This is a genomic window from Achromobacter sp. RTa (assembly GCF_000757485.1).
Lineage (GTDB): Bacteria > Pseudomonadota > Gammaproteobacteria > Burkholderiales > Burkholderiaceae_B > Achromobacter.
The window spans coordinates 57,672-99,143 of sequence record NZ_JPYO01000023.1; the positions used below are offsets into that span (position 1 = coordinate 57,672).

The following is a 41,472-nucleotide window of genomic DNA, read 5'->3' on the forward strand; positions in this document are numbered from 1 at the left end:
ATCCGTCGATCCTGCGCGCGGTTGCGGCCAACGGCAGCCTGTACTACGGCGCCAGCGGAAGCGGCGCGACCGTCGCCGTCCAGGGCCCGGTCCTGCGCTATCGCTACGGCACCGTGCTGGCGCCGTCGCCCGTGGGCAGACAGTTTGTCAACGCCACAGGCAAGGGCGAACTGCAATTGCTGGCGCGGGACTCGATCCTGGGCGCCGGCTATGTGCTCTCGGCCTCCACGGCCGATCCGCTGGCCATGGCCAGCCCCTTCCGTCCGGGGTTTGTCGGCAAGCTGGCCGAGACCGGCGGCGGCCCCTGGGGCGGGAACGCCCTGTTGATCACCAACGCCGCCGCCGAATCGCAGCCCTACAACGACTGGATCACGATCGGGTATAACGGCTCTCCGAACCCCGATGGCGGACGGCGGAATACGGCCGCGCTGTTCACCTTTGGCAGTCCCGCGACCATCGCGGATGCGGTCGCGGGGCGTGCGCCGGCGCGTTATTACGCGGTGCAGGGCGATATCGTCGGCTTGCGCGTCGGCCAGGCGGTGCTGCCCAGTTTCCAGGCGGATTTCGAGCAAGGGCGTTATGAGGCGTCTATCCCGGTGTCGATCCGCGCCGGCCGGGACATTGTCGGGTCCGGCACCACGCTGGGCGGGAAAGACGCCACGGTGGGCGCCGCCAAGGTGGGTAACGCCTCGACGCGCGGCAACCTGATCGCGCACGCCTATGCCGACGAGATATCGGTGGTGGAGGCGGGCCGCGATATCCGTGACAGCAGCTTCTACATCATGGGGACCGGCCTGCTCGATGTGTCGGCGGGCCGTCACGTCTACCTGGGCAACAAGGGCGAAATCAAGAGCCTGGGGCCGATCGGCGGCGGCGCCGCGTCGGGGGATCGCAGCGGCGGCGCCGGTATTTCGGTGTCGGCCGGCATGGGCGAGGGCGTGTATTGGAATGCCTTTGCCGAGCGCTATCTGAATCCGGCCAATCAGGCAGCGCTGGATCTGCCGCTGGCCGACCAGCCGGGCAAGGTCGTGACGGTCTATGGCGGCTCGCTGAAGCTGGCGCAATGGCTGCAAGACGAGTTCGGCTATACCGGCGACGCGTCGGGCGCCGAGGCTTTCCTGGCGCAGAAGCAGACCGAACTGGATGCGGCGCGCGCGGCCGCGCTTGCCGAGGGGCGTACCGCCAGCAGCCGTTCGCTGGCGCGCGAGTTCCAGCGGGAGAGCCAGCTGCATCTGGTGAACTGGTTGAGCGAGCGCTTTGGCGGCGCCAACGGTCTCGCCCTGCATTACGATGCGGCGACCATGGACGCGCGGACCTTCTTCGACGCGCTGCCGGCGGAGCAGCAGCGCGCCTATCTGCGCAATGTCTACTACGCCGAGTTGCGTGAGTCCGGCCGCGAATACAACGAGACCGGGGGCAAGCGCGCCGGCAGCTATCTGCGCGGCCGCGAAGCCATCGCCACGCTGTTCCCCGCGCAGGACGCGCAGGGCAAGGCGTTGAGTCGTGAAGGCGATCTCACCATGTTCAGCAGCGCGATCTATTTCAACGCTGACTACGTGAACAACCCCATCGGGCAGTCACGTCCGCGCGCGGGCGCCAAATACATCACCAAGGCGCAGTGGGAGGCCATGGGCAGCCCCGGCTATAACGTGTCGTTCTATGACGTGTTGGACGCGGGCATCCACACCAACTTCGGCGGCGACATCAACCTCATGACGCCGGGCGGGCGCACGCTGGTCGGCATCGACGGCGGCTTCAATCCGGGGCCCGGTTCGGGCGTGATCACGCAGGGCGACGGCAATATCAACATCTATGCGATGGACAGCATCCTGATGGGCCAGAGCCGCGTCTTCACGACCTTTGGCGGCAGCATCCTGGCCTGGTCGGCGCAGGGCGACATCAACGCCGGTCGTGGCAGCAAGACCAGCATGGTCTACACCCCGCAGCGCCGCGTGTACGACAGCGTCGGCAACATCGCATTGTCGCCGACGGCGCCCAGCACCGGCGCAGGTATCGCGACGCTGAATCCGATCCCGGAGGTTCCGCCGGGCGATATCGATCTGATCGCGCCGCTGGGCACCGTCGACGCGGGCGAAGCGGGTATTCGCGTCTCGGGCGATGTCAATGTGGCCGCCTTGCGCGTGGTCAACGCGGAAAATATCCAGGCGCAGGGCGAGGCCACAGGCATCCCGGTGATCGCCGCGGTCAACGTCGGCGCGCTCACCAGCGCGAGCACGGCGGCCTCGAACGCGGCCTCGGCCGCCTCCGATGCGGCCCAGGGCGCGCGCGCCGCCGCGCAGAAGGCCCTGCCGTCGATCATCAGCGTGCAGATCCTGGGCTTTGGCGATGAACCGCTTCCAGGCGGCGCCCCGGCGCCCGGGCCCACCAGCGCGGTGCCTCCGGCCGGGCAGCAGGCACAGCGCTATACGCCCAACCACATGGTCCAGGTGCTGGCCCGTGGGTCCCATCCGCAAGGCGACGTTTCGAGTCTGACGCCAGACGAGTTGCGGAGTCTGGGGCTGTAAGCCCGATGCGGGGCGCGTGCCCCGCTTCCGCGGATTTCTGCATGAAGTTTTTGTGACATCGAGCACTCCGCTCGATCGCCGTTCGTCTAGGAATGTGTAAATGAGCATGGCAGTTGGTTTGCTGGCGTATCTGCCCCAGCCACGGCCGTCTCCATTCCTAAACCAACCGGTATTGAGTGCGGTTCCATGCATCAGTTGAAAAACGCAGGACAGGGCGTGTGGTTCAAAGTCTTGGGCGCGGCAGTGCTGGCGCTGGGCGTGCAGCCCGGCGCCTACGCCCAGGCTGACGCAGGCGAGGCTGCCGCGCCGCCTTCCAGGCAATCGGACGAGCGCCGCGTCAACATCAGCGAATACATCGTGCGCGGCAACTCAGTGCTCGGCGCGAGCGATATCGAAAAAGCCGTCTACCCATTCCTCGGGCCTGGACGCACGATGTCCGACATCGAGTCGGCCCGTAATGCTTTGCAAGACAGCTATCACCAGAAGGGTTATCAATCCGTGTACGTCGACCTGCCCGAACAGCAGGTGACGGGCGGGGTCGTGATTCTGCAGGTGACCGAGACCAAGGTGGGGCGTTTGCGCGTGGTGGGCGCGCAGCACTACTCGCCGCTGGAGATCCGCGAAGAGGTGCCTGCGCTGCAGGAAGGCGAGGTGCCCAATTTCAACAAGGCGCAAGTCGAGCTGACGGCGCTCAACCGCACGTCCAGCCGCCAGGTCATGCCGCTGGTGCGGGAGGGCAAGTTCCCCGGCACCATGGACGTCGACCTCAAGGTCGAAGATAAAAGTCCCTGGAGCGCCAGCGCGGGCCTGAACAACGATTACAGCGCCGACACCGAAAAGTTGCGCGCCATGTTCACGCTCGGCCATGACAACCTGTGGCAGCGCGGCCATGCTTTCTCGCTGACCTTTTTCACTGCACCCCAGGAACCGTCCAACGCCCGTGTGTGGTCAGGCTCTTACTCCATGCCCCTGTCCGACCGTTGGAGTCTGCAGTTCTCGGGCTACAAGTCCGACAGCGACGTGGCCACCATCGGCGGCACCAACGTGCTGGGCCGCGGCCACTCGTTTGGCGCGATGGCGACCTACAGCATGGAGCCGCTGGGCAATTGGTACAACAGTTTTTCCTTCGGCCTGGACTACAAGGATTTCGACGAGCAGATCCGTTTCGGCGATGACCGCGATCGCGTGCCGCTCAAGTATTTGCCGTTCACGCTGTCGTACGACGGCTATCGCTATACGGAGCTTACGCAGAGCTCGGTCAGCATGAGCGTGGTCGCGGCCTCGCGCAGCATGTTCGGCCTGGGTAGCAGCGCGGAAGACTTCGACTACAAGCGCTACATGGCCAGCCCCAGCTTCGCGCTGTTGCGCGGCGATCTGACCCACACCCAGGACGTCGGACGCGATTGGCAGCTGTTTGCGCGTGGCGGCTTCCAGCTGGCGTCGGGCGCGTTGGTGTCCAACGAGCAATTCTCGGCCGGCGGCGCGACCAGCGTGCGGGGCTACCTGGCTGCGGAACGCGCGGCCGATGAAGGCCTGATGGCGTCGCTCGAATTTCGCACCCCATCGCTGTCCCGCTGGGCCGGTCCGCTCGTGAATGAATGGCGCTTCTTCGCTTTCGCTGACTGGGCATTCCTGCGCCTGCGCGATCCGCTGCCCGAGCAGCAGCATTCTTTTGGACTGGCCAGCGTCGGCCTGGGTACCCGCATACAGGTTTTCGATTGGCTGTACGGCGGCCTGAGCTGGGGCTATGCCCTGCGCGACGGCGACGTCACCAAGAAAAACGATTCGCGCCTCAACTTCAATCTGCGCGCCACCTATTAACCCATACGGATGAAGGCCTTCCGGAGCACGACTACCATGCAACGCTTACTCTTTCTGATGCTGACCCTGGTCGTCAGCGCGTTCCCGCTGACCGCCAAGGCTTGGTGGCAGGCAGATTGGAACTTTCGCAAGCAGATCTCGGTGGATACGACGGCGCAGGCCGGCGCCATCAATGACAACGTGGGCCGCGTGCCGCTGCTGGTGCGCCTGCACACCGCCAACTTCGCCTTCGACGGCGTCAATGAAAACGGCTCGGACCTGCGCTTTGTCGCCAGCGACGACAAGACCGTGCTGAACCATCAGATCGAAAGCTTCGATCCGCTCTTGGGCATGGCGCTGGTCTGGGTCGACATCCCCGAGGTCGTGGGTGCGCAGCGCCAGGATATCTGGATGTACTACGGCAACCAGCAGGCGCCGGCTACTTCCAACGGCCAGTTGGCTTTCGACCCCAACTACACGCTGGTGTACCACTTCAACGGCGCGCCCGACGCGCCGCCGCGCGATTCCACGGCTTACAGCAACCACGCGCAGACCGCGCCGGCCGGTATGGTGGACGGCGTGATCGGTCGCGCCGCGCAGTTTGCCGGCGGCGCGCCGCTGATGCTGCCCGCCAGCCCCTCGATGGCGCTGCCTTCCGCCGGCGCCTTCACTTTCAGCGCCTGGGTGCGCGCCGACCAGCCTGCCGGCACGCAGCTCGTCTATGCCCGTCGCGATAGCGGCAATTCGCTGCTGATCGGCTTGGACAATGGCGTGCCATTCGTCGAGGTCAGCGGCCAGCGCACGCAACCCGGCCAACCGCTATCGCCGGCCGCCTGGCAACACCTGGCCGTGACCGCCGATGGCAGGCAGGCCGTGCTGTACGTCAACGGGCAGCCCGCCGCCACCCTGGGCGTCAGCCTGCCCGCGCTGAACACGGTCGCCGCGATCGGCGGCGACGTGCCCGGGGCCGTGGCGGCGGCTCCTGAGACCGCGCCCGCCGAAGGCGCCGCGGCGACGGCCCCCGGCGCTGACGCGCAAGCCTCCATGCCTGTGACGCCCGCCGTGGTTTACACGCCGTTCATCGGCGCCATCGACGAAATCCGCATCTCCAAGATCGCGCGTCCGGCGGCGGTCATCAGGGCCGACGCGATGGCCCAGGGCGCCGAGTCGCGGCTGGTGGTCTACGGCGCCGACGAAGAGCAGTCGGGCTTCGGCTTTGGCGGGCTGGGCTATCTGCTCAATGCCGTTCCCCTGGACGCCTGGATCGTGATCGCCGTGCTGGTCTTCATGATGATCCAGTCGTGGGTGGTCATGATCTCCAAGAACCGCAAGGTGTCGCGCGTGGAAGAAGGCAATGCCCGGTTCCGCCAGGCTTTCTCCAAGATCGGAAATCGCCTTGAGATGCTGATGGACGACGCTGCGCTGAAGGGCGCTTTGGGCGAGGCTCCGCTGTGGCGTCTGTACGAAGTTGCCGTCAACGAACTGCGCGTACGCCGTGCGCATGGCGCCGACACCTCGTCGATCTCCGGCGCAACCATAGAAGCCATCCGCGCTTCCATGGACGCTGTTCGCACCAGAGAAGTGCAGACGCTGGGTCGCCGCATGGGGGTGCTGTCCAACGCCATCGCCGGCGGCCCGTACATCGGCCTGCTGGGCACGGTGCTGGGGATCATGGTGGTGTTTCTGGGCACCGCCATGGCGGGCGACGTGAACATCAACGCCATCGCGCCGGGCATGGCGGCCGCGCTGCTGGCCACCGCCATGGGGCTGTTCGTCGCGATCCCGGCGCTGTTTGGCTACAACCGGCTGCAGGGTCGCAACAAGGACGTGGGCGCCGACATGCGCGTGTTCGTCGATGAGTTCGTGACCCGCCTGGCCGAGGTACATGGCGAAAGCCAGGTCGACGAAATCGCTCGCGCTGCTTAAGGAGATTCGACATGGCATCCGTGTCCCCGAGCGATGACGATGACGGCGCGCCCGTCGATGGCATCAACATCACGCCGCTGGTCGATGTGCTTATGGTGGTGCTGGTCATGTTCATCCTGACCGCCACCGCCCAGATCTCCGGCATCCAAGTCAAGCTGCCCAAGGCCAGCAGCACGGTGTCACTGGCCCAGCCCAAGACCAAGGCCATTTCCATCAACGAGGCCGGCCAGGTGTTCCTGGACGCCTATCCGGTGACCTTACAGGAGCTGGAAGACCGTCTGCGCACCGAGAAGGCGCTGAATCCGGACTTTCCGATCATCCTGCGCGGCGACGCCGTCGTGCAGTACCAGAAAGTGGTCGAGGTGCTGGATCTGCTGCGCCGTCTCGAACTCTCCCAGGTTGGCCTGGTAACCGGCAAGCCGACCCCTTAGAGCGCGCAACATGTCGTCGAACTTTCCTGATCCAGCCGAACGCAAGGGCAAGCGCCGGGCGGTCCGCATCGCCAAGGGCGTGGGGATCGTAGCGGTGCTGGCCGTGCTGGGCTATTTCGCCTGGCAATGGGCCAACGATATGGCGGGCGTGAAGCGACAGGCGCCGCAGGTGCCCGCGATCATTCCGCTGCCGCCGCCTCCGCCGCCGCCACCGGAGCCCGAACAGCCTCCGCCCGAGCCCGAGACGAAGCCGGAAGAAGTGGTCGAGCCGGAGCCACAGCCCGAGCCCGAGCCGGTGGAAGAAGCGCCCAAGCCCGAGGACAACGCGCCGCCTTCGCCGGCGGACGATCTGGCCGACCCCATGCAGATGGATGCCGATTCGCAGGCGGGCACCGACGCCTTCAACATCGGCGCGGGTCAAGGTCGCGGCATGTCGGGCTCTGGCGGCGGTCGCGCCGGCAACGCCACTTACAGCCAGTACATGGCGTACGCGCTGCAAAAGATCCTGCGCGAGGACGATCGGACCCGCAATCTGATTTTTCGCATGAACGTCGACATCTGGCTGAACCAGACCGGCCAGATCCTGCGCGTCGAGCTGGCCCGTTCCAGCGGCGATGCCGAGATCGACGAAAAAGTGATAACCGCACTGCGCGCCGTGCCCGCCGTGGGCGAACGTCCGCCAGCCTCGATCAGCATGCCCATCCGCGCCTCCTTGTCGGGCCGCCGCCCATCCTGACCGCATTGTCTTGAACGTGATTCCTAGATTCGGAGTTTGAAGATGAAACTTGAACCCACACGATTGGCCATTGCATTGGCCGTCGCTATGGTGATGGGCGCGGGCCCTACCGCCGCGCAGGCACAGACCTCCTCCAACGCCACGATCAACCTGATCCGCATGCTGGTCGAACAGGGCGTGCTCAAGCAGGAGCAGGCCGACGCCCTGGTCAAGCAGGCCGAGGCCGAAGCCGCCCAGGCCCAAAAGACCCAGACGGTCCAGATCGGCGCGGCGGGCGCCGCTATCGCCCAGCCGGGCGATGTGCGCGTGCCCTACATTCCCGAGTCCGTGCGCGCCAGCATCCGCGACGAGGTCAAGCAAGAGGTCATGGTCCAGGCCAAGGCCGAGAACTGGGCCCAGCCCAATACCTTTCCCGACTGGGTCTCTCGCATCACGGTCGAAGGCGATGTGCGTGCGCGCTACGAGTCGCGCCTGTACGACTCGTACAACGCCGACAACATCATCAACTTCAATGCGTGGAACAACAACGGCCCCATCCGCATCACCGCCAATGGCCAGGATTACTCGCTGGATTTCCCGTACACCAACACCCGCCAGGATCGCCGCAACATGCTGCGCGTCCGCGCGCGCCTCGGCGTCAAGGCCCAGATCTCGGATCAATGGCTGGCCGGCGTGCGCCTGGCTTCGGGCAGCGACGACAGCCCGGTGTCCACCACCCAGACGCTGGGCGGCGGCATGAGCAAGAAAGACGTGTGGCTGGACCAGATGTACATCGGATACCGCCCCAGGGAGTGGGTCAACATAACGGCAGGCCGCGCCGCCAACCCATTCCTGTCGACCGACATGCTGTATTCGAACGACTTGAACTTCGACGGCGTTTCGGCCGTGTTCAAGCAGGCCTTGGCCGATCGTCCGGTCACGATGTTCGGCACCCTGGGCGCCTTTGCCCTGGAGCAGACCTTCGGCAAGTGGTCGGACAGCAGCTGGAGCGAAGGCGAGACCGAGAACAAGTGGCTGTTTGGCGCGCAGGTCGGCGCCAAGTGGGAAATCAACAAACGCAACGCACTGACCGGCTCCCTGGCGTATTACCGCTTCGACAATATCTCCGGCCAGCGGTCGTCGCCGTGCCGCACCGATTACGCGGTCTGCGATACCGATTGGTCGCGCCCGGCCTTCATGCAGCAAGGCAACACCGCCTTCCTGCTGCGCAACCTGGTTCCCGCCATCCCCGGGGACCCGACCAACGCCGCCAACGACCAATACCAATACGTCGGCCTGGCCTCGAAGTTCAACCTGCTGGACGTGAACCTCATCTGGGACACCGAGGCCTTCGACGGTCTGGGCCTGCGTCTGCATGGCAACTACGTGCGCAACCTGGCCTACGACGAAGGCGAGATGCGCAGCCGCGCCGGCGGTGTCGGAAACGTCGTCAACAATCGCGCGGGCGCGAACGGCGCGTCGATAGAAAGCGGCCCCAATGCCTGGATGCTGCAGGCGGCGTTGGGCCGCGGCCTGGACTTGCGCAGCAAGGGCGACTGGATGGTGTTCGCCGGCTACAAGTACATCGAACCCGACGCCATGCCGGACGGCTACAACGATTCCACGTTCCATCTGGGCGGCACCAATGCGCGCGGCTACTTCCTGGGCGGCGGTTACGCCTTTGACGACAACGTCTACGGCCTGCTGCGCTGGACCAGTTCCAAGGAAGTCTATGGCGCGCCATACGCGGTCGACATCGTGCAAGCGGAAATCAACGCGCGCTTCTGATGGAAAAGGCAGACATGAGAACTTCAGTTCGTACTCGCAAGCAAGCGCCGGGCGGCCTGGCGGCATTGGCGCTCGCGCTGGCGGCGGTCCTGGGCGCGCCCGTGACGGCCCAGGCGCAAAGCATGGAAGAGCGTCTGCGCACCGAGCTGCGCAGTGTCACGCAACAACTGCAACAGCTGCAAAGCGAACGCGCCCAGCTCAACGCCGCCAAAAGCACGGCCGAAGCGCAACGCGATGCCGCGCAGAAAGAGATCGAGCAACTGCGCGGCCAAGGCAGGCAACTGCAGCAAAAGCTGGAGGCGGCGCAAACCGAAGCCGGCAAGCTGGACCAGGTGCGCGAAGCCGCCCGGGAACAGGTCGCAGCCAGCCAGGCGCATGCCGCCCAGGTGCGCGGTGCTTACGACGAACTGCTGGGCATGGCGCGCGCCAGCGAAGCCAGGCGCAACAGTCTCGAAACCGCGCTCAAGGAACGCGAGGGGCTGCTGACGATGTGCGAAAGCAAGAACGCCGATATGTATGCCGCCGGCAAAGAACTGCTGGCGGCCTACGAGTCGTTCGGCACGGGCGACATGCTCAAGATCCGACAGCCCTTTGCCGGAAAGGCGCGAGTCATGTTCGACGAACAGGCCCAGGGCTATGGCGACAAGCTGTACGACGCACAGTTCAATAGAGACGCGCGTCAGCCGCCGGCCGCCGCGGAATCCAGCCCCGCGGATTGAGTTTTCATTTTTCTTACATGGAAGCAATACACAATGACTGACAGCACTACTCTCATCCAGATCGTTACGGCCGACAGCCTGACCGCGCTGCTGCAGGACGCCGGCCTGCGAGTGAGCCGTTCCGATCAGAACGGCTCGGTGCAGTTGCTGAGCGCCAGCCAAGGGGCGGGATTCTCCGTGCGTTTCGGCAACCCCGGGCCGAAGGAGGGCGAGTTCGTCGACTACACGTTCAGGTGTGCACTGCGCGTGCAGGGCGAACTGCCCGACGACCTGGTGGGCTCATGGAACGTGGGCAAGCGTTTTGCGTGCCTGACGGTGCAGGGCGGCTCCTTCCTGGTGCTGGAAATGGACGTGGTCGTCGCCGGCGGCGTCAGCCAGGACCATGTGCGCGCCAAGATCGAACTGTGGGACCGCCTGCTGCAGGAGTTTTTGATGTTCCTGCGCCAGTATGTTCGGCAGGAGGGCGGGCAGCAGCCGGAGGCGGCCGAGACTGCGGCGCAAGAAGAGGGTGGTGCGACCAGCCACGCGGCGCAAGAAACCGTCGCGTGATCGTGATCAGTCCTTTTCGAGAGCGTTTATGAACGAATGCAATATCTTGCGCGCGGTCGCGGCGGCGGGTTTGAGCGTGGTCTTGCTGGGCGCCTGCGGCGACAAGAGCGAAGCCCAGGCCAAGACGTCGGACCAGGCCGCGGCACCCGCGCAGGCCAGCGCCGATGGGGCACCGACGGCCAAGCAGACCGTGACGCCTGCTGACAAGCCTGTTGCCACCCTGGGAGATGTCTCGATCTCGCGAGCCGACATCGAGGACGTCCTGCGCGGCCTGACCATCGAGCAACGGATGCAGCTGCAGGCGGACCGGGCCTCGCTGGACCAGTGGCTGCGCGCGCGCCTGGCCGAAAAAGCCCTGATCGCGCAAGCCGGCAACCAGGGGTGGGCCAGCCGCCCGGAGATTCGCCGCGCGCTGGAACTGACCCGCGACCAGGTCGTACTGCGCACCTATCTGGAGTCCGTCAGCGAACCGCCCGCGGACTACCCTTCTCGGCAGGAACTGCAGGCCGCCTACGATCAGAACAAGGCGCGACTGACCGTGCCGGCGCGCTATCGCATTAGCCAGATCTACCTGGCCGCGCCGTATACCGACGGGCAGGCCGTGGCTCGCGCCAGCAAGCAGGCCGCCGATCTGGTCAAGCGCGTCCGCGCGGAGAAAGCGGATTTCGCCGCCCTGGCGCGCGAGTACTCGCAAGACAAGACCAGCGCAGAAAAAGGCGGCGACAGCGGCGAAATGGCGCTGCAGCAGTTGATCCCGGGCCTGCGCGAAGTCGTGCAGAAAATGGCCAAGGGCGAGGTCAGCGATCCGATCCAGCTGCCCGGCGGCGTTCACATCGTCAAAGTCGTGGACGTTCACGAAGCGCAGGCGCAACCTCTGGCGCAAGTCGAAGATCAACTGCGCGCCGCATTGCGCACCCAGCGCCAGCAGCAAGCCGCGCGCGCCTATCTGGAGGGTCTGATCAATGGCGGAACAGTCAGTATCGACGGTGGGGAAGTCAGCGCCGCTTTCGAGGCGGTATCTCATCCAGCAGTCGGCGCGACGAGCCCCCCTCCATCCCCGGTGGCCGTTCAATAAGGACGACGTCGGGCAGGGCGCGCGGGTCCGGCTCAACCAGCGCATCCGGACGTCGCTGGGCTATGCCAGCTCGCCCCGGTCCGTCGCCATCGGGCCGGCGCTGCTCGACGCCCTCCAGGACAGCCTCACGCCGGAACGCCTGGCGCGGCTGTTGCCCCAACCCGGGCCCGTCGCCATGAGCCGCGAGTATGTCGTCGCGCTGTACCGGGGCTTGCGCATCGTCTGGCTGGCCGAGTTGGTGTTTGGCGATCGGGACGCGGCCCGCGCCTGGCTGGACCATCCCAAGGTCCGTCTGCAGGGCCGCGCGCCGCTGGACACGGCGCGCACCGCGAGAGAAGCGGATTTGCTCGAGCGTTGGCTGATCACGATCGACGAAGGCAACTTGATATGACGACACTCTGGCGCTTGAGCAACCGCGACGCGCTGATCGGCACGGCGCCCCTGGCGAGCCGTTGGACCCACGCCGGCGCGCCGGTCATCGTGCTGGACGCGTCTCCGGTCGCCGCGTTGCTCGCGCGCCTGGCCCTGGTCGAGGTTCGACGTCCCGACGGGCTTCCGCATGGCTATCGCCTGCTTGAAGTGCAGGTCCCGGCGCGCTGCATCGCCAGTCCCGAGCCGCCGCGTTTCTGGCAGCACGACCTTGGCGTTACCCGCGCCTTTGGTCGCAAGTGGCTGGAGCAAGGCCCCCTGCTGCTGCGCGTGCCTACCATGACAGGCGCTCCGCAGTTTCTGCTGAACTGCACGCATTCCGATCTGTCCCTGTGCGAGATTAAAGAGGGAGAGGGGCATCCTTTTTCGGGGATGATGGGCGCTGTCGAGTCGGTGCTCGCGGCCGGCAGTGATTGGTTGAGCTATTCATAGGCTTCGGGACCATCGCCGGCAGCCGCCGGATGGCCGACAACACGCGACGTGTGCCGGCCTGGACGCGGTTCGACGCATGCGGGCGCTATCTGGCCCGCGTCTTTCACCACCTGTGCTGGTAGGTCAGCGTCAGCACGGCTCCCGTGGCCGGGAGCCGGCTGGTGTTGGTGTTGCTGCGCAACAGCTGGCTGTACAGCGGGTAGTAATCGCGGTTGAAGAGGTTTTCGATGCCGAGGATGAAGGTGTTCCGCGGATCGGGCTGATAGCGGCCCATGACGTCCACGGTGAAGTAACTGCTGACGTCGCGGCGGCCGAAGCTTTCCTTCCCGTCCAGTCGATAGTCCTTGGCGCCGAAATAGTTGGCCTGCACGCGGGCGTTCCAGCGCTCGTTCGGCCGGTATTGCAGATAGGCCGTGAGCTTGACGGGCGGGACCCGGTAGCCGGTCATGCCTTGCCAGCTTCCTCCATCCGGCTGCTCCCGGCCCTTCATCCACGTGAAGGTGCCCCCGGCTCCCCACGTTTCGTCGTCGGTGGTGGCGTCGATGGTGCCTTCGACGCCGTAGATGCGTTCCTCGGTGCGGGTGAGTATCAGGCCGTTGTTGAAGCTTTGCACGTCACCGAGTTTCGACGTGGTGTAGAACACAGCCAGGGACGCCGAGGCGTTGCCCGCGCCGCCGCGCCAGCCCAGCTCGTAGTTGTTGGTCTTCACCGGCTGCAGATCCGACGAGCCTATGTCAAAACCGGGACGCGCATTGCGCATCTGGACGCCGATGTCGGGCAACTGGAAGCCCTGGCTGAAGTTGGCGTAGAGTTCCTGGCCGCGCACCGGGGCATACGCGACGCCGAAGTTCCACAGCAAGGCGTCGTAATTGACGGAGCCTCCTTGCACCGTGGCCGGGGAGGGCACGCGCAACTGCGACAGGGGCACGAAATCGTCGAATCTGGCGGAGGCGTACTCGTAGCGCGCGCCGCCCTGTACCGACCATTGCTCGTTGAAGCGGTGTTCAAGCTGCGCGAAGAGGCCAGTGCTGCGGGTGGTCAATTCGGGCATGTAAGTCAAGCTGCCGATCTTGTTGAACACGCGTCCGCCGCTGCGGTCGTAGGCCGCAGGATCGAAGATGTCGATCGGCATGTCGCTGCGTTCCTGATTGAAGTCCGCGCCCCAGAGCACCTTGGACTGCTTGCCCAGCGGCGTGTCCACGGTCAGGCGGCTGCCGAACACCTTGGTGTTCTGCGTGACCTGGTCCACGTTGTTGCCGCGCGTGACGACGGCGCGCGCATCGAAGGGGGTGAACCGGGTGAAGTAGTCGCGGTAATACATCTGGGCCGTCACCTTGCTGCCCAGCAGATTCAAGTGCTCGTATTCCAGGTTCAACAGCGTGTTGCGGATCTGGTTCTGGTCGGTCAATTGCAGGCCGTCCATGGGCAGGGCGCGCGCCGATCCCGGCGGCAGGCGGCCGACGGAAGGGTCCGAGGTGTAGTCCGAATCCTGGTCTGCGTTGTAGTAGCTGGCGGAAAGCTGCAAGCGCTGTTCTTCGTCGATGCGCAGTCCCAGCTTGCCGCCGAGGCTGTATATGTTGGAGTCGAACAGATCGCCCTGGCTGGGCTCGGGCGCGATGCGCCTGCCCTGCGCGTCATACGAGGCGCCGTTGTGGCGGGCGCCCAGGTCCAGGGAATAGTCCACCATGCCCCGGCTGCCCGCGAAATGCTGCTGCAGCTGCCCGCCCAGGCCGTCGGCGCGCAGGCGGCTCAGGGGACTGACGGCAGTCACCGTGGTCTCGGATACCGGCTCTCCGCCGGCAGGCCGGGTGGTGATCGACACAATGCCGCCCGTCGCGCCGGCACCGTAGATGGAACTGCTGCCGCGCAGCACCTCGACCCGTTCGATGGTGGCAGGGTTGATGTTCGCCAGGTTGCGGGACGAATCCCGGTTCGTGTTGAGCGGCACTCCGTCCACCAGGACCAGCACGCCGCGGCCGCGCAGCGTCTGGCCGTAGTCCGTCATGGTGCGGCTGGAATCCGCCATGCCCGGCACGGTCTTGGACAGTATGGTGGCCAGACTGTCGGAGCCGGTGCGCAGCTCCTGCAAGGCATCCCGCTCCAGCACGATGGTCTGCTGCACCGGGCTGACCAGATTGCTTGCCGTGCGCGACGCGGAGACTTCGATGGGGGCCATGACCTGAGGCTGACCGGCGCTTTCCGGCTCGATGATGGTCGCGGCACCGTCCTGGCGCACACGCAAGGCCTTGTCTTTCAGCAGAGTAGATAGCGCCTGCTGCGGCGTCATCGTGCCCGAGACGGCTTGCGCCTGCATACCCGCGACCGTCTGCGGCGCATAGAAGATCTGCAGGCCGTGGGCCTGGGCCAGACTGCGCAGGGCCTGATCCAGCGATTGCGCGGGCATGTCGATCGCCACCGGCGCGGCCTGCGCCCGTACGCCTGCCGCTCCCGTCATCAGCAGGGCCGCAAGCGCTGTCGTTGCCAAGCCTCGCATCCGCGCGCGCCTTCCCCATTCTTTGCGATCCACTTCCTGTGCTCCCGAATCATGCTGGCGGACACCATGCCCGCCTGGTTATCAGGAAGAAGACGCAATACGCGGAAAATACCTGAATGCCGCGGTGGCCTTTTTTGTAACAACGCCCGGATGCCGTGCTTCAGCGGCCTACGATCTCGGCCCGGCCGTCCGGCAGGCGCCGGACCGCAACCGGCAGAATGTGCGGCAACGCCGTCAGGAAAGCATCCGTATCCGTGGTCTGGAACACGCTGGTCAGCCGCAGCGTTTCCAGTCCCTGGCGCGGCGCCAGGGTGATGGCGTCTTGCCGGTAGCGCGACACCTCGCGCACGGCGCTGGCCAGGTCGGTGTCTGTGAACACGATCTGCCCCTTGCGCCAGGCGAGCGCGGAGGCCGCAGGGTAGGCCCGGACCTGACCGGCGTGCCCGCTGGCGTCGATGCGGACCGCGTTGCCGGCGGTGACGGGCACCGTGGCCTGGTCTCTGGCGCCGGCCACCTCCACCGAACCCGATTCCACCACGATGCGTACCTGGTCCGCGTCGCGGCGCACGTCGAAGCGGGTGCCGGTAACGCTGGCGCTGCCCAGCCCCGCATCCACGACGAAAGGCCGAGCCGAATCCTTCTGGACCGAGAAAAGAGCCTCCCCCTCTTGCAGGAGGACCAGGCGCCGCGCGCCGTCGAAACGGACCTCGATCCGGCTGCGGCTGTTCAGTTCGGCGGTGGAACCGTCCGGCAGCGTGAGGCTGCGCCGTTCGCCGGCAGCAGTGCGGTATTCCACTGCGGGATCGGCGCGCAGCCAGAGGCCCGCGCCGATCGCTGCAGCCAGCACGCACAGGCCGAGCCCCACCGCTTGCCGCCGCGCCGGGCGGGCAGTGCGGCAGGGCTCCTCGGCCAGCGCGCGTAGCCGTTCTTCGGGAACTGCGCCAGCCGCCTGCCAGATGGATTCCAGCATCCGGTATTCGGCTGCGTGGCGTGGATCCGCGGCAAGCCAGGCGTCATGCTCGGCCTGCGAAGCGGCGTCCCATTCACCGGAGTGCATACGCGCGAACCGCCGCGCCGCTTCATTGCGGACGGGGTCGGCGCTGGTTTCGGGCGCCTGGGGCGGACGGTCAATTCGGGGCATAGGCTCCCAACCGTTCGCGCAGATGCAACGCGGTGCGAATCATGTACTTCTCGACCATGTTCTTGCTCAGGCCCATGCGCTCCGCGATCTCGGCTTGCGTCAAGCCTTCCAGACGCTGCCAGACGAATACCTGCCGGCACTTGAGCGGAAGCTCGGCCAGCGCCGCTTCCAAAGCCAGGCTCAGTTGTTCGGTGCGGACCTGCGCCAGGGGATCGCCCCAGGCGCTGGGATGGCCGGCTATGGTATCAAGCGGCACCCATTCCTGCCCGTCCGTCCGCCGGAAATTGTCGACGGCCATGTTGCGCGCCGCCTGGTGCAGATAGGCGCGGGGCTGGGTTACGCGGTCGGGGTCGGTTTCCAGGCATTTGACCAGGGCATCATGCGCGAGATCGCGCGCGGCGTCACGGCAGCCCAACTTCCGGGTCCAGACCGCAAGCAGTTCTTCGTAGTAGGCCAGGAAGCCTTGCGAACGGGGGGGACGTGATGACATGGCGGGAGGGCGGCAAGGCGATCATGATAATGCTTTTTATTTGCATCGCCTAGTGCACAGGCGCCCATCCCTGGCGTTCAAGCCAAATGATCGCCTCTTTGCGTTGCGAGGGCTCGCCATGGTCCCGCCGCGGCTGCGCTTCGCGCCTTGGCAGCCCATCATCGGGGCCTATCAAGGCGCCTTGCAGGGTGACAGGCCCTAGCGCAATTCCGGTTGGATCAATGCCAGTCCGGGATGTGGGGCTCGCGCGCACAGGATGGCGCCCGACACCGACTCGGTGCAGTACACCGTGCGGCGGTCGTCGCCGCCAAAGGCAAGGTTGGTGGTCGACGCGCCCAGGGGGCTGCGCCAGACGTTAAGCGGCTCGGCACGGTGGTTGAGCAGCCACACGTAGCCCAGTCCGGGATTGCAGACCAGCAGATTGCCCTCGCGGTCCACGGCCAGGCCGTCCGGCCCGCTGGGGCCGTACGACGTGAAGAACTGGCTCACTTTGCTGACGCTGCCGTCGGCCATCAGCGGTACGCGCCACACGCAATTGCCGCGCGTCACCGCCAGGTACAGCACCTTGCCATCGGGCGACAGGGCCACGCCGTTGGGGCTGGGCACGTTGTGGAGCAGGCAGTCGAGCTGGCCATCGGGCCGCAGGCGATACAGCCGGCCGGTGGGGTCGTGCAGGCCGCTCTGGCCCTGGTCGGTGAAGTACAGATTGCCCTGGGCGTCGAAGATCAGGTCGTTCACGCCTTTGAAGCGCTCGCTGTTGCGGCGGGCCAGGTAAGGGGAGACCCGGCCGCTCGCGACGTCCAGCGCCATCAGGCCGTTCTTGTAATCGGTGATCAGAAGCCTGCCGTCGTCCAAGAACTTCATGCCGTTGGGCTCGCCGTCGTACTCGGCCACGAGCGACCATTCGCGATCCGGGCCTATGCGGAACACGCGGCCCCAGGGGATGTCGGACACGTACAGGTTGCCCTCCCGGTCGAACACGGGGCCTTCCAGAAACGAGTCGACGGGCACGCCGCCACGGTTGGCGTCCGCCCAATCGCTGCGTTCGGGACGGCGGAAGCGCTCGGGCATGGGCGACCAGACATCGAATTGCGCCATCGCGGGCGCCTGCAACAAGAACATGGCGTCTCCTTGAAGCCTATTTGGCGTCGTAGCCGATGCTGCGGGCGACGTTGCCCCACATCACGCTGCTGTCGGCCAGGATGCGGCCGAACTCGGCGGCATCGGCTGCCCGCGGTTCGGCGCCCATCTTGGTTGCGAAGGATTGCATTTCTTCCGAGGCCATGGCCTTGGCGATCTCGCGCTGCAGGCGTTCCGTGACTTCCGGCGGCGTGCCTTTGGGCGCCCACAGGCCCGTCCAGTTGACCACGCCGAAATCCTTCACGCCAGCCTCGGCGAAGGTCGGCACGTCCGGCAACACGGCCAGGCGTTTGTCGCCGCTTACCGCCAGCAGGCGCAACTGCCCGCCTTGCACCGGACCCATGACGCCCGTGGTGGAAGCGAACTGGAAGTCGATCACCTTGCCCAGCACGGCCTGCGTGGCTTCGGCCGCGCCCTTGAAAGGCACGTGCATGAACTTCACGTTCGTTGCCAGCGCCAGGCCTTCGGCGGCGAAATGGGGCGTGGTACCGGGGCCGCCGGAACCATAGGTGATGGTGTCGGGCTTGGCGCGCGCCTGGGCGATCAGGTCGTCCAGTTTGCGATAGGGGCTGTCGTTCGATACGGCCAGTGCCATCGGCGCGAACACGAAGGCGGAGATGGGCTGCAGGTCCTTTGCGGGATCGAAGGGCAGCTGCTTGAAGATGTGGGGCAGCAGCGAATAGGTCGTGTCGTTCGCCACCAGGGTGTAGCCGTCGGGCGCGGCGCGGGCGACCTGGCTAACGCCGATCGTGCCGGTGGCGCCGGGCTTGTTCTCCACGACAAAGCTCTGGCCGGTCTGCGTAGACAGCATCTGCGCCATCTTGCGCGTCGCCACGTCGACTGCGCCGCCGGGGCCGTAGGGCACCACCACGCGCACCGGGCGGCTGGGCCAGGCGTCCGCGGCCTGGGCGATGCCGCAGGCAAGCAGGGGCAGGGCGGCGGCAAGCGCCAGCGTTGCGCACCGGACGGCGGGCGAGGTTCGAATACGGTAGGTCATGTCTTCCTCCATTGTCGTGCAAGAATCAGTCGGCCTTGAGGCCCAGTTCCCGGGCCAGCTTGCGGTAGGTATCGATTTCGTTGGAAAGCTGGGCGGTGAATGCGTCGCCGCAGGTCTGGCGCGGCTGCATGCCCAGGGCGTCCAGGCTCTTGGCGGTGGCGTCGGCCTGCGAAAATCCCCGCGCCGTTTCCTCCAGGCGGGACCGCACGTCCGGCGGCAGGCCGGCAGGCGCCAGCACGCCATACCAGGCGTCGGCGGTGTATCCGGGCACGCCGGCCTCATCGAAGGTCGGCACCTGGGGCAATTGCGGCAGGCGCTTGGGCGTGGCCACGGCCAGGGCCGTGAGCTTGCCGGATTGCACTTGCGGCAGCACCGAGCCCAGTGTCGCCAGCGAGCTGTCGACCTGGCCGCCCATCAGGTCGGCGATGGCCTGCGCCGCGCCTTTGTACGGGATATGGTTCATGCTGATGCGGGTCTGGCGCAGGAACTGCTCCGTGGCGAAATGGCCGGAGCTGCCGGTGCCCGGCGTTGCATAGGTGAGCCGGCCTGGCTCGGCGCGCGCGCGGGCAAGGAAGGCGTCCAGCGTGCCCACCTTCAGGGCCGGGCCGGTCACGAGCACCGTGGGGCTGACCGCCACGGCGCATAGAGGCGTGAAGGATTTGAGGGCGTCGAACTTGACTCGGTCGGCGTAGAGCGCCGGGATCATGGTGTGGTTGGTGGCGCCGAACAACAGCGTGTAGCCGTCGGGCGCAGACTTGGCCACGGCTTCGGCCGCGAGGATGGTGTTGGCGCCGGGCCGATTCTCCACGACGAAGGTCTGGCCCAGCGCCTGCGACGCATACGAGGCGAAGGCGCGCGCGACCACATCGGTGGGGCCGCCGGGCGAGAAGCCGACGACCACGCGCACGGGACGCTCGGGATAGGCGGCGTGGGCGGCGCCGGCTGCAAGCAGCAGGGCGGCCAGGGCGGACAGTTTTGATTTCATGGCAGGTCTCCGTATGCCTGGGTTCGCGCGGCTGGGCGCCGCGTCATTCTTTGTGGATGCCGGCTTCGGCAAGGATGTGGGCCGAGCGCTCCATCTGCTCGTCCAGGAAGGTCTGGAATTCGGCGGCCGTCGAACCGACTGGCTGGGCGCCGAGTTCCTGCAGGCTGTGGCGCAGCGCCGGGTCCTGCAGCGTGGCGCGCAACTCCCGTTCGATGCGTGCCGCCACGTCGGCCGGCAAGCCGGCGGGCGCCAATACGCCGTTCCATTCGTAGACCGAGTACTGGGGCACGCCGCTTTCCGCCACGGTGGGCAGTTCGGGCAGGGCGTCCACGCGTTTGGGCGAGGTCACCGCCAGCGCGCGCAGCTTGCCGCTCTTGACCAGGGGGTAGGAAGCCGCCATGTTGCTGAACATCATGTCGATCTGGCCGCCCATCAGATCGGTCAGCGCCGGCGCGCCGCCCTTGTAGGGCACGTGCGTGAGTTCCAGCTTGTTGCCCTGCGCATACCAGGCCGCGGCGATATGCTGCGCCGTGCCTTGGCCCGGCGTGCCGAAGGTCAGGTGGCCCTTGCGCGCGGCGTCGGTGAGGTCTTGGATGCGCTGGTAGGGCGCTTGGGCCTGCACCACCAGCAGATTCGGCGTCAGGCTGACCAGCGACACCGGCTGGAAGTCGCGCCGGCTGTCGTAGCTGAGCTTCTTGTAGAGCGACGGATTGATGGCGAATGCGGTTGCGTCGTAAAGCAGCGTGTAGCCGTCGGCCGCGGCATGCGCCACGCTGGCCGCACCGATGGAGCCGCTGGCGCCGGGCTTGTTCTCGACCACCACGGCCTGGCCCAGCCGGGCGCCCAGCTTCTGCGCCACCAGGCGGGCCTGGGCGTCGGCGGCGCCGCCGGCGGAATAGGGAACGACCAGCCTGAGAGGACGGTCGGGGTATTGGGCCGCGGCTGCGCCGGCGCAGAACGCCAGAACGGCGGGCAGGAGGCGGATGCGTTTCACGAAGTGTCTCCTCGTTGGGTAGGCGCGCAGCCTGTGCCGGCTGCTGCGCCCGATGGGCTAAATGGTTGGGGGGGTCAGACGGTGGCTATGGGAGTGGCGGGCGAGCCCGCCGCGCCGGGCAGCCGCAGCGGCGGCGCGGTCAGCAGGAAGCGGTGGCGTCCGTGCGCGCGCAGCCAGCGCGCCAGGGGCGTCAGCCACCAGAGCTCGCCCAGGTGGATGCCGTTCTTGAACAGGCAATGCTCGTGCAAGGGCAGGCGCGGGCGGCGCAGCGGGATGGCGGCGCCGCGCAGGCTGACCGGCTGCACCAGCTCCACCGCCGGGTTGTCGGCGATGAGGCAGGCGAGGCGCGAATCCACGATCCACCGCAACAGGCGTTCGTCATGGCCGTCCAGGCCGCTGCCCGTGGCATGCAGCCGCGCGACATCGGGCCGGCGGTCCATCGCCATCAGCGTGTCGCCGAAGCCGGTGTGCAGGCACACCATGTCTCCGGCTTCTATCCGCACGCCGTCGGTATCCAGGATCCGCATCAAGGCGTCATAGCCGACCGCGGTCCGCGTGCGGCCGACGTGTGCCTCCAGGTCGACCAGCACGGCGCGGCCCTGTACGCCGTGCTCGGCCAGCTGTTCGATGCCCAGGGCGCCCGCCACAGGGCCGGGAAAGCGGGCCCAGTCCGCCGGCGCTTGCGCGTCTTCGCCCGCTGCGCGGATCTCGGCGCCGGCGCGAAAGCCGTTGTAGAACACCGCCTCGGCCTCGCCGTCGCCGTCGGCGTCGAAGCGGCTGCCCATGTGCGCCAGGCTGTCCCATTGGGTCGAATACTGCGTATTCATCAGCAGCACGTCGTCGCACACCACGTCGGTGAGCAGCGGGTCTTCGGACGCATACGACCAGCAGAAGCCCTGGACTCCGGCGCTCTTGCCGTCGCGCAGCGTGGCGTAGCGTTGCGGCGGCAGGCGCCGCGGATTCAGCGCCATGCCGCCCGGCACGTCCAGCGGCAGCGAAAGGCAGAACGTCAGCCCTTCGCGGACCTCGGCGATGCCTTGCAGCACCTTGGCGCGGTCCACCAGGTTCATGCGGCCGCGTTGGTCGTCGGGGCCGAACTCGCCCCAGTTGCTGCCGGCGGGCGCGTGCTTCCATCGTTGCGCCATGGCGCGCCTCCTCAGGCCTGCGCCCGGGCGCGGGCCAGCACGTCAAGCACGTTGCGCGCCGCGGCCACGCCCATGTTGACGTAGGCCGCGCTGGTCACGCCGCCGATATGGGGGCTCAGGATGATGCGCGGCTCCTGCTGGAACGGATGGCCGGCGGTCATGGGTTCGACCGCGAAGCTGTCCAGGCCGGCGGCCTGCACCTGGCCCGAACGCACTGCTTGCAACAGCGCTTCCTCGTCGACCAGGCCGCCGCGCGCCGTGTTCACCAGGATTACGCCGGGCTTGCATTGCGCCAGCGTCGCGGCGTTGACCATGCCGCGGTTTTCGTCGGTGAGCGGGCAATGCAGCGACACCGCGTCGGCTTCGCGCCAGATGGCGTCCAGAGGCACGCTTTCGATGTAATCGGGCAGGTCCTTCGCGTACGGATCGAAGCCGATCACCCGCATGTTCAGCGCGTGCGCCATGGCGGCCATGCGCTGGCCGATGGCGCCCAGGCCGACCAGGCCGATGGTCTTGCCGCCCAGCTCCAGGCTCTTGTGGGTGGATTTGTCCCAGTGGCCCGCGCGCATGCGCTCGTCCAGCCCCACCACCGATTTGGCGCAGGCCAGGAGCAGCGCCAGGGCCTGTTCCGCCACGGCGGCGGCGTTCACGCCCACGGCGGCGACGACCTGGATGCCGCGCTCGGCGGCGGCGGCCTTGTCGATGGTGTCGGTGCCGCTGCCGTGCTTGGATATCACGCGCAATGCGGGGGCGGCGTCCATCGCTGCGGCCCCAATCTTGCTGTATCGCACGATGATGGCGACCGGATTGCGCTCGCGGCACAGCGTCACGATGCCCTCTTCGGTGGGGGTTTTACCGGCGAAGGCCAGTTCGTAGTCCTGCAGCAGCGCCAGCGCTTCCGGCGCAAGGTCTGCCGCGGTTACGACAATGACGGGCTTGTCCGTGGCGGCGGCACTCACAGCGTTTCCCCTTCCTTCAGGACGCCGGCTGCGCGCAGGGCTGCGTTGAGCCACTTGGCTTCCGTGTCGCCTGCCTGGATGGCGGCGATGCGCGCGGCCTCGTCGCGCACCTTTTTCTCGGCGGCGGGCAGCAAGCCCTCGATCTTTTCGCGCTCGACCACCACCACGCCGTCGGCGTCGCCGATGACGAAGTCGCCGGAATGGACGGTCACGCCGCCCACCGACACCGGGTGGCCGATGCGGCCGGGCACGTTCTTGGTCGGGCCGTTGGGATTGGTGCCGGCTGCAAACACCGGATAGTCCATCTCGATGATTTCGACCGTGTCGCGGGCGGCGCCATCCATCACCACGCCGGCGATGCCCAGCTTGCGGCAGGCGTTCATCATGATGGTGCCCATCAACGCCGAGCTGAGGTCGCCCTTGCCGTCGATGACCAGCACGTCGCCCGGCTTGGCCAGCGAAATCGCGGCGTGAATCATGAGGTTGTCGCCCGGGCGCACTTCGACCGTCAGCGCCGTGCCGGCCACCTTCATGCCGGGATGCAGGGGACGGACGCGGCCGTTGAGCGCGCCGCGCCGGCCGGCCACGTCGGCCAGGATGGCGGGTTGCAGTTCCGCGGCGCGGCGCACGATGTCGGCGCTGACACGGGGGAAGTCCTTGATGATGTCCTGATTGGCCATGAGTGTTTCCTGTTCGGAGTAGAGAATCGATGAGGTCAGGCCGGCTTGATGCCAGCATCGCGGATGACCTTGCCCCATTTGTCGAAGTCCGCCTTGCGGGTCTGATCCAGCGCCTGCGGCGTGCCGCCGGCCAGCGTGATGCCAAGCTGCTGGGCCAGCGCGACGAGCGCGGAGCTCTGCAGCGCGCGGCCGATATCCGCGTTGAGCCGATCGATCACGGGAGCGGGCGTCGCCGCCGGCGCGAACACGGCCTGCCATTGCTCGACCACGAAATCGTCGAAACCGGCTTCCGCCATGGTCGGCACGTCCGGGAGCGCGGACAGGCGTTGCGCGGACGTAGCGGCGAGGGCGCGCAGCGCGCCGGTCTGCACGTGCGGCAGCGCGGCCGCGGCGGGAATGAATGCGAACTGGACCTGGCCGGCCAGCGTGTCCTGCAGCGCGGGCGTGTCGCCCTTGTAGGGAACGTGCAGGAAGCGCGCGCCGGTTTTCTGCTGCAGGAGCTCGCCCTGCATGTGCAGGATGGTGCCGGTGCCGCCCGAGGCGTAGGCCAGGCTTTCCGGCGCCTTCTTCGCCGCCGCGACCAGTTCGGCTACCGTCTTGAAGGGCTGCTCCTTGCCCACGACCAGCAGATGGGGGATGGTGCCGATCATGATCACGGGCGCAAAATCGGCCACGGGGTCGTAGGTCAGCTTGCCCATCACGTGCGGCGCGATCGCCTGCGGTCCGATGAACGTGCCCAGCAGGGTCAGGCCGTCCGCTTCGGCGCGCGCCACGCGGGCCGCGCCGATGGTGCCGGTGGCGCCGGGGCGGTTGTCGACGATCACGCGAGTGGACAGCAGGGCGTCGAGCTGCTGGGCGATGGCGCGGCCCAGCACGTCGGTGCTGCCGCCGGCCGGGTAGGGCACCACCCAGGTGATGGCCTTGCCGGCGGGCCATTCCTGCGCGGCGCGCACGCCGAAGGCGGCGCTCGCGGTCAGCGCCGCGGTTGCGGCCAGGAAGCTGCGGCGGGAGAGGGTGGATGGGGCTTGCATGGGGTGTCTCCGTGGTGTGCTTTTCATGCCGGAAAGCCGTAGAGGGCTGCCGGGTTGTGGACGAGGACCTGGCGCAGCCGGGCGCTGCCGGTCCAGTCGGCCAGCCGGTCGAGCTGGCGCGCGTCATCCGGCATGGGCTGCATGCCCGACGACGCGGAGGCGTGGGGCCAGTCGCTGCCCCACACGACGCGTTCGGGATTGGCGTCGAGATAGCTGCGCGCCAGGGCATCGAGAGCGGTGTCTTCGATGGAATGCCGGGCGCTGACGATGTAGCCGCCGGACAGCTTGACCCATGCGCGGCCGCGCTCGAGCAGGCGCAGCACCAACGCGTGGGCCGGATGCGCGCCGGCCTGATGCGGGGCGATACGCGCCATGTGGTCGAACACGATGGGCACGGCCAGGTCGGACAGCGCCGGCGCCATGGCGGTCAGGTGATCGGGCGCCATCAGCAATTGCACGTGCCAGCCCAGCGGCGCGATGCGGGCCGCCAAAGGCAGGATCTGATCGGCGGAGCTGGTCACGCCCAGCGAAAGATTGAACCGGATGCCGCGCACGCCGGCGTCGCGCAGGGCTCGAAGCTGCGCATCGCTTTCGGTGCCGTCGATCACGGCCACGCCGCGCCCATGCTCGCCCAGCTGCTCCAGGCCATCGAGCATGGCGCGGTTGTCGGCGCCATAGGTCGATGGAGTGACCAATACGGCGCGCTGCGTTCCCAGCCGGGCCTGGATGCCGCGGTACTGCGGCATCGACGCATCCGGCGGCAGCAGTTTTGCGCCGGCCACGGCCGGGTAGCGCGCGTCATAGGCGTGGACGTGGCAATCGCACGCGCCGGCCGGGACGGCGATGGCCGGCCGCGAGTCACCGCTGGAATAGGGATAGCGGGCCTGCATGGCGGATCACTCGACCTTCGCGCCCGAGTCCTTGACGATCTTGCCCCAGCGGATGCGGTCGTCGTGGATCAGCTTGGCGAATTCCTCCGGCGTGCTGGTGAGCACGCGCGCGCCCTGTTCCTGGTACTTCACGCTCAGGTCCTTGGCCTGCAGCGCCTTGTTGAATTCGGCATTCAGGCGCTGCACGACGTCTTGCGGGGTGCCGGCGGGCGCGGCCAGACCGAACCAGGTGACCGCTTCGAAGCCGGGGAAGCCCCGCTCGGCGATGGTAGGCACGTCCGGCATGTCAGGCACGCGCTGCGCGGAGGTCACGGCCAGCGCCCGCATCTTGCCGTTGCGCACGTGGCCGATGAGCGTGGGCACCGACGACAGGTACATGTCGATCTGGCCGCCGATCAGGTCGTTGGAAGCCTGCGCCGCGCCCTTGTAGGGAATATGGGTGAGCTTGATGCCCGCGGCGTTCTGCAATTGCACCGCGGCCAGGTGCGCCACGGTGCCGTTGCCCGAACTGGCGAAGTTCAGGGCGCCCGGCTTGGCCTTGGCGGCGGCAATCATGTCGTCGAAGGACTTCAGCGGCGAGTTGGCCGGCACCACGATCACCAGCGGCGCATCGGCGACCAGGCCGATGGCGGTCAGGTCTTTTTCGGGGTCATAGGGCAGCTTGGCATAGAGGGTGGGATTGATCGCCAGGTTGCTGGTCTGTCCCAGCACCAGCGAATAGCCGTCCGGCGCCGACTTGGCCACTGCATCCACGCCGATATTGCCGCCCGAACCCGGCCGGTTTTCCGTGACGATGTTCCAGCCGGTGTTGGTCGCCACCTTGAGCGCGGCTTCGCGCGCCAGCACGTCGGTGCCGCCGCCGGGCGGGAACGGGACGATCAGCCGGATGGGTTTGTTGGGATAGCCCTGAGCCGCGCTCAGGCCCGCCATGCACATCAGGGCCAGGCCCGACAAGATGCGCGCGATCTGCTTCATGGTTTGTCTCCGATCCTTGTTTTTGGTGGAAGCATTGTGGATGCGTGTTCCGAGGAATACAATGCAAGTTCGTACAACGAAACACGTTCCGTACCATGATCGACGATATGACTCCGGATTCAGACGAATCCCCTGCGGAAGAAGGCGTGGTGGCGGTGCGCCGCGCGATGAAAATCCTCGAGGCTTTCGGCGTGGACGATGCGCACCTGACCCTGGCCGAACTGAGCCGGCGCACGGGGTGCCACCGTTCCACCGTATTGAGGCTGGCGCGCACGCTGGCAATGGACGACTACCTGGCGCAACGGCCGGACGGCACGTGGCGCCTGGCGCGCGCCGCAGGCTGGCTGGGCGCCTGCTACCAGGCCACGTTCAATATCGTGGAGGTGGTGCAGCCCGTGCTGCGCGAGCTGTCGATCGCCACCGGCGAAAGCGCGACGTTCTATGTGCGCGAGGGCAAGCAGCGTATCTGCATGGCGCGTGTCGAAGGCCCCAAGTCCATCCGCCACCATGTGCGTGTGGGCGCCGCGCTGCCGTTGGAATTGGGCAGCCCGGGCCGGGTCCTGCTCGCGTTCTCCGGAGAAGCCGGTGAACCCTACGAATCGATACGCCGCGCCGGCTACATGATTTCGCTGGGCGAACGCGACGCAGAGGTTTCGAGCATCTCCGCCCCGGTGTATGGCATCAACTGGACACTGCAGGGGGCGATCTGCATTTCAGGCCCGCTCTCTCGTCTCACCGAGGCGGTGCTTCTCGGGCACAAGGAGTCGATCCTGGCCGCGGCCAGCCGGCTGTCGCGCTCGATGATGGGCGTTGGGCAAGGGTAGTGCGGGGGGCCGGGCGGGGCATTGGCAACGCGGAGCGGCGCCCCGCGGGCCCACTTACCTCAATGTTCAGTCGTCGATGCTGACATTGCTCTTGCGCGCGGCTTCGACCCAATGCGCGGCCTCCGCGTCGACATGGCGTTGGAACGCCGCCTGGTCCTGCATCCAGGGTTCTGCTCCCATGTCGCGATAGCGCTTTTGCAGCGCGGGATCGCGCAGCGCTTCTTGCAATGCCGCGCTCAGCTTGGCCGCGACGGCAGGATCGAGGCCCGCCGGACCGAACACGCCGGTGTACAGGGTGGCCTCGGCGCCGTTCACGCCTTGTTCCGCGATGGTGGGCACATCGGGCAGCAGCGGCGAACGCGTCTGCCCCAGTTGCGCGATTGCCTTGACGCGCCCTTCCCGGATCAGGGGGAGCGCCGTGGTGATCTGGTCGACCATGCCATCGATGGTGTGCCCCATCAGGTCGGTGGCGGCCGGGCCGGTGCCTTTGTAGGCAACCGGCGTCATCGGCAGCCCACCCGCGGTGCGCAGCATTTCCGCCGCGAGGTGCGTGAAGGATCCGACTCCGGCGGTGCCCAGGCTGACGCCGCCTTCCTTGTGCTGCGCATAGGCCTTGAACCCGGCGAAATCGTTCGCGGGATTCTGCGTGGATATGGTCAGCACGGCCGGGTTGGTTGTCAGGCCTCCCAGGACGGTGAAGCTCTTGACCCCGTCGTAGGCGATACGCTTGCTGACGGCGTTGGCCATGGCGTTGGTGCCCGTGCTGGCCAGGAGCAGGGTATAGCCGTCGGGCTTGGCGTGCGCGACGTAGGCGGTGCCGATCACGCCGCCGGCGCCGGCGCGGTTTTCGACGATGACGGGCTTGCCGAGGGATTTGGCGAGCAGCTCCGACACCGAGCGGATGACGAAGTCGGTGTTTCCTCCGGGGGCGAACGGCGCCACGATCGTGACGGGCCGCTCCGGATAGGAAGTCTGCGCCAGCGCAGCGGTTCCGACGCCCGAACACAGGAGGGCGCCGAGGAAGAGTTGCCGAATCATGTTTGTCTCCGGATATTTGGCCATGCGCGGCGGGCGGCCGGCGTCAGGGGCGCGCGAAGCCATAGAGCTCGCAGGGGTTGTCGACGAAGATCTTTCGCCGGGTAGGGGCGTCCTTCATCCAGTCATGGATGAGATCCTGGATGCGGGCATCGTCCGGCAACGCCTTGTCGGGGTTGGCGATCACCGAGACATGCGGCCAGTCGGTTCCCCACAACATGCGTTGCGGCGCCGCGGCGATCCAGCTCTTCAACAGTTCGCCCGCGTCCGCATAGGCTGCGTCGCGGCTGTCGTGGTTCAGGCCCGAGAGCTTGATCCACGTTCGTCCCCGGTCGACCAGCCTGCGCAGCACAGGCCAGGCGGGATGGGCAAGCGCATCCGGGTGGGGAATGCGGCCCATGTGATCGATGACCAATGCAACGGGCAACGCCGCGAGATGCGTTTCGAGCGCCGGGTAGTCGCGCCCCAGGGCATGGACTTGCACATGCCAGCCCAGATCCGCGACCTTCGCCGCCAAGGCCTGCATGCGGTCTATTCCGGCGCCTGCGGGCCGGGCGAAGTTGAAGCGTATGCCGCGCACGCCCAGAGCATGCAGGCGACGCAGTTCCGCCACGGGCGTAGCGTCGTCGATGACGGCCACCCCGCGCGCCTGCTCGCCGAACGCGGCGAGCGCCTCGCCCAGGCAGGCGTTGTCGGTGCCGTAGCTGGACGGTTGCACCACCACGCTGCGGCTGACGCCTAGCCGTTCGCGCAACTGGAGGTATTGCCTCACCGTCGCATCCGGCGGCCTGAAATCCGCGTCGGGGTGGTAGGCGAAGCGCGTGTCGTAGATGTGGTGATGGCAGTCCACGCTGCCCTCGGGCAGGCGATGGCGGGCGGGATCGGTTCCGCCGGACCACGGGGCTGTCGTCATGGACTTGGTTTTTCCTGGCATTGGGGCGTGTAGGGAGTCTTCAGTACCTTGGCGGCCCGGAAGGCATGCAGCGGATTGACGGCGCCTTCGGGCCAGCGCCCGGCAGCCAGCGCGGCGACCTGGCGCACGGTATCCATCGTCTGGTGTTCGCGCGCTTGCACGGTCATGCCGCCGACGTGCGGCATCAGCACCACGTCCGGACGGTTTTCGAAGCGGGCGGACGGCTTCTGGTCGGCGGCGCGGCCGACGTCCAACCCCGCCCCGCGCAAACGGCCCTGGTCCAGGGCGTCAAGCAGCGCATCCTCATCCACGAGTTCGCCGCGCGCCAGGTTGAGGAAGCAGGCGTCCGGTTTCATCAACGCGAACGCGGCCCGGTTCATCAGATTCTCGGTCTGCGGGGTGGAGGGGGCCAGGCAGACGACATAGTCGGAGCCGGCCAGCAGCGCCTCGAACGAAGCGGCGTTCCGTCCCAGCTCTTCGGGCGAAACATAGGGGTCGTGGATCCGCACGGACATGCCGAGCGCGCCGGCGTGGGCGGCGAGCTGCCGTCCGATGCGGCCGTATCCGAGTATGCCCAGCCGCGTGCCGGCGATCTCCCGGGACTTGGCCACCACGGGAGTTTGTCCTTGGGCATAGGCGTGGCGGGTCCGGGAAATGCCGCGCGCCAGATCGAAGATCATCGCCAGTGCAAGCTCGGCCACGGCCGTGCCGAAACCCGTGCTTGCGCGGGTCACCAGGATCCCGTGGTCCGAGGCTGCGGGCACGTCGATCGTGCTGATGTCCACGGCGCCGCGCAGAAATGCCATCAAGCTGGGGGCGTGTTCGAAAGTATCGCGGCTGCCCGCGACGGAACGGTGCGCGATGATCACCTGGCAACCGGCGCTGGCCTCGGCCAGTTCGCGTCCTGCCAGCACGCGTCCCGTCCTGTTGCGGACTACGTCGGCGCAGGCTTGCAGCGCCGCCAGGCCGGCTTCGCTGTAGTAACTGTCGAACTCGTCGTCCGTGTAGGTCAGAAATACCCTGAGTCGATCCATTTGCTTCAGTCCATGGAAATGCCGTTCTTCCGGATGAGTTCGCCCCATCTCTGCGTGTCGGTCTCGATGTATTGGGCGAAGTCCGCCGAAGGACTGCTGAAGGGCAGCATGCCGATTTCCGCCAGGCGGGAGACCAGGGCCGGATCGGCCAGCGACCGCCGGATGGCGTCGTCGGCCGTCTGCACGATGGCGGCGGGCGTTGCCGCCGGAGCAAACATGCCGACCCAGGTATTGGCGTCGAAGCCGGGCAGGGTGGCGCTTACGTCCGGAAGCTTCATGTCGACGATCTTGCCGGCGCCGGGCGCGCCGCTGATGCCCAGCGCGATGATCTTGCCGGCCTTGACGTTGCTGATCGTGGCGGGAATGGTGTCGAACATCATGTCCACCTGTTTGCCCAGCAAGCCCGTGGTCGCCATCGAAGGACTGCGGTACGGCACGTGCAGCACGTCTATCTTGGCCATGGACTTGAACATCTCGGCAGCGAGATGGCTGGTGGTGCCGGGGCCGCCCGAGCCATACGTGAACTTGCCTGGCGCCGCGCGGCATTTCTCGATCAGTTCGGCAACCGTCTTGACGTTCATGTCCGGATTGACGACCAGCACCAGCGGTCCGCTGGCGACACCGGAGACCGGCGTGAAATCCTTTACCGGGTCGTAAGGCAGTGATTTGTACAGGCTGGCGTTGATGGCGTGCGTGCTGATCGTGCCCAGCAGCAGGGTGTAGCCATCGGGCGCGGCGCGGGCCGCCGCCTGGGTGCCGATGACGCCGGCCGCCCCGGCGCGGTTTTCGACGACGATGGGCTGTCCCAGCTCGGTCGCGAGCTTGCTCGCGATCAGCCGCGCGGCGACATCGGTGAATCCGCCGGGCGCAAACGCGACGATCAGGGTGAGGGGCCGGGCGGGCCAGGCCTCGGTCGCGGCAATGAGCCGCGCCGGACCCGCCGCCAGGGCGAAGGCCGTGGAGGTCAGGAATGCGCGGCGGGACATGGTATGCATGTTGTCTCCCTGGAGTTGTTGTTATCGCCGCCGCGGGCGTGGCGCCCGCGGCGGGTATTGCGTGCGAGGGCCGGCCGTCAGATCGGCAGCCCCTTGGCCCGCAGGATGGCGTTGAAACGTTCGGGGTCGGCCGTGCCGGCGCGGTTGGTTTCGCGGATCTGGGCTTCCTTGGCCAGATGCGCGCGCGTTTTTTCCAGTACCGAGGGAAGTTCCGCGGCCGGAATGGCGATCACGCCATCGGCGTCGCCGACGATAAGGTCTCCCGGCATGACGGCCAGGCCGGCCACCGCCACGGGCACGTTGATCTCGCCGGGGCCATCCTTGCTCGGGCCGCGGTGGGCATGGCCGCGCGCGAAGATGGGCATGCCGTCCTCGGCCCATTCGCACAGGTCGCGGATCGCGCCGTCGATGACCAGGCCGGCCACGGAACGGGTCACGCAGGTGGTGCGCATCAAGCCGCCCACCAGCGCCTGCGAGACGTCGCCGCCGCCGTCGATGACCAGCACGTCGCCGGGCTGGGCCATCATCAACGCCTTGTGGATCATCAGGTTGTCGCCCGGGCGCACGCGCACGGTCAGCGCCTGGCCCGCCATTACGGTTTCGAGCCTGGCATGGTATTGGCGCAGGCCGATGGTGCCGATGTTGCGGCTCATGGCGTCACCGATTGCGGAGACGGGCAGCGTGCTGAAGGCCTCGACCAGGGCGGGATCGATCCTGGCGGGGTTGGGGTTGATGCGATAGCCGGGCGGCCAATCCGCGGCGACGGCGGTATTCATGCTGGGCATCCTTGAAAAATGAACGGGAGAGACCGGGCCACGCCGGTCAACGGAAAACCTGGGGATTGACGCAGCGCTCGACGCCGGGCGCATCGCCGGTCAGCATCCCCATGACGTTGCGGGCGGCGCCTTCGGCCATGCCCGCCAGCGCGGCGGGCGTGGAGCCGCCGACATGGGGAGTCAGCACGACGTTCTCCAGCGTAAGCAGAGGGCTGTCGGCAGGCAGCGGTTCGATCACCATCGTGTCCAGGCCGGCGGAATGCAGGCGGCCGCTGCGCAGCGCTTCGACCAGCGCCGCCTCGTCCACGACCTCGCCGCGCGCGGTGTTCACCAGAATGGCGCCTGCCGGCAGGGCAGCAAGCCGCTTCGAGTCGAGCAGGCCGCGCGTCGCGGCATTCAAGGGCACATGCAGGCTGAGCACATCGGATCTGGATAGCAGCGCGTCCAGGCTGTCGACGCGCTCGACGTCCGGCACGGGATTGGGCGCGGGGAAGGAGGGATCGTGGGCGAGCACGCGCATGCCGAGCGCTCGCGCGGCGCGGGCCACGCATTGCCCGATCTGGCCGTAGCCCAGCAAGCCCAGCGTCGCTCCGTTCAGTTGGCGGCCATCTTGCAGCCGGCGCCATTGTCCGCTGCGCAAGGCGCGGTCCATCAAGGGGATGCGGCGGGCGGCCGCAATCATCAGGCCGATAGCCATTTCGGCGACCGATGCCGCATTGGCGCCAGGCGTGACATACACCGGCACCCGGCGCGCCGTGGCGGCCGCCACGTCGATATTGCTTACGCCCACGCCATGCTTGGAAATGACCTTCAGGCTGGGGCAGGCCGCGATGGCGGCCGCGCTCAGGGGCGCGGTGCGGGAAATGACGGCATCGACGGGTTCGGCGGCCATGGTGCGCTCGACCTCTTCCGCAGAGTCCGGCTGCGAGAGGTAGAGGATGCGGGCGCCGTGCTGTTCAAGGACGGCGACGCCAGCCGGATGCAGCTTGGGCGCGGTGACGAATACGGTGTGGGACATCACGTGGGAATTTCGTTGCGGCACTCCATACTGAGGACCAAACCAATAACCGTCTATTCGATAATAATTATGGTTCGTTCACTTTGAGTTATGGATTGGCGGTGATGGAGATCAGTCTCAGGGACCTGCGCTATTTCGAAGTCCTGGCCGAAATGCAGCATTTGGGGCGGGCGGCGGAGCGGCTGGCGCGCAGCCAGCCCGCCTTGACCAAGTGCATCGACCGCCTGGAGGCGGCCGTTGGCAGCCCGCTTTTCGAGCGCACCGGCCGAGGCATCCGCCTGACGCCGGTGGGCGAGGTGTTGCGCCAGCGCGCGAAGATGCTGCGCGAGAACGCCAGCGAGGTCATACGCGAGATCAGCGAGTTTGCCGGGGGCAGGGCCGGCCACATCCGATTGGCCAGCGGCCCGATCGCGGCGGACCATCTCCTGCCCGAGCTTTGCGACCTGGCCTTGGCCGAGTGCCCGGACCTCACCATCGAGATCTCGATCGGCCCGACTTCCGCGTTGCGCAATCAGTTGAAGGACGGCAGCATCGACATCCTCATCGGCCTCACCGCCGCCGGCGATCCGGATCTGGTCACGGTGCCCATCGTCAACGACGAAGTGGTGGTGGCGGCCCGTCGCGGGCACGCCATTTTCCGCCGCAGGAAGGTGACGCTGGAATCGCTGCTGGAATTCGCCTGGGCCCTGCCCAGCCCTTCCGTGCCCAGCCGCCAATGGCTGGATTCGGTCTTCGTGGGGCGTGGCCTCGCGCGCCCGCGGGTACAGATCGAGACCAGCGCCCTGCCGCTCTTGCCTCGTCTGATCGCCAAGACCGATCTGCTCAGTTTCGTGTCGCGCCACACGCTGGCGCTGCACCAGGGCCGGATGCTGCGGGAATTGCCGTTGCCCGCCACGACCCTGAGCCGGACCCTGGGAGCCACCTATCGCAAGGACGGCTATCTGTCTCCGGCGGCGCAGCGGGTGTTGTCGATCTTCAAGACCAACGGGGCGCGGTTGTTCGTGAATGCGGTCATCGAAGAGACCAGCGAGGCCGCCGGCGATGGCGCCTCGCCGTAGCGGGCCACCGCTGCTACGCGCCGGCAGGAGACCCGCCCGGCGCATCGGTGAACCCATATAGGCGCGCGGGGTTGTCGATCAGCACCTTGCGCGCGACGTCGCTACGGTCGAGATGCCGCCAGGCCCAATCATGAAGCGCGGCTTCGTCCAACGGCGGGCGGCCTTGCGCGTGCCAGCCGGGGTGAGGCCAGTCCGAGCCCCACAGCAGGCGCTGTGGCGCGGTTTCCAGCAGGATTTCCGCCAAGGGGGCGAGTGCGCGATAGCCGGGCGCGCCGTCGGGATCCAGCAAATAGGGCGCGGACAGCTTTACCCAGATCTGCGCTTCGTTCAGCAAGACACGCAAGGCTCGCCAGGGAGGGCTCTTCGGATCCTGCGCCGGATTCAACCGACCCATGTGGTCCAGCACCACGGGCACGGGCAGCGCGCGCAGCCAGGGCGATAGCGCTGGCAGCGCCGCGCCCTCGACGTGCAGTTGCAGGTGCCAGCCCAGGGGCGCGATGCGCCGCGCCAGGGCGCCGGCGGCTTCCGTGTCCAGCAACGCGCCGCGCAGCGCGTTGATGCGCACGCCGCGGCAGCCGCCCTGGTCGAGCCTGAACAGCTCCTCGTCGCTGACCGTGGCCGGCACCACGGCCACGGCCCTGGCATTCTCCATGCCGAGGCGGGCGACGGCGTCCAGGGTGCAGCGATTGTCGTATCCATAGGTGGTCGGCTGCACGATGACGCTGCGCCGGACACCCTGGGCATCGCGCACAGCCCGGTAGGTGGCGGCCGTGGCCGGTGGCGGCCGCAGGGCCGCGTCCGGCTTATAGGGAAAGGCCGGGTCGTAGATGTGCAGGTGGCAATCGCAGACCGGGCCTGCCGCGGGAGGCCCGAAGAAGGATGGAGGGTGGCCCGTGGATGCGGTCATCCCTTGCCCGCCAGCCCGGTGCTCTGGATCACGTTGCGCCAGCGCGCGGCTTCCGCGGAAACGAAGTCCGCGAACTCCGTCTGGCTCATCGGCATCGGCTCGGATCCCTGGGCTTTCAGGCGCTCAAGGAATTCCGGGCTTTGCAGGGCTTGCTGCAGGGCCTGCACCAGCGTGGCCTGCACCTCGGCCGGCAGCCTGGCCGGGGCGAAGAGGCCGGTGTAGACGGCCACGTCGACCTCATGAACTTGCTGTTCGTGCAGCGTGGGCACATCCGGCAGGAGAGGGGAACGGGCGGCGCCGGTCTGCGCGATCGCGCGCAGACGGCCGGAGGAGATGAGGGGGCTGGAGGAACTCAGCTGGTCGACCATGGCGTCCAGCTGGCCGCCCATCAGATCGGTCAGCGCGGGGCCGGCGCCCTTGTACGGAATATGGGTGGCGTTGAGTCCGGTCTTCTGCTCCAGCAATTCGGTGGTGAGATGGTTGAGCGAGCCGGTGCCGGGCGAACCCATGTTGAGGCCCGTGGCGCGGGCATGGCTGAGCGTGAGCAGTTCAGCGTAAGTCTTGACGGGGCTGCCGGCGGCGACGACGATGACCGAAGGCGTGACGCTGATCGCGCCCAGCGAAGTAAAGTCCTTGACGGGGTCGTAGCTGGCGTTCATGAAGGCGGGCGCGGTGGCGTTGGTCGCCGTGCTGCCCACCATGAGCGTGTAGCCGTCGGCGGGCGCGCGCGCGACGAGGGCGCTGCCAATGGTGCCGCCGGCTCCGGCGCGGTTGTCGATGACCACGGCCTGGCCCAGCTGCTTGGCCAGTACCGGTCCCAGCGCCCGGGCGGTGGCGTCGACGTTGCCCCCCGGCGCAAACGGCACGATCATGGTGATGGGGCGCTCGGGGTAGCCAGCGGCCGCGGCCAGGCCGGGCAGAACGGCAGCGGCCAACAGTGCGCTGGCGGCAAGCCGGCGCACGATGCTCAGGGATTGCATGGTTGTCTCCTGGATAGTTGTTGCCAGGGGCCTGCGGCAGGCCCCTGGCCGGTCAATAAGCGACCTGGAAAATTTCGTGGAAATCCTTGGGCGCGACACCGCCGAAGTGTTGCTTGTAGCCTGCGGCGGCAATGGCAAGCAGCTTCGCGTGCGTCGCTTCCGACATGGTTGCGTCGACCTTGGCGGCGCGCAGGGTCGCCACCACTTCCTCCATTTCGTGGGCGCGCCGTTCGGCGTGGATGACGCCGCGCGCCATCAAGCCGTTGGCGATGTCATGGAAGGAGCCGTTGGCGAAGGTGTCGGCGATGGATTGCAGCAAGTCGTCTTCGAGGCCGTAGCGATGGCCTGCCAGCACGGTTTCCAGCAACAGGGCCACGACACCCTTCATGAAAATGCTGCGCAGCATCTTCGAGGCCGATGCGCGGCCGGCATCGCCTTCAAGAACGCTGAGCTCCATGCCGTATGGCTGGAGCGCGGCGGCCAGCGCCGGCGCGCCCGCGCCGCAGATCAGCGTGGGCACCTTATGGCCCAGGCCCGGCACGGTGCCCATGATGGCCCCGTCGACGAAACGGGCGCCGGACGGAGCGACCAGCTCGGCGATCTCGATCTTGGTCTGCGGTCCGGCCGAATTGAAATCGGCATAGATCTGGTCCGGGCGCAGCCACGGGAGGCACTCGCGCGCCAGGGAAACCGCCAGGCTGGCGCTTACCGCGCAGATGACGATGTCCACGCCTTCGACCAGGGCCTGCAGGCTGGGCGCCAGCGCCACGCCGGCTTCCTGCGCGCGGCGGCCGACCAGTTCCGACTGCGGCGCGACGTTCCACATCTTGTCGTACGCCTGGATGCCGGAGAGGCCGTCATCACGCAAGCCCTTGGCGATGTGGAACACGGCCTCGCCCATGCCGATGAAACCGATGCGCGGCGCGCTCATTGCTGCTGCTCCCCGTAAGCGGCGTCGATGATCTCGCAACCCAGTGCGGCCAGCGCGGCCTCGTCGTAGGCCTTGCGGTTCCAGGTCCCGTCCTCGATTTCCTGGCGCGTGCGGATTTCCTGCGCCAGCTTCTTGCGCGCGTCTTCCAGCACCGAGGAGGCCTCGTGGCGGGCGATCACGATCACGCCGTCGGCGTCGCCGACGACGATGTCGCCCGGATTGACGACCACGCCGCCGCAGGAAATCGGCACGTTGATCTCGCCGGGTCCGGACTTGTGCGGACCGCGGGGCGTGATGCCTCGCGCATAGACTGGAAAGGCCATTTCGCCGATGCTGTCCGCGTCGCGCATTGCGCCGTCGACCACCACGCCGGCGATCTGGCGGCGGGCGGCCCACAGCATCATGTTCTCGCCCGAAATCGCATTGGTGAGGTCGCCCTGGTCTTCAACCAGGATCACGTCGCCGGGTTGGGCCGCGTCGATGGCGTGGTGCAGCATCAGGTTGCAGCCGGGGCGGGCGCGCACCGTGAACGCGGTGCCCAGCAGGGGCGCCTTGTTCATGGGGCGGATGCGCGCATCCAGGCAGAACATGCGGCCGACGACATCGCCGATGTTGGCGACGGGAATCTCGCGGAAACCCTCTACGAGTTCGCGCGGCGCGCGATGGATCTTCTTGAAAACACGAAAGCCGACTTTGGACATTTGCTACCTCGAAAAATAAAATAGGGCACGTCAATGAAGCTGTGCGCGTGCCGGGTTGCCACTTATGAAACTGAATGCTCTACATACGCTGGAAGTCGTCATCCGCGAGGGCTCGTACGCCGCAGCGGCGCCCGTGGTCAACCTGACCGCCAGCGCCATCGGCCTGCAGATGCGCCAGCTGGAGGCCTACTTCGGGCGTCCGCTGTTCGACCGCTCGGCGCGCCACGTGCGGCCGACCGACTTCGCGCGCCAGGTTGCCGCGGCCGTGACCGAAACCCTGAACCGCGTCGACAGCCTGCGTCTGCAGGATCACATCGCGGTCGAAGGGCATGTGCGGGTGGGCATAATCGAATCCGCCATGATTTCCGTGCTGCCCAAGGCCATACGGCGGCTGCGCGCCTTTGCGCCCGGCATCGAGGCGCAGATCACGCGCGGCGTCTCGCAATTCCTGCTGCAGGAGGTCAAGGCCGGCCGCCTGGACCTCGCCATCCTGGTGCGCCCCGAGCGCGGGGGCTCCAGCCGCATGCATTGGCTGCCGCTTTACTCCGAAGGCTTCGTGCTGGTTTCGCCGCCCGACAGCCGGGGCAATTCGGCCGAAGCGCTGCTGCGCCAGCACGAATGGATCCGCTTCGACCGTGGCGCGACCGGCGGGCGGATCGCCGCCGCCTATGTCGAGAGCGTGGTGCCCGGCAAGCGGCCGATCCTGGAGCTGCCAGGCACCGACGCCATCATTGCCTGCGTGGCCGACGGGCTCGGCGTTTCGGTGATCCCGACGCCCAGGCCCGAACTTGCGCGGGCTTATCCCTTCAGGCAGATCTCCCTCGACCGGGCTCGCGCGCGCCGCGACATCGTGCTGGTGTGCCGCCGGGCGGATAGCGAGAACCGCCGGATACAGGCCGTGCAGCGCGCCTTCAGCGAAGCCTTGCATTGATGCTCACTCCAACGCGATCTGGCGGTCTTTGATCAGGGCCGACCAGCGCGCCATCTGCCCTTCGATGAAGCCGCCGAATCCCGCAGGCTCCATGGTGCTTGCGGCAATGCCGAGGCCCTTCAGGCGCTCGACGACCTCCGGATCGGTCACTGCGGCGCGCACGGCGTCGGCCAGTTTCTGCTTGATCGCATCAGGCGTCTTCGCCGGCAGGAAGATGCCGTGCCAGTCCAGCACTTCAAATCCTGGAAAGCCGCTCTCGGCCACGGTCGGAACGTCGGGCAGCGTGCCCAGCCGCGTGGCCGACGACACGGCCAGCGCCCGCAGCTGGCCATTGCGCACGTAGGGCAGGCCGGAGGACGCGTTGGCGAAGTAGGCATTGACCTGGCCGCCGACCACGTCGACCAGCGCGGGCGCGCCGCCCTTGTAGGGAATGTGCAGCATGCTGACGCCGGCGTCGCGCGCCAGCATTTCCGTGGCCAGGTGCGCCGAACTGCCGACGCCGAAGGAGGCATACGAAACGTTGTTGCCCGGCGTCTTGGCCAGCGTCAGGAATTCGCCGATGTTCTGGGCTTTCACCGCCGGATTCACCACGAAGATCATCGGCGCGGTCGCCACCATCGCGATCGGCGACAAGTCCCGGGCGGGGTCGAAGCTGAGCTTGCGCAGGGAGCTGTTCACCGCGTAAGTGAAGGTGTCGTAGAGAACGGTGTAGCCATCCGGCGCGGCCCGGGCCACCATGCCTTCGGCGATGGTGCCGCCCGCGCCGGGGCGGTTTTCGACCACAATGGATTGGCCCAGGCGTTCGCCGAGCTTGCCGGCGACGGCGCGAGCGACATTGTCGGCGCCGCCGCCAGCGGCATAGGGCACCACCAGGCGGATGGGTTGGTCCGGCCAGGCGGCCTGGGCTCCAAGGGGCAGCAGGGCGGTAAGCAGCAAGCTTTGGGCAAGCCGGGAAATGCGGTTCATAGCGGTTGTCTCCTATGGGGCGGGTGGCGCCTCTGATGCGGGCGCTTCAATCAGCGGACTGGGCAAGCAGGCGGACCTGCCTGGCGATCGCCAGGCAGGACGTCAAGCCTGGCGATTCGATGCCCAGCAGGTTGATCAGGCCGGACACGCCATGCTCGCGCGCCGTCTGAAAGCAGAAATCTCCATTGCTCAGGGTGAGCGGCTCGTCCGGTCCGGCCAGTCGCGGACGTATGCCCGTATAGCCCGGCACCAGGTCGCCGTCGGCCAGCGCGGGGTAGTAGCGCCGGACGCCGCGGTAGAAGTCCGCGGCGCGGGTCTCGTCGAACCGGTAATCCACCTGGTCGCGCCACTGCAGGTCCGGGCCGAATTTGCATTGGCCGGCCAGATCCAGCGTCACGTGCACCCGTTGCCAGCTCGAGCGCGCCACGGGATAGACCAGATGCTTGAACGGGCTGGGGCCGCGCAAGGTGAAGTAATGCCCGACGGCGTAATGCACCCTGGGTACCGCCTGCCGCGCGATGCCGTCGATGGAAGCGGCGATATCCGCGGCTCGAAGGCCGGCGGCGTTGATCACCAGGGACGCCCGGACGCGCATGGCCTGCGCGCCGCCGATCTCCAGCTCGATGCCGCCGGAGGTCGCCCGTCCTGCCATCACGGGACTGCACAAGGCCAACGCCGCGCCGTGTTGCTGGGCCTCGCCCAGCAGGCTCAGCATGAGGCCGTGCGCGTCGATGATGCCGGTCGATGGCGAAAACAACGCCTTGCGGCCGGTCAGCGCGGGCTCGATCTCCCGCAATTCGCCCTGCGACACCGGGCGCAGGTCATCGACGCCGCTGGCGCGCGCCTGCGACAGGTACAGATCCAGTTTGTCCTCTTCCTCGGCGTCCACGGCCAGAAGCAGTTTTCCCGGCCTCTGGTGAGCGATGCCATGTTCCGCGCAGTAGCGCGCCAGCATGGTGTTTCCCGGGCGGCAAAGGCGCGCCTTCCAGGTTCCGGCGGGATACGAGATTCCCGCGTGCATTACTTCAGAATTGCGCGAACTGGTGTGCGTGCCGAAGGCGTTCTCTTCCTCCAGGATGACGACCTCGCGGCCGCTGGCGGCCAGCTCCCGCGCGATGGCCAGGCCCACGACGCCGGCGCCGATCACGACGCAATCGATATGTTCCATGCCGCGTTCCGCCTAGGCGAAGCCGTAGAGCCGCGCCGGATTGTCCACCAGCACTCGCCGGCGCAGCGCGGCATCGGGCAGCCAATCGTGCAGGGCGGCGACGGTGTCGCGCGTGTCGGGCGGCGAGGGCATCTCGGTCGGGTGCGGCCAGTCCGAGCCCCACACCAGGCGCTCGGGCGCCAGCGCGGCCAGCCGGCCGGCGGTGGCGCGCGCCGTGGCGGCATCCCGTGCAAGATAGTGGCCGGAGAGCTTGACCCAGGTCTTCCCCGATCGCAGCAGCGATTCGACGATGTTCCAGGCCGGATCGTCCGCGTCCGTATTGGCCAGGCGCGCCATATGGTCGAACACCAGGGGGCAGGGCAGCGCCATCAGCAGGTCGCGATTTTCGACGATCTGCGCCGGCGTCATGTGCAATTGCGCGTGCCAGCCGAGCGCATCGAGGCGCGGCGCCAAGGCCGGCAGGGTAGCGATCCGCGTGACGGCGGTCTTGGGAATGGCGATGGTGTAGCGGATGCCGCGGATGCCGCCCGCATGCAGGCGCTGGAGCTCGGCGTCGGCAACCTCGGGATAGACAACCGCTACCCCCCGCGTATGGCTCGCGCCCAGCGCCTGGATGGCGTCCAGGGTGACGCGGTTGTCATCGCCATGAGGGGCCGGCGTCACGACGACGGCGCGGCGCAACCCCATGGATTCGCGCACGGTGCGATAACGCCCGGCATCGCAGCCGGCCAGCGGATTGGGCGCGGCCGGCGCGGCGATCAGCGCCGGGTTGTATAGATGCAGATGCGCGTCGCAGGCGTCCGCGGGCAACGGCAAGAGGGGGATTGTCTCGTTCATTCTTTGTGGCCTCGCGCCGCCTTGCGGCGGTGGGGAGTCTTGGAACGAGAAAATCGTATCTCAGCAAAAGAAAAGTATTGCTGAGTAT

At 67.3% G+C, this 41,472-nt stretch carries 40 protein-coding genes (1 of these 40 cut by a window edge); 14 read left to right on the forward strand and 26 right to left on the reverse strand.

Translation table 11 applies throughout. The features are described 5' to 3' along the window. From JL37_RS07870 to JL37_RS07920, 11 genes are all read left to right on the forward strand, one after another. Positions 1 to 2,525 carry the final stretch of a filamentous haemagglutinin family protein gene (locus tag JL37_RS07870; RefSeq protein WP_081954999.1) on the forward strand. Its footprint begins 11,392 nt before the window's first position, so 2,525 of the gene's 13,917 nt are visible here — the last part of the coding sequence; its start codon lies off the left edge, out of view; the stop codon is at positions 2,523 to 2,525. Between the two features lie 186 nt (positions 2,526 to 2,711). Continuing rightward, entirely contained in the window at positions 2,712 to 4,346 is a 1,635-nt protein-coding gene (locus JL37_RS07875) for a ShlB/FhaC/HecB family hemolysin secretion/activation protein (RefSeq protein ID WP_043543121.1), read from the forward strand. Between the two features lie 36 nt (positions 4,347 to 4,382). Further along, positions 4,383 to 6,251, forward strand: a complete 1,869-nt coding sequence (locus JL37_RS07880) for a DUF2341 domain-containing protein (RefSeq protein WP_043543122.1) — start codon at positions 4,383 to 4,385, stop codon at positions 6,249 to 6,251. An 11-nt stretch (positions 6,252 to 6,262) separates the two neighbouring features. Then, a complete protein-coding gene (locus tag JL37_RS07885; RefSeq protein WP_043543123.1) occupies positions 6,263 to 6,682 on the forward strand; it encodes a biopolymer transporter ExbD in 420 nt (139 codons plus the stop codon). A 10-nt stretch (positions 6,683 to 6,692) separates the two neighbouring features. Beyond that, positions 6,693 to 7,418 (forward strand): energy transducer TonB, encoded by a 726-nt coding sequence (locus tag JL37_RS07890; protein ID WP_043543125.1) that lies wholly within the window; start codon positions 6,693 to 6,695, stop codon positions 7,416 to 7,418. Positions 7,419 to 7,460: 42 nt separating this feature from the next. Next, positions 7,461 to 9,185: a putative porin gene (locus JL37_RS07895; RefSeq protein WP_043543127.1), complete on the forward strand. Its 1,725-nt coding sequence runs from the start codon at positions 7,461 to 7,463 to the stop codon at positions 9,183 to 9,185. Positions 9,186 to 9,199: 14 nt separating this feature from the next. Continuing rightward, positions 9,200 to 9,904, forward strand: a complete 705-nt coding sequence (locus JL37_RS07900; protein ID WP_043543173.1) for a hypothetical protein — start codon at positions 9,200 to 9,202, stop codon at positions 9,902 to 9,904. 33 nt (positions 9,905 to 9,937) lie between these two features. After that, entirely contained in the window at positions 9,938 to 10,453 is a 516-nt protein-coding gene (locus JL37_RS07905) for a YbjN domain-containing protein (RefSeq protein ID WP_043543129.1), read from the forward strand. Positions 10,454 to 10,481: 28 nt separating this feature from the next. Continuing rightward, positions 10,482 to 11,528, forward strand: a complete 1,047-nt coding sequence (locus JL37_RS07910; RefSeq protein ID WP_052096948.1) for a peptidylprolyl isomerase — start codon at positions 10,482 to 10,484, stop codon at positions 11,526 to 11,528. A 151-nt stretch (positions 11,529 to 11,679) separates the two neighbouring features. Then, positions 11,680 to 11,919: an MbcA/ParS/Xre antitoxin family protein gene (locus tag JL37_RS30655; RefSeq protein ID WP_197064582.1), complete on the forward strand. Its 240-nt coding sequence runs from the start codon at positions 11,680 to 11,682 to the stop codon at positions 11,917 to 11,919. Further along, positions 11,916 to 12,389: an RES domain-containing protein gene (locus JL37_RS07920; protein WP_043543133.1), complete on the forward strand. Its 474-nt coding sequence runs from the start codon at positions 11,916 to 11,918 to the stop codon at positions 12,387 to 12,389. Before JL37_RS30655 ends, JL37_RS07920 begins: the two co-directional genes overlap by 4 nt. Positions 12,390 to 12,492: 103 nt before the next feature. On the opposite strand, the gene JL37_RS07925 is transcribed toward JL37_RS07920, so the two are convergent. The 13 genes from JL37_RS07925 to JL37_RS07985 form a co-directional block, all read right to left on the reverse strand. After that, positions 12,493 to 14,883 carry a TonB-dependent receptor gene (locus JL37_RS07925; RefSeq protein ID WP_043543134.1) on the reverse strand — a complete coding sequence of 797 codons (2,391 nt, stop codon included), beginning with the start codon at positions 14,881 to 14,883 and terminating at the stop codon, positions 12,493 to 12,495. Between the two features lie 160 nt (positions 14,884 to 15,043). Beyond that, entirely contained in the window at positions 15,044 to 16,024 is a 981-nt protein-coding gene (locus JL37_RS07930) for a FecR family protein (protein WP_052096954.1), read from the reverse strand. Beyond that, positions 16,011 to 16,514, reverse strand: a complete 504-nt coding sequence (locus tag JL37_RS07935) for a sigma-70 family RNA polymerase sigma factor (protein WP_043543136.1) — start codon at positions 16,512 to 16,514, stop codon at positions 16,011 to 16,013. The genes JL37_RS07930 and JL37_RS07935 overlap by 14 nt, the downstream gene beginning before the upstream one ends. A gap of 198 nt (positions 16,515 to 16,712) precedes the next feature. Next, the gene (locus JL37_RS07940) at positions 16,713 to 17,636 is read right to left on the reverse strand and encodes an SMP-30/gluconolactonase/LRE family protein (protein WP_043543139.1); all 924 of its coding nucleotides are present in this window, start codon (positions 17,634 to 17,636) and stop codon (positions 16,713 to 16,715) included. A 16-nt stretch (positions 17,637 to 17,652) separates the two neighbouring features. Continuing rightward, positions 17,653 to 18,651 (reverse strand): tripartite tricarboxylate transporter substrate binding protein, encoded by a 999-nt coding sequence (locus tag JL37_RS07945; protein WP_052096975.1) that lies wholly within the window; start codon positions 18,649 to 18,651, stop codon positions 17,653 to 17,655. Positions 18,652 to 18,676: 25 nt separating this feature from the next. Next, entirely contained in the window at positions 18,677 to 19,636 is a 960-nt protein-coding gene (locus JL37_RS07950) for a tripartite tricarboxylate transporter substrate binding protein (RefSeq protein ID WP_052096956.1), read from the reverse strand. A 43-nt stretch (positions 19,637 to 19,679) separates the two neighbouring features. Continuing rightward, positions 19,680 to 20,630 carry a tripartite tricarboxylate transporter substrate binding protein gene (locus JL37_RS07955; protein ID WP_043543140.1) on the reverse strand — a complete coding sequence of 317 codons (951 nt, stop codon included), beginning with the start codon at positions 20,628 to 20,630 and terminating at the stop codon, positions 19,680 to 19,682. A gap of 74 nt (positions 20,631 to 20,704) precedes the next feature. Beyond that, positions 20,705 to 21,775, reverse strand: a complete 1,071-nt coding sequence (locus JL37_RS07960; RefSeq protein ID WP_043543142.1) for a cyclase family protein — start codon at positions 21,773 to 21,775, stop codon at positions 20,705 to 20,707. An 11-nt stretch (positions 21,776 to 21,786) separates the two neighbouring features. Continuing rightward, positions 21,787 to 22,734: an NAD(P)-dependent oxidoreductase gene (locus JL37_RS07965; protein WP_052096958.1), complete on the reverse strand. Its 948-nt coding sequence runs from the start codon at positions 22,732 to 22,734 to the stop codon at positions 21,787 to 21,789. Next, entirely contained in the window at positions 22,731 to 23,414 is a 684-nt protein-coding gene (locus tag JL37_RS07970) for an RraA family protein (RefSeq protein WP_043543143.1), read from the reverse strand. The genes JL37_RS07965 and JL37_RS07970 overlap by 4 nt, the downstream gene beginning before the upstream one ends. Positions 23,415 to 23,449: 35 nt before the next feature. Beyond that, positions 23,450 to 24,445: a tripartite tricarboxylate transporter substrate binding protein gene (locus JL37_RS07975; protein ID WP_043543145.1), complete on the reverse strand. Its 996-nt coding sequence runs from the start codon at positions 24,443 to 24,445 to the stop codon at positions 23,450 to 23,452. A gap of 23 nt (positions 24,446 to 24,468) precedes the next feature. Next, the gene (locus tag JL37_RS07980) at positions 24,469 to 25,335 is read right to left on the reverse strand and encodes an amidohydrolase (RefSeq protein WP_043543147.1); all 867 of its coding nucleotides are present in this window, start codon (positions 25,333 to 25,335) and stop codon (positions 24,469 to 24,471) included. 6 nt (positions 25,336 to 25,341) lie between these two features. Then, the gene (locus tag JL37_RS07985; protein ID WP_043543149.1) at positions 25,342 to 26,310 is read right to left on the reverse strand and encodes a tripartite tricarboxylate transporter substrate binding protein; all 969 of its coding nucleotides are present in this window, start codon (positions 26,308 to 26,310) and stop codon (positions 25,342 to 25,344) included. A gap of 107 nt (positions 26,311 to 26,417) precedes the next feature. On the opposite strand from JL37_RS07985, the gene JL37_RS07990 reads away from it, so the two are divergent. Continuing rightward, positions 26,418 to 27,134 carry an IclR family transcriptional regulator gene (locus JL37_RS07990; protein WP_043543179.1) on the forward strand — a complete coding sequence of 239 codons (717 nt, stop codon included), beginning with the start codon at positions 26,418 to 26,420 and terminating at the stop codon, positions 27,132 to 27,134. Positions 27,135 to 27,200: 66 nt separating this feature from the next. On the opposite strand, the gene JL37_RS07995 is transcribed toward JL37_RS07990, so the two are convergent. The 6 genes from JL37_RS07995 to JL37_RS08020 all read right to left on the reverse strand — a co-directional run bounded on the left by JL37_RS07995 (position 27,201) and on the right by JL37_RS08020 (position 32,905). After that, positions 27,201 to 28,172, reverse strand: a complete 972-nt coding sequence (locus JL37_RS07995; protein WP_043543180.1) for a tripartite tricarboxylate transporter substrate binding protein — start codon at positions 28,170 to 28,172, stop codon at positions 27,201 to 27,203. Between the two features lie 43 nt (positions 28,173 to 28,215). Next, on the reverse strand, positions 28,216 to 29,082 hold the full coding sequence (locus JL37_RS08000) for an amidohydrolase family protein (RefSeq protein ID WP_052096963.1): 867 nt from the start codon (positions 29,080 to 29,082) through the stop codon (positions 28,216 to 28,218). Continuing rightward, positions 29,079 to 30,116, reverse strand: a complete 1,038-nt coding sequence (locus tag JL37_RS08005) for a D-isomer specific 2-hydroxyacid dehydrogenase family protein (protein ID WP_052096965.1) — start codon at positions 30,114 to 30,116, stop codon at positions 29,079 to 29,081. The genes JL37_RS08000 and JL37_RS08005 overlap by 4 nt, the downstream gene beginning before the upstream one ends. A 5-nt stretch (positions 30,117 to 30,121) precedes the next feature. Continuing rightward, positions 30,122 to 31,111 carry a tripartite tricarboxylate transporter substrate binding protein gene (locus JL37_RS08010; RefSeq protein WP_043543150.1) on the reverse strand — a complete coding sequence of 330 codons (990 nt, stop codon included), beginning with the start codon at positions 31,109 to 31,111 and terminating at the stop codon, positions 30,122 to 30,124. A 77-nt stretch (positions 31,112 to 31,188) separates the two neighbouring features. After that, positions 31,189 to 31,887 carry an RraA family protein gene (locus JL37_RS08015; RefSeq protein WP_043543151.1) on the reverse strand — a complete coding sequence of 233 codons (699 nt, stop codon included), beginning with the start codon at positions 31,885 to 31,887 and terminating at the stop codon, positions 31,189 to 31,191. Between the two features lie 46 nt (positions 31,888 to 31,933). Next, complete coding sequence (locus tag JL37_RS08020; RefSeq protein WP_043543152.1) at positions 31,934 to 32,905, reverse strand: hydroxyacid dehydrogenase; 972 nt, start codon at positions 32,903 to 32,905, stop codon at positions 31,934 to 31,936. Between the two features lie 104 nt (positions 32,906 to 33,009). On the opposite strand from JL37_RS08020, the gene JL37_RS08025 reads away from it, so the two are divergent. Then, a complete protein-coding gene (locus JL37_RS08025; protein ID WP_052096977.1) occupies positions 33,010 to 33,963 on the forward strand; it encodes a LysR family transcriptional regulator in 954 nt (317 codons plus the stop codon). A 13-nt stretch (positions 33,964 to 33,976) separates the two neighbouring features. Here JL37_RS08025 and JL37_RS08030 read toward each other — a convergent pair whose 3' ends face one another. Genes JL37_RS08030 through JL37_RS08045 form a run of 4 tightly spaced genes read right to left on the reverse strand, consistent with a single transcriptional unit; the run spans position 33,977 to position 37,482 of the window. Continuing rightward, positions 33,977 to 34,870, reverse strand: coding sequence for an amidohydrolase (locus JL37_RS08030; protein ID WP_052096967.1), 894 nt, complete (start codon positions 34,868 to 34,870; stop codon positions 33,977 to 33,979). Next, on the reverse strand, positions 34,867 to 35,850 hold the full coding sequence (locus JL37_RS08035; RefSeq protein ID WP_043543153.1) for a tripartite tricarboxylate transporter substrate binding protein: 984 nt from the start codon (positions 35,848 to 35,850) through the stop codon (positions 34,867 to 34,869). Before JL37_RS08035 ends, JL37_RS08030 begins: the two co-directional genes overlap by 4 nt. Before the next feature lie 52 nt (positions 35,851 to 35,902). Beyond that, the gene (locus JL37_RS08040; RefSeq protein ID WP_043543154.1) at positions 35,903 to 36,781 is read right to left on the reverse strand and encodes an NAD(P)-dependent oxidoreductase; all 879 of its coding nucleotides are present in this window, start codon (positions 36,779 to 36,781) and stop codon (positions 35,903 to 35,905) included. Next, positions 36,778 to 37,482: an RraA family protein gene (locus tag JL37_RS08045; protein ID WP_043543156.1), complete on the reverse strand. Its 705-nt coding sequence runs from the start codon at positions 37,480 to 37,482 to the stop codon at positions 36,778 to 36,780. Before JL37_RS08045 ends, JL37_RS08040 begins: the two co-directional genes overlap by 4 nt. Positions 37,483 to 37,546: 64 nt before the next feature. Between JL37_RS08045 and JL37_RS08050 the strand changes: the two genes are divergently transcribed. Next, entirely contained in the window at positions 37,547 to 38,413 is an 867-nt protein-coding gene (locus JL37_RS08050; RefSeq protein ID WP_043543157.1) for a LysR family transcriptional regulator, read from the forward strand. Positions 38,414 to 38,416: 3 nt separating this feature from the next. On the opposite strand, the gene JL37_RS08055 is transcribed toward JL37_RS08050, so the two are convergent. The 3 genes from JL37_RS08055 to JL37_RS08065 are packed head-to-tail and all read right to left on the reverse strand — an operon-like array spanning position 38,417 to position 41,384. Continuing rightward, the gene (locus JL37_RS08055; protein ID WP_043543159.1) at positions 38,417 to 39,379 is read right to left on the reverse strand and encodes a tripartite tricarboxylate transporter substrate binding protein; all 963 of its coding nucleotides are present in this window, start codon (positions 39,377 to 39,379) and stop codon (positions 38,417 to 38,419) included. Positions 39,380 to 39,425: 46 nt separating this feature from the next. Further along, positions 39,426 to 40,547, reverse strand: coding sequence for an NAD(P)/FAD-dependent oxidoreductase (locus JL37_RS08060; RefSeq protein ID WP_043543160.1), 1,122 nt, complete (start codon positions 40,545 to 40,547; stop codon positions 39,426 to 39,428). Positions 40,548 to 40,559: 12 nt separating this feature from the next. After that, on the reverse strand, positions 40,560 to 41,384 hold the full coding sequence (locus JL37_RS08065) for an amidohydrolase (RefSeq protein ID WP_043543163.1): 825 nt from the start codon (positions 41,382 to 41,384) through the stop codon (positions 40,560 to 40,562). Positions 41,385 to 41,472 lie beyond the last annotated feature (88 nt).

What these genes read in the sequence shown, in the direction of transcription:
- JL37_RS07875 (WP_043543121.1), top strand. Translation starts at nt 2,712, where the DNA reads ATGCATCAGTTGAAAAACGCAGGACAGGGCGTGTGGTTCAAAGTCTTG.
- JL37_RS07880 (WP_043543122.1), top strand. Translation starts at nt 4,383, where the DNA reads ATGCAACGCTTACTCTTTCTGATGCTGACCCTGGTCGTCAGCGCGTTC.
- JL37_RS07885 (WP_043543123.1), top strand. Translation starts at nt 6,263, where the DNA reads ATGGCATCCGTGTCCCCGAGCGATGACGATGACGGCGCGCCCGTCGAT.
- JL37_RS07890 (WP_043543125.1), top strand. Translation starts at nt 6,693, where the DNA reads ATGTCGTCGAACTTTCCTGATCCAGCCGAACGCAAGGGCAAGCGCCGG.
- JL37_RS07895 (WP_043543127.1), top strand. Translation starts at nt 7,461, where the DNA reads ATGAAACTTGAACCCACACGATTGGCCATTGCATTGGCCGTCGCTATG.
- JL37_RS07900 (WP_043543173.1), top strand. Translation starts at nt 9,200, where the DNA reads ATGAGAACTTCAGTTCGTACTCGCAAGCAAGCGCCGGGCGGCCTGGCG.
- JL37_RS07905 (WP_043543129.1), top strand. Translation starts at nt 9,938, where the DNA reads ATGACTGACAGCACTACTCTCATCCAGATCGTTACGGCCGACAGCCTG.
- JL37_RS07910 (WP_052096948.1), top strand. Translation starts at nt 10,482, where the DNA reads ATGAACGAATGCAATATCTTGCGCGCGGTCGCGGCGGCGGGTTTGAGC.
- JL37_RS07920 (WP_043543133.1), top strand. Translation starts at nt 11,916, where the DNA reads ATGACGACACTCTGGCGCTTGAGCAACCGCGACGCGCTGATCGGCACG.
- JL37_RS07925 (WP_043543134.1), bottom strand. Translation starts at nt 14,883, where the DNA reads ATGCGAGGCTTGGCAACGACAGCGCTTGCGGCCCTGCTGATGACGGGA.
- JL37_RS07930 (WP_052096954.1), bottom strand. Translation starts at nt 16,024, where the DNA reads ATGCCCCGAATTGACCGTCCGCCCCAGGCGCCCGAAACCAGCGCCGAC.
- JL37_RS07935 (WP_043543136.1), bottom strand. Translation starts at nt 16,514, where the DNA reads ATGTCATCACGTCCCCCCCGTTCGCAAGGCTTCCTGGCCTACTACGAA.
- JL37_RS07940 (WP_043543139.1), bottom strand. Translation starts at nt 17,636, where the DNA reads ATGTTCTTGTTGCAGGCGCCCGCGATGGCGCAATTCGATGTCTGGTCG.
- JL37_RS07945 (WP_052096975.1), bottom strand. Translation starts at nt 18,651, where the DNA reads ATGACCTACCGTATTCGAACCTCGCCCGCCGTCCGGTGCGCAACGCTG.
- JL37_RS07950 (WP_052096956.1), bottom strand. Translation starts at nt 19,636, where the DNA reads ATGAAATCAAAACTGTCCGCCCTGGCCGCCCTGCTGCTTGCAGCCGGC.
- JL37_RS07960 (WP_043543142.1), bottom strand. Translation starts at nt 21,775, where the DNA reads ATGGCGCAACGATGGAAGCACGCGCCCGCCGGCAGCAACTGGGGCGAG.
- JL37_RS07970 (WP_043543143.1), bottom strand. Translation starts at nt 23,414, where the DNA reads ATGGCCAATCAGGACATCATCAAGGACTTCCCCCGTGTCAGCGCCGAC.
- JL37_RS07975 (WP_043543145.1), bottom strand. Translation starts at nt 24,445, where the DNA reads ATGCAAGCCCCATCCACCCTCTCCCGCCGCAGCTTCCTGGCCGCAACC.
- JL37_RS07980 (WP_043543147.1), bottom strand. Translation starts at nt 25,335, where the DNA reads ATGCAGGCCCGCTATCCCTATTCCAGCGGTGACTCGCGGCCGGCCATC.
- JL37_RS07985 (WP_043543149.1), bottom strand. Translation starts at nt 26,310, where the DNA reads ATGAAGCAGATCGCGCGCATCTTGTCGGGCCTGGCCCTGATGTGCATG.
- JL37_RS07990 (WP_043543179.1), top strand. Translation starts at nt 26,418, where the DNA reads ATGACTCCGGATTCAGACGAATCCCCTGCGGAAGAAGGCGTGGTGGCG.
- JL37_RS07995 (WP_043543180.1), bottom strand. Translation starts at nt 28,172, where the DNA reads ATGATTCGGCAACTCTTCCTCGGCGCCCTCCTGTGTTCGGGCGTCGGA.
- JL37_RS08000 (WP_052096963.1), bottom strand. Translation starts at nt 29,082, where the DNA reads ATGACGACAGCCCCGTGGTCCGGCGGAACCGATCCCGCCCGCCATCGC.
- JL37_RS08005 (WP_052096965.1), bottom strand. Translation starts at nt 30,116, where the DNA reads ATGGATCGACTCAGGGTATTTCTGACCTACACGGACGACGAGTTCGAC.
- JL37_RS08010 (WP_043543150.1), bottom strand. Translation starts at nt 31,111, where the DNA reads ATGCATACCATGTCCCGCCGCGCATTCCTGACCTCCACGGCCTTCGCC.
- JL37_RS08015 (WP_043543151.1), bottom strand. Translation starts at nt 31,887, where the DNA reads ATGAATACCGCCGTCGCCGCGGATTGGCCGCCCGGCTATCGCATCAAC.
- JL37_RS08020 (WP_043543152.1), bottom strand. Translation starts at nt 32,905, where the DNA reads ATGTCCCACACCGTATTCGTCACCGCGCCCAAGCTGCATCCGGCTGGC.
- JL37_RS08025 (WP_052096977.1), top strand. Translation starts at nt 33,010, where the DNA reads ATGGAGATCAGTCTCAGGGACCTGCGCTATTTCGAAGTCCTGGCCGAA.
- JL37_RS08030 (WP_052096967.1), bottom strand. Translation starts at nt 34,870, where the DNA reads ATGACCGCATCCACGGGCCACCCTCCATCCTTCTTCGGGCCTCCCGCG.
- JL37_RS08035 (WP_043543153.1), bottom strand. Translation starts at nt 35,850, where the DNA reads ATGCAATCCCTGAGCATCGTGCGCCGGCTTGCCGCCAGCGCACTGTTG.
- JL37_RS08040 (WP_043543154.1), bottom strand. Translation starts at nt 36,781, where the DNA reads ATGAGCGCGCCGCGCATCGGTTTCATCGGCATGGGCGAGGCCGTGTTC.
- JL37_RS08045 (WP_043543156.1), bottom strand. Translation starts at nt 37,482, where the DNA reads ATGTCCAAAGTCGGCTTTCGTGTTTTCAAGAAGATCCATCGCGCGCCG.
- JL37_RS08050 (WP_043543157.1), top strand. Translation starts at nt 37,547, where the DNA reads ATGAAACTGAATGCTCTACATACGCTGGAAGTCGTCATCCGCGAGGGC.
- JL37_RS08055 (WP_043543159.1), bottom strand. Translation starts at nt 39,379, where the DNA reads ATGAACCGCATTTCCCGGCTTGCCCAAAGCTTGCTGCTTACCGCCCTG.
- JL37_RS08060 (WP_043543160.1), bottom strand. Translation starts at nt 40,547, where the DNA reads ATGGAACATATCGATTGCGTCGTGATCGGCGCCGGCGTCGTGGGCCTG.
- JL37_RS08065 (WP_043543163.1), bottom strand. Translation starts at nt 41,384, where the DNA reads ATGAACGAGACAATCCCCCTCTTGCCGTTGCCCGCGGACGCCTGCGAC.